Raw genomic sequence first — 56612 nt, 5'->3', positions numbered from 1 at the left:
GCCAGACGATCACGGCGACCACGAGCCCGATCGCGGTGCAGACGGCAAGCTGGTAAGGGACCGTGGCGGCCCAGCCGGTCGCGACGAATATGCGGTGCGCAACGATCGCACCGACGATGCCGATGATGGCGCTGACGAGCCAGAGCGGGAAATACGCGCCGAACAGCACGTACGACGGTGCGCCGCGCGATGCGCAGCCCGCGAGCGGCAGGGCGGGCGCCAGGGCGGCGGCGACGCGCAAGGGCGCGCGCGGCGTTGTTTTTCTCATGGTGTGGCGAGCTCGACGATGGGGGTGGATGCCGGGCGCGGCGCAATGCGGTTCGCCGCCGCGACGACGATTCCGCGATACGGAGCCGATAATAAAGCAGCACGATGCGGACCGCCAGCCGTCCGTCCCGCATGTGCGGCACGCCCCGTGGCCGGAATCGCGTTTCGGCAGCGGCGTGCGGATCGTCGCGATTCTGCCAGCGTGCGCTCGTGTAGGGTTGCTAACGGACTGTAAAGGATCGTCAGATTAAAGAGGGCGCGCTGCATTTCTCGTGCCGACGCGGCGGAATCGGCGTGGAAACGGCGCGATCATCGCCCGAAGCCACGCGAGCCTTCACCCGTGGTCGCGACCGGTCGTCGTAGCCGGGATCTGTGTACCATCGTACGTATGGCGCGAAGCGCGGCATGGGGCGTCACGGCCCCGTGTGACGGATTTCGCGGAAGCCGTATTGCAACGAAGGTGAGCGCTCCATGCGAAGTTTCTTTGTCCGGTTCATTGCAATCGGGGTGTTGTTCCATCTGTACGTCGGGATGCGGATCATTCCCGACGCATTCGCGTCGCCGGCGGCGCGCACGATCGCGGCGCTCGTGCTGGCGAGCTTCGTCGTGCTGATTCCGGTCGGCATGTTCTCGCGCCGCTTCGACGAAGGCTGGGCCGCGACGCTGGTCGGCTGGGCCGGCTCGCTCGTGATGGGCTTCTTTTCGTCGCTGCTCGTGCTGACGTTCCTGCGCGAATTCGTGCTGCTCGGCGTGTTCGCGTGGCGGCACCTCGGGCACGACGGCGCGTGGAGCGGCGCTGCAGCCGATACGGCGCTCGGCGTCCTGGCGGCCGCGGTGCTCGTCACCGCGATCGGGTTCGTCGGCGCGCGCCGCACGGCGGCGGTCAAGCGCGTGTCGATTCCGGTCGATGGGCTGCCGGCCGCGCTCGACGGGCTGACGATCGTGCAACTGTCCGACATCCACGTCGGGCCGACGATCAAGCGGCCCTATATCGAACGGATCGTGCGCGCGGTCAATGCGCTCGAGGCCGACCTCGTCGTCGTGACGGGCGACGTGGTCGACGGCTCGGTCAAGCGCCTGCGCGAGCATACGGCGCCGCTCGGCCGCATGCGGTCGCGGCACGGCAGCTTTCTCGTGACGGGCAACCACGAGTATTACGCGGGTGCGCACGAGTGGATCGACGAATTCCGGCGCATCGGGCTGACGGTGCTGCTGAACGAGCACGTGCTGATCGAGCACGACGGCGCGCGCGCGGTGCTCGCGGGCGTGACCGACTTCACCGCCGGCGGGTTCGATCCCGCGCATCGCAGCGACCCCGAGCAGGCGCTGGCGGGCGCGCCGCGCGACGTCGGCACGAAGATCCTGCTCGCGCACCAGCCGCGCAGCGCGGAAGCGGCGAGCCGCGCGGGTTTTACCGTGCAGTTGTCGGGGCATACGCACGGCGGCCAGTTCCTGCCGTGGCCGCCGTTCGTACGGATGCAGCAGCCGGTGATCGGCGGGCTGAGCCGCTTCGGCGATCTGTGGCTCTATACGAGCCGCGGCACCGGATACTGGGGGCCGCCGAACCGCTTCGGCGTGCCGTCCGAGATCGCGCTGATCCGGCTGACGCGCGGCGGTTAGCGAGGCGTCACTCGATGCGCGCGATATCGTCGAAGTCGAAGCGCGGGCTGCGCGGGAACAGGCCGGCCGGGTCGCCGTAGCCGAGATTCACGAGGAAATTGCTCTTGATCGCGGTGCCCGCAAAGAATTCGGCATCGACCTTCGCGCCGTCGAAGCCCGACATCGGGCCCGCATCGAGGCCGAGCGCGCGCGCGGCGAGGATCAGGTACGCGCCCTGCAGCGACGCGTTGCGGAATGCGGTGGCCTCGATCAGCGCAGCGTTGCCGGCGAACCAGCTCCGTGCGTCGGCGTGCGGAAACAGGCGCGGCAAGTGATCGTAGAACGCGAAGTCCATGCCGACGATCACGGTGACGGGCGCGGCCATCGTCTTCGCGAGATTGCCTTCGGACAACGCGGGCTTCAGGCGCGCCTTCGCCTCGGGCGACTTGACGAACACGAAGCGCGCCGGGCTCGAGTTCGCCGACGTCGGGCCGAATTTCGTCAGGTCGATCAGCCGGTGCAGCAGCGCGTCGTCGACGGGTTTGTCCTGCCACGCGTTGTGCGTGCGCGCGGTGCGGAACAGTTGATCGAGGGCGGCATCGGAGAGCGTCGTCATGATGGGATCCGGAAAGAAAGCGGCCGGGTCGCGCCGGCCGGCATGGCGGAAGAAAGCGGCGCCCTGGATAAGGGCGCGCTGCGACACGGCGCGATGATAGCGTGGCGCGCGAAAACGCACTGGCGTCGCAATCGGCGATTCGAGCGCTCGGGCGTGTGACGCGCCGGAATGACAGCGCATGGCGGCGCGCGTCGCCGTTGGCTACCATGCAGACATGGTTCGCCCGGATCGTTCACCCCTGCCTGATTCCGACATGTCGACGCCCGATCTTTTCCCCGACACGCCCGCGCCCGACGTGGACTGGTACCCGGACTGGCTCGCGCCGGCCGAGGCCGATCGCGTGCTGGCCGCGCTGATCGACGAGGTCGCGTGGCGGCAGGACACGATCCGTACGCCACGCGGACGCATTCCGCTGCCGCGGCTCACCGCGTGGCAGGGCGAGCCCGACGCCGTCTACGTGTATTCGGGAATCCGCAACGTGCCCGCGCCGTGGACGCCGGCCGTGCTCGACCTGAAGCACGCGGTCGAGGCGACCTGCGGCGCGCGTTTCAACAGCGTGCTGCTCAATCGTTATCGCAACGGGCAGGACAGTCTCGGCTGGCATGCGGACAACGAGCCGGAGCTCGGCGACGCGCCGGTGATCGCGTCGGTGAGCCTCGGTGCGATGCGCGTGTTCGACCTGCGTCATCGTGTGACCGGCGTCGTGCATGCGTACCGGCTGACGCACGGCAGCCTGCTGGTGATGCGCGGCCGCACGCAGGCCGAATGGCAGCACCGAGTGCCGAAGGCGCCGGCCGTGCAGGGCGAGCGCGTCAACCTGACGTTCCGGCGGGTGGTGACGGCGGAGGCGGGCCCGTAGCCGCGCCGATCGGATGGTTCGCCACCCGGGGTCGCGACCCGTTTTCAACCGATCCAGCCCATCGGTCGTCCATGCGGCACGTTGCCGCACACGTTGTGTGCGCGCGGAGGGAATAGGCCCGTAAGGCCCGTGCCATAAGGATTTCAGGTGGATTTCATCGACCGCCCGGTTCTGATAGGCAGGTGTAAGCCCTGATGGTGCGTCGCAACATTCCTTGACTAGACTGTCGAATAGCTGAAACGCGCCGCGAGCCGGCGCATCTTTTCGACATGTCCGACGCGTTGCCGATGCGGCGCGCAGGGCAGGAGCACAACCCGTGACCGTACTGGACTCATCCCTCGAACCCTCGCTGCACGTCTTCGAACAAGACGGCGGATGGCAATGGGCGCTGACGGTGAAGCGGGCATCTGGCGTCGGTGTGAAAGTCGTTGCATTCAGCACGGACGGCTTCCGCGGCGAAGCCGACGCCTATGCCGCCGGTCAGCTCGCGCGCGTCGAGTACGACGCCGCCGTGACGGCCTGACGCCGTCGCGCCGATCCCGTTCGCGGATCGGCGCGGTCGTTTATTTCCATCCGCTTTTCCATCCGTTTCCTTTCGTGCATCGGTCGGGACTATGCCGCCCGATGCCGCGCACGACGCACCCGAACGCATATCGAGCATTGCCGGCAGGCCGCCGTCATACCCGGCGACGTTCCGATGGGCAGTCCTGTCTATCGCTGTTATCCTTCCGATCGCATCAGGCTATATGAAGGCCCCGCGGTCCGGTCGGGCGCATCGGGCCGCCGGCCGCATGAGCCGGATCGTGTTGATCCGATCCGGTCGAAAATCCATAATCAAGCATTGCGGGTCTTTCTTGAACGCTTCCACTCCGTCCATGTGCAGAGGGTCAATCCAACGATGAGCGGCGCATCGAAACCGCCGGCGAAGCCGGCAAGCGCGCCGCGTGCGACTGCGGGCGAGGACGTCGACCACGACGCGCCGAAGCAGGGCGCCAGCGACGACGAATCGTCCGGCGGCGCGTCGTCGTATCTGGTGCCGGGCCTCGAACGCGGGCTGCGGATCCTCGCCGAATTCTCGGCGCGCGAACCCGTGCTCGGCGCGCCCGAGCTGTCGAAGCGCATCGGCATCCCGCGCACGACCACCTTCCGCCTGCTGCAGACGCTCGAGGCGCTCGGTTTTCTCGAGCGCGTGAACGGCGACCGCCATTTCCGGCTCAGCGTCGGCGTGCTGCGGCTCGGCTTCGAATACCTGAATTCGCTGGAACTGACCGATCTCGGCACACCCGTGCTCGAACGGCTGCGCGACGCGACGGGCCTGTCGACGCACCTGCTGATCCGTGACCAGCGCGACGTCGTGTTCGTCGCGAAGGCACAGAGCAACACGTCGATGTTCGGTTCGGTGAAAGTACACGTCGGCACGCGGCTGCCGGCGCACGCGACCGTGCACGGGCACGTGCTGATGGGCGACCTCACGCGCGACGCGTTGCGTCAGCTGTATCCGGAAAAGCGGCTCGAACAATTTACCGAACGCACGCCGGGCACCGTCGACGAACTTTACGAGCGCGTGCGTCACTACGCGCGGCTCGGCTACGCGGTCAGCGAGGCCGCGTTCGAGAGCGGCATCTCGGCCGTGACCGCACCCGTGCGCGACCATTCGGGCGCGATCGTCGCGGCGATCACCGCGACGGTGCCGCGCTCGGAGATCGGCGAGGCCGGCGAGAAGGAGCGGCTCGTCGAAGCGGTTTGCGGTGCGGCGGTCGACCTGTCGCAGCGCCTGAACTACCGGCCGCTCGAAAGCGACCCGACGTTCGCGCACGCGCGCCACCGGGTCGCGATGTTCTGATCCGTCGCACGCGCCGCGTCGTGCGGCGTTATCCATCCATCGCCAATGAAAAAGAGCAGCCCGCGGGCTGCTCTTTTCGTTTCCGGCCTCGGGCGCGTGCGCCCGTCGCCGCTCAGAACGAATGGTGGATGCCGGTCAGCACGATCACCTGGTTCGCGGTGCTCGAAGCGCCGGCCGTGAAGAACGCGGCCTTCGCGCCGCCCGAGCCGTGCTCGTACAGCACGTTCGCGTACAACTGCGTGCGCTTGGACAGCGAATAGATGTCCCCGAGCTCGACCTGCGTCCAGCGGCGGCCAGCCAGTGTCGTGGTCGCCGCGCCGCCCGCGATCGTGTTGAACGCGCTGCTGCGGTAGTTCACGCCCGCGTCGTAGCTCTGGAACGTATCCGAAAAGCCGTTCGACTGCATCTTCGTGCGCGTGTACAGGCCGTGCACGAGGAAGTCGCCGAACTGGTAGGACGCGCCCGCGCCGATGTTCTCGACCTTGCTCGCGATGTAGCCGTTCGCGGTGTTCTGCCCCTGGAACGACGTGATGCCGGTCGTGCCGATCAGGATCGAGCGGTCATGCTCGTTCGAGTACACGGCGGACGCCTTGAACGGCCCGTTCGCATAGTTCAGCGCGACGCCGACCGACTTGCCGGTCGAGAAGTTCGTCGTGTTGCCGAGCGCCATCGTCGCCGCGGCCGAGAAGCCCGCGAAGCTCGGCGAGCGGTACTTCACCGAATTGTTGTACGGCACGTTGCCGGTCGCGGCGAGCCCGTCGATGTTGCCGGGGTGGAACGCATACCAGCTCATCGCGAGGTAGGCCGTGCTGAGCGGATCGAGATAGTCGAACGTCAGCGGCGTCTGCCGGCCGAGCGTCAGCGTGCCGTAGCGTTCCGAGCTGAGGCCGACGAATGCCGCGCGGTTCCAGATCGTGTTCGCGGTCGCGAACTGGCCGTTGTTCGTATAGAAGCCGTTTTCGAGCTGGAAGATCGCCGACAGGCCGTCGCCGAGGTCTTCCTTGCCCTTCAGGCCCCACCGATCGGGTTGCGTATTGCCCTGGATCATCGCCCACTTCGCATGGCCGCCGACGTTGTTCACGTACGCGACGCCCGCATCCATGCTGCCGTACAGCACCACGCTGCTCTGCGCCCACGCGCCCGACGCGGCGCCCAATCCGATGACTGCTGCTGCTACCGCATGCTTGACCATTTGATCTCCTGAATCTCCAACCTGATGAAAACGTGCCGTGGCGGCACGCGCGGGAACGGCCGGCCGTCGCGCGTTTTCGCCATCGAGTGGGCATTCGCATGTTCCATATAAGGAACAATGTGCCTCTGATGGAATGGAGTATAGAGGCGTCCAGCACCGGATCAAAAATAATTTTTTCGGGACGGATGGGTTTCGGGCCGATGCCCGGTGTCGGTGCGCGAAGCCCGCGTAAACCCGGTAAATCCCCGCCATATAACAAAAAAATTCGTTTGGCGAGGTCGGCGCGCGAGAGCGCCGACCCGACGGTCAGTGTTTTCCCTAGGACGTGCAGCTTTTTGTTTTACTCGCGGAAAGTCACTCCTATAATCACCATCCATAAACTGCTGTTCCGGATATGGAACAAATCCGGGGCGAACCGAGAGTCGATCAGAAGGAAAGGTGTGAGATGTCTGAACAATGGGTTTGTGCCGGGCACGCCGGCGCGCTGTCGGAAGACACGCCGATCGAGTTCAAGCGGACCGACGGCGTCGAAATCGGGATCTACCGCGTCGGCGACGAGGTGTATGCGCTCGAGAACGTGTGCCCGCATGCATACGCGCTACTGACGCAGGGGTTCGTCGACGAAGGCACTGTCGAATGCCCGCTGCACGAGGCCGTGTTCGACATCAAGACGGGCGAATGCCTGAAGGGTCCGGGCGGACGCGCACTGAAGCAGTACGCGGTGCGGCTGGCCGGCGAGGAAATCCAGATCAAGGTGGAATGACATGAAAGAAGCGACCGTCAACTTCAATCCCTTCCTGAAGCCGTGGGTGGCGCCGCAGCCGAACAACGTCGCCGGCAAGGGGCAGATCGAGATCCCGGGCCAGGTCGAGAACCAGGTCTGGCAGAACCGCAAGGCCGAGCCCACCCAATATGAAAACGACCTCGGCGACGCGCTCGAACGCGTGTTCGAGAGCGGGGCGACCGAGCTGGACGATGTCGTCGCGGGCCTGAACCGCATCGGCTTTCGCGCGCCGGACGGCACGGCGTGGACGCCTGAGCGCTTTCGCGCCGAAATGGCCTCGCTGGCGGAATGAGCGCGCGCACCGCGTGACTGCCGACCCGACGACAACCGCATCCGGAGCACACTGATGACGTCCCCCGCACAACACGAAACACAACACGACCCGGTCCGCGCGTATCTCGACCGCGGCATCAAGAACTACTGGTATCCCGTCGCCCCGAGCTGGCAGGTGTCGAACGCGCCTGTCGGCCTTACGCGCCTGTCCGAGCAGATCGTGCTGTGGCGCGATCACGAAGGCAAGGTTCACGCGCTGGAAGATCGCTGCCCGCACCGCGGCGCGCGCCTGTCGCTCGGCTGGAACCTCGGCGGCAACATCGCCTGCTGGTATCACGGCATCGAAGTCGACGGCGGCGGCACCGTCAATCGCGTGCCGGCGGTCGCGAACTGTCCGCTCGAAGGCATGAAGTGCGTGAAGTCGTATCCGGTCGAAGAGAAGGCCGGCGCGATCTTCCTGTGGTTCGGCGACGAAGCGCACGGCGAGCCGGCGCCGCTGAACCTGCCCGAGGAACTGGTCGACGACGCATACGGCCACTTCCTGTGCGTGTCGAACTGGAAGTGCAATTACCAGTACGCGATCGACAACGTGATGGACCCGATGCACGGCGCGTACCTGCATGCCACCTCGCACTCGATGGCCGAAGGCGACAAGCAGGCCGACATGCGCGTCCGCAAGACGGAAACGGGCCTGATGTTCGAGAAGATCGGCCAACGCGACGTGAACTTCGACTGGGTCGAGCTCGGCGAAACGGGCTGCCTGTGGATGCGCCTCGCGATTCCGTACAAGCAGAAGTTCGGCCCGGGCGGCAACTTCGGGATCATTGGCTTCGCGACGCCGGTCGACGGCGACAACTGCCAGGTCTATTTCTGGCGCACCCGCAAGGTCAGCGGCTGGCAGCGCGACGTATGGCGCTTCATGTACCGCAACCGCCTCGAGGGCCTGCACTGGGACGTGCTCGAGCAGGACCGCTACGTCCTCGAAAGCCTCGCGCCGAATGCGCGCGATCACGAATACCTGTACCAGCACGACGTCGGCATGACGCGCGTGCGCCGGATGCTGCGCACGCGTGCGCAGGAGCATCTTTCCGCGCTCGACGCGCATCGCGCGGCGCAGGCGCAGGCCGCATCGGAGCCGGCAAATGGCTGAGCGCGCTCCGGTCGTGTCGCTCGCGGGTCGCCGCGTGCTCGTCACGGGCGGCGCGCGCGGGCTCGGCGCGGCGTTCGTGACGGCGCTCGTCGACGCGGGCGCGCAGGTCGCGTTCGGCGACGTGCTGGCCGACGAAGGCCGTGCGCTTGCCACGCAACTCTGCGAAGCGGGCCACGTCGCGCATTTCTTCGCACTCGATCTCGCCGATCCGGCGAGCGTCACCGCGTTCGTCTCGCAGGGCGCGGCGGCGCTCGGCGGCATCGATGCGCTGATCAACAACGCGGCGATCACGAACTCGGGCGGCAAGCTGTCGACGGAACTCGACGTGTCGACGTGGGACGCCGTGATGAACGTGAACGTGCGCGGCGTGTGGCTCGTCAGCAACGCGGCGCTGCCGTACCTCGCGCAGTCGGGCCGTGGCGCAATTGTGAACCTCGCATCGGACACCGCGCTCTGGGGCGCGCCGAAGCTGCTCGCGTACGTCGCGAGCAAGGGCGCCGTGATCGCGATGACGCATGCGCAGGCGCGCGAGTTCGGCGCGCACGGCGTGACGGTCAACGCGATCGCGCCGGGGCTGACCGAAGTCGAGGCGACGGCCTACGTGCCGGCCGAGCGCCACGCGTTCTACATGCAGGGCCGCGCGCTGACGCGCGCGCAGGTGCCCGACGACGTGACGGGCCCCGTGCTGTTCCTGCTGTCGGACGGCGCGCGCTTCGTGACGGGTCAACTGCTGCCGGTCAACGGCGGCTTCGTAATGAATTGAATTGAAGTTTCACTCTGAATGAAGGAGAGGACGATGGCGGATGCAGATCTCGAACGCAAGTCGTGGGACCAGCCGGAAGGCGCAAGCTTCGGCGACTGGATGGAAGGGCGTGTCGCGCGCTACGCGACGCGGCGCTACGACTGGGATGCGCTGAAGTTCCAGGCCGACTACGACCCGAAGTATCGCCGTGCGCAGATGCGCTACGTCGGCACGGGCGGCACGGGCGTCGCGAAGGACGTCAACACGGTGCCGGCCGGCAACTTCACGTTTTCGACGATGGTCATCCCGGCCGGCAACATCGGCCCGAGCCACATCCACATCGACGTCGAGGAAATCTTCTTCGTGCTGCGCGGCAAGATGAAGGTGATCTGCGAGCGCGACGGCGAGACCTGGGAAGCGATCCTCGGTGAGCGCGACCTGATCTCGGTGCCGCCGGGCGTGTATCGCACGGAAATCAACATCGGCGAGGAAGACGCGCTGATGTGCGTGATGCTCGGTTCGCCGAAGCCCATCACGCCGACGTATCCGCCGGATTCGCCGCTCGCGAAGATCAAGCGCTGAGACGGGGCGGAGCAAGCAATGAGTGTCATCGACAAACGTGAACGCGACCGCACCGCGGCGTTCGCCGCGCTGCTCGGGCAGTTTCCCGAACAGCGCTGCGCGGCCGGCGCGGCGGGCACGATCGGCTATCGCGAGGCCGGCGCGCAGCATGCGGGCCACGCGCTGCCCGTCGTGCTGCTGCACGGGATCGGCTCGGGCGCAGCATCGTGGGTGCGCCAGCTCGACACGCTCGGCGCGTCGCGACGCGTCCTGGCGTGGGATGCGCCCGGCTACGGCGTGTCGACCCCGGTGCACGGCGCGTCGCCGGCGGCCGCCGATTACGCGGCGTCGCTGAACGCGTGGCTCGAGGCACTCGGCATCGAACGCTGCGTGCTGGTCGGGCATTCGCTCGGCGCGATCGTCGCAGGCGGGTTGGCCCGTCTGATGCCCGCGCGGATCGCCGGCCTGCTGCTGATCTCGCCCGCGGGCGGTTACGGCAGCGCGCCCGCGGAAACGCGCGACACGCGCCGCGATGCACGCCTTGCCATGCTCGATGAACTCGGCCCGGCCGGACTCGCCGAGCAGCGCAGCGGCAACATGCTGTCGGGCTTCGCGAGCGAGGATGCGCGTGCGTGGGTGCGCTGGAACATGGCGCGCATCGTGCCGGCCGGCTATGCGCAGGCCACGCATCTGCTCGCGAACGCCGATCTCGCTTCCGATCTCGCCGGCTTTCGCGGTCGCACGGCGGTGGCGGTCGGTGCGAACGACGCGATCACGCCGCCTGCCGCGTGCGAGCGCATCGCCGCGGCAGCGCACGTCGGGTTGCAGGTGATTCCGCAGGCAGGTCATGCGGGTTACGTGGAAGCACCGGGGGTTTATTCGTCGCTGATCGACGCGTTCTGCCGTCAGTGCGATCGTCAACGGGGGCTGGAATGAGCGAACCGTTGCAGCAGCCGGATGCGGACTCCGCGAAGTCCGAGGCCAACTACGTGGTGCCAGGCCTCGAACGCGGTTTGCGAATCCTCGCCGAATTCTCGCCGCGCGAGCCGGTACTGGGCGCGCCGGAGTTGTCCAAGCGGCTCGGCATTCCGCGCACGACGGTGTTCCGTCTGCTGCAGACGCTCGAATCGCTCGGCTTTCTCGAGCGCGCGGACAAGGATCGAAACTACAAGCTCGGCATCGCCGTACTGCGGCTCGGCTTCGAATACCTGAGCTCGCTCGAGTTGACCGATCTCGGCCTGCCCGTGATCGAGAGCCTGCGCGACGCGACCGGTTTCACGACGCACATCGTGATCCGCGACGGCCGCGACGTGGTGTTCGTCGCGAAAGCGCAGAGCCAGTCGCCGGTGTTCAGCTCGATTCGCGTGAACGTCGGCACCCGCTTGCCCGCGTATGCAACGACGCACGGCCACGTGCTGATGGGCGACCTGTCGCTGAATGAGCTGCGCGCGCTGTATCCGGAAGGCACGCTGAACCGGATGACGAGCGCGACGCCGGAGACGGTCGACGCGCTGTACGAAGTGATCCGCGAGGATGCGCTGCGCGGCTACGGCGTCAGCAATTCGTCGTTCGAACGCGGCATTTCGGTGGTCACGGCGCCGGTGCGCAACGACACGCAGAGGATCGTCGCGTGCATCACCGTGACGGTGCCTCGGCCGGAGATCGACGCGGCGCTGATCGCCGACGGCCTGATCGACAAGGTGCAGCGCGCGGCGGCGGAACTGTCGCGGCGGCTCAATTACCGCTCGGATGACGAGCACACGTTTATGAAGGCTTTAGGACTCCGATGATTGAGATCGATCTGACCGGGCAGGTGGCGGTGGTGACGGGCGGTTCGTCCGGCATCGGCCTCGCGACTGCCGAACGGTTCCTGCAGGCCGGCGCGTCGGTCGCGATCTGCGGCCGCGACGGCGAACGCCTCGCGCGCGCGCAAGCGCTGCTCGGCGAGAAATACCCGGACGCGCAACTGCTCGCCGTGCGCTGCAACGTGCTCGACGAAGCCGATGTGGCCGCGTTCGCGCAGGCCGTGTCCGACCGCTTCGGCCGCGCCGACATGCTGGTCAACAACGCGGGCCAGGGCCGCGTGTCGACCTTCGCGGACACGACCGACGACGCATGGCGCGAAGAGCTCGATCTGAAGTACTTCAGCATCATCCGCCCGACGCGCGCCTTCCTGCCGCTGCTGCGCGACGCGCAGGCGCCGACGATCACCTGCGTGAACTCGCTGCTCGCGCTGCAGCCGGAGCCGCACATGGTCGCGACGTCGTCGGCGCGCGCGGGTGTGCTGAGCCTCGTGAAGTCGCTCGCGACCGAACTCGCGCCGCAGCGCATCCGCGTGAACTCGATCCTGATCGGCATCGTCGAGTCGGGTCAATGGCGCCGCCGCTACGAAGCGCAGGCGCAGGCCGGCGAAAGCTGGGAGGACTGGACGGGCGCGCTCGCCCGCAAGAAGAACATCCCGCTGAACCGCTTCGGCAAGCCTGACGAGGCAGCCTGGGCACTTTTTTATCTCGCAACGCATCTGTCGTCCTACACGACGGGCAGCCATATCGACGTTTCTGGAGGCTTTGCACGCCATGTCTAAAAAAACCACGGTTGGCGAGCTGATTGCCGCCTTTCTCGAGCAGTGCGACGTCAAAACCGCATTCGGTGTCATCTCGATCCACAACATGCCGATCCTCGACGCGATCAACTCGCGCGGCAACATCCGGTATGTCGGCGCGCGCGGTGAAGCGGGCGCGGTGAACATGGCCGACGGCCTCGCCCGCGTGTCGGGCGGCCTCGGCGTCGCGTTCACGAGCACCGGCACGGCGGCGGGCAACGCCGCTGGTGCGATGGTCGAGGCGCTGACGGCCGGCACCGCGCTGCTGCACATCACGGGGCAGATCGAGACGCCGTACCTCGACCAGGATCTCGCCTACATCCACGAAGCGCCGGACCAGCTCACGATGCTCGACGCGATCTCGAAGGCCGCGTTCCGCGTGCGCACGGTCGAGACCGTGCTGCCGACGATCCGCGAAGCGGTGCGCATCGCGCAGACCGCGCCGACGGGGCCCGTGTCGGTCGAGATTCCGATCGACATCCAGGCTGCCGAAATCGAATGGCCGGAAGATCTCGCGCCGGCGCACGTCGCGGTGCGCGAGCACGACGACGCACGCGTCGCGAAGCTCGCCGATGCGCTGGCGGCCAAGCGCCGTCCGCTGTTGTGGATCGGCGGCGGTGCGCGCCACGCCCGTGCGGAAGTCGAACGCCTGGTGAAGCTCGGCTTCGGCGTCGTGACGAGCGTGCAGGGGCGCGGCGTGCTGCCGGAAGATCACCCGGCGACGCTCGGCGCGTTCAACGTGCATGCGTCCGTCGAAGCGTTCTACAAGACCTGCGACGCGCTCGTCGTGGTCGGCTCGCGCCTGCGCGGCAACGAGACGCTGAAGTACAAGCTCGCGCTGCCGCAGCCGCTGTTCCGCATCGACGCCGACGCGCTCGCCGACAACCGCGGCTATCGCAACGAGCTGTTCGTGCACGGCGATTCGAAGCGCGTGCTGGCCGAGCTGGCCGATCGCCTCGAAGGCCGCCTGTCCGTCGATCCGAAGTTCGCGGGCGATCTCGCGGCGGCGCGCGAGCAGGCCGTCGCCAGCGTGTCGGAAGGTCTCGGACCCTACAAGAAGCTGGTCGATACGCTGCAGGGCGCGGTGGGCCGCGACTACAACTGGGTGCGCGACGTGACGATCTCGAACAGCACGTGGGGCAACCGCCTGCTGAAAATCTTCGAACCGCGCGCTGGCGTGCATGCGCTCGGCGGCGGCATCGGCCAGGGCATCCAGATGGGCATCGGCGCGGCACTGGCCGGCGCGGCGGCGAAGACGGTCTGCCTGGTCGGCGACGGCGGCCTGATGGTCAACGTCGGCGAGCTCGTGACGGCCGTGCAGGAAAACGCGAACGTGATGATCGTGCTGATGAACGACCAGTGCTACGGCGTGATCCGCAATATCCAGGACGCGCACTATGGCGGCCGCCGCTGCTTCGTGCAGCTGCACCAGCCGGATTTCGCACAGTTCTGCGCGAGTTTCGGCCTCACGCACTACCGGATCTCGTCGCTCGACCAGGCCGAAGCGATCGTGCGCGAAGGGATGGCGAAGGAAGGGCCGGTGATGGTTGAAGTCGACATGCTGTCGGTCGGCTCGTTCGCATCGCAGTTCGCAGGCCCGCCGGTGAAGAAGGAAGAAACGCCGTCGGAGCGGCAGTATGCGTAACAACCACGCCCACGGGCATGCGCCCGTCGACATCGCGATGATCGGCTTCGGCGCGATCGGTGCGGCCGTGTATCACGCGGTCGAGCACGATGCATCGTTGCGCGTCGCGCACGTGATCGTGCCCGAGCACCAGCGCGACGCGGTGCAGCGTGAGCTCGGAAGCGCGGTGGAGGTCGTATCGTCGGTCGATGCACTGGCCCACCTGCCCGAGTTCGCGCTCGAATGCGCGGGCCACGGCGCGCTTGTCGATCACGTCGTGCCGCTGCTGAAGGCCGGCACCGATTGCGCGGTCGCATCGATCGGCGCGCTGTCCGACCTTGCGCTGCTCGACGTGCTGTCGCAGGCCGCCGACGAAGGCGACGCGACGCTGACGCTGCTGTCTGGCGCGATCGGCGGAATCGACGCGTTGGCGTCGGCGAAGCAAGGCGGCCTCGACGAGGTGCTGTACGTCGGCCGCAAGCCGCCGCTCGGCTGGCTCGGCACACCTGCCGAGGCGTTGTGCGACTTGCGTGCGATGACCGAAGAGAAGGTCATCTTTGAGGGCACCGCACGCGACGCCGCGCGGCTGTATCCGAAGAACGCGAACGTCGCGGCGACGGTCGCGCTCGCGGGCCTCGGCCTCGACGCGACGCGCGTGCGCCTGATCGCCGATCCGGCCGTCGCGCGTAACGTGCACCGCATTACCGCACGCGGCGCATTCGGCGAAATGTCGCTCGAAATGAGCGGCAAGCCGTTGCCCGACAACCCGAAGACGTCCGCGTTGACCGCGTACAGCGCGATCCGCGCGCTGCGCAACCGCGCGGCCCGCTGCGTGATCTGAGCGTGCGACGCAGCCATTCGGGCCATTGAACGGCCGCCGGCGCCACGGCGCGGGCGGCTGCGCAGAGACAGATTAGTGGGACTTGTGACATGACTCCATTCGATACGAGCCTCGTACCCAACGGCGACATCCTGATCGGCGGCGAGTGGCGGCGCGGTCGCGGCGCGCCTTACGCGAGCATCTATCCGGCCGACCAGTCGCTGAACATGGAAGTATCGACGGCGAACGCGGAAGACGCGGCCGAAGCCGTCGTGGCCGCCGACGCCGCGTGGCGCCGCGCCGACTGGGCCGGCCTCAAGCCGCACCAGCGCGCGCTGGTGCTGTACCGGATCGCCGACCTGATCATGCAGCGTCACGAGGCGCTCGCGAACCTGCAGCGCCGCGACAACGGCAAGCCGATCGGCGAGACGCGCGTGCTGGTGGCGAGCGCCGCCAACACGTTCCGCTATTTCGCGGCGTGCCTGGAAACGCTCGACGAGGAACTGACACCGTCGCGCGGCGACTACCTGACGATGAGCGTGCACGAGCCGATCGGCGTGATCGCGGCGATCACGCCGTGGAATTCGCCGATCGCATCCGACGCGCAGAAGCTCGCGCCGGCGCTCGCCGGCGGCAACGCGGTGGTGCTCAAGCCGGCCGAAGTCACGCCGCTCGTGTCGCTCGCGCTGGCCCGCATCTGCGAGGAGGCCGGCGTGCCGAAGGGCGTGCTGAGCGTGCTGCCGGGCAAGGGCTCGGTGATCGGCGACGTGCTCGTGCGCCATCCGCTCGTGAAGAAGGTGTCGTTTACCGGCGGCACCGAAGTGGGCCGCGGCATCGCGCGCATCGCCGCCGAGAAGCTGATGCCCGTGTCGCTCGAACTCGGCGGCAAGTCGCCGACGATCGTGTGCGACGACGCCGATCTCGATCACGCGGTCAATGGCGTGCTGTACGGCATCTTCAGCTCGTCGGGCGAGGCGTGCATCGCGGGTTCGCGCCTGTTCGTGCAGCGCGCGATCTACGACACGTTCATGCAACGCCTCGTCGAAGGTGCGCGCAAGCTGCGCGTGGGCGACCCGACGCGGCCCGACACGCAGATGGGCCCGCTGATCACCGCGAAGCATCGTGAATCGGTGGAGCGCTACGTCGCGCTCGGGCAGGAGGAAGGCGGCCGCCTGCTGTGCGGCGGCGCGCGGCCGTCGGGCGACGGGCGCGAGGACGGCTTCTTCTACCAGCCGACGATTCTCGAAGGTTTGCCGAACACCGCGCGCATCTGCCAGGAAGAAATCTTCGGACCGGTGCTGGTCGCGATGCCGTTCGACGACGAAGCGTCGCTGATCGCGCAGGCGAACGACAGCGTGTTCGGCCTTGCCGCCGGCATCTGGACGCGCGACTACAAGCGCGCGTGGCGCATTGCGCGCGCGCTCGAGACGGGCACCGTCTGGATCAACACGTACAAGCTGTTTTCGATCTCCACGCCGTTCTCGGGCTGGAAGGAGAGCGGGATGGGCCGCGAGAAGGGCCGTCTCGGCATCCGCGAGTACATGCAGCAGAAGAGCCTCTACTGGGGCCTGAACGACGCGCCGCTGCCGTGGGCGAACTGAGCGAAGGGGAATGACGCAATGAGCATCTTGGGTATCGAGCAGATCACGTACGGTGTCGACGACCTCGCGACGTGCCGGCGCTTTTTCGCCGACTGGGGGCTGAAGGAAGTCGCGCACGACGACACGCGCGCACGTTTCGAAACGCTGAACGGCTGCACCGTGCTGGTCGTCAAGGCCGACGATCCGTCGCTGCCGCCGGCGTTCGAGGCGGGTCCGACGCTGCGCGAGGTGACGTGGGGTGTCGCGACGAAGCAGGAACTCGACGCGCTGCGCACGAAACTGGCTGGCCAGCCCGGCTATTACGCGCACGACGACGCGGTGGGTTGCATCGATCCGAACGGCATGGCGATTCGCGTCGAAGTCACGCGCAAGCGCGAACTCGACATCACCGGCTCGCCGTCGAACGTGTGGGGCCAGACGCTGCGCGTCGACCAGCCGAGCCCGATCTATCCGCGCGCGGAACCGGTCGAGGTTGGCCACGTGGTGTTCTTCACGAACTGCCTCGACGCGCAGGAAACGTTCTATCACGAGCTGCTCGGCTTCGAGACGTCGGATCGCTATCCGGGCCGCGGCGCGTTCATGCGTTGCGCGCCGCATGGCGGCCACCACGACTTGTTCCTGCTCGCGTTGCCGAACGGCAAGCGCGGCCTGAACCACGTCGCGTTCACCGTGCGGGACATCCACGAAGTGTTCGGCGGCGGCATGCACATCGACCGCTGCGGCTGGGAAACGCAACTCGGCCCGGGCCGTCATCCGGTGTCGTCCGCGTATTTCTGGTACTTCCAGAACCCGGCTGGCGCGCTGATCGAGTACTACGCGGACGAAGACGTGCTGACGCCCGAGTGGCAGCCGCGCGAATTCGAACCAGGCCCGACCGTGTTCGCCGAATGGGCGGTCGACGGCGGCCTCGACGGCAACACGCGCCGGCAGAAGGACGCGAAGGCGCCGGAAGGCAAGTTCATGACGGAGCGCAAATCATGACCGAAGCGAACTCGCAGGCGTCGGCCGTGCCCGGCACGGTCGTCGTGATCGGCGGCGGCCAGGCCGCCGGCTGGGTGCTGAAGACGCTGCGCGCGGAAGGGTTCGCGGGCCGCCTCGTGATGATCGCCGACGAGCCGCACCTGCCGTACGAACGCCCGCCGCTGTCGAAAGCCGTGCTGGCCGGCGATGCCGACATCGAAACGGTACGCGTCGTGCGTCCCGACGAATTCGACGCGCTGAACGTCGAGGCGTGGCAGCCGGAACGCGCGGCGTCGATCGACCGTGCGCGCCGCGTGGTGAAGACCGAAAGCGGGCTCGAGATCGAATACGACCGTCTCGTGATCGCGACTGGCGGCACGTCGCGTCGCTTGCCTGATGCAATCGTCAGGACGCCGAACCTGCACTACCTGCGCACGCTCGACGAAGCGGCCGCGCTCGGCGAGAAGCTGCGTGCGAGCCGGCGCGTGCTCGTGATCGGCGGCGGCTGGATCGGCCTCGAAGTCGCTGCGACCGCACGCAAGCTCGGCGTCGAAGCGGTCGTCGTCGAAGGCGCTCCGCGTCTGTGCGGGCGTTCGGTGCCGCAGATCGTGTCGGACTTCCTGCTCGACCTGCATCACGCGAACGGTGTCGACGTGCGTCTCGGCGCGGCGCTCGCATCGCTCGACGCGCAACCGGACGACGCATCGAAGGTGCGCGCGACGCTCGCCGACGGCACGACGATCGACGCCGATTTCGCGGTGGCCGGCATCGGCCTCGCGCTGAACGCGACGCTGGCGAGCGACGCGGGCCTGGCCGTCGACGACGGCATCGTGGTCGACGAATTCGGTGCGACCAGCGACCCGGCGATCTTCGCGTGCGGTGACGTCGCGAATCATCACAACGGCTGGCTGAAGCGGCGCGTGCGGCTCGAATCGTGGGCGAACGCGCAGAACCAGGCGATCGCGGCTGCGAAGGCCGTGCTCGGCGTGCGCGCGCCGTACGCGGAGATTCCGTGGTTCTGGTCCGATCAGTACGACGTGAACCTGCAGATCCTCGGCGATCTGCCGGCCGATGCGCAGCTCGTCGTGCGCGGCGACCTCGCCGCGCGCCGCGCGACGCTGTTTTTCGTAGGCGATGGGCATGTGAGAGGTGTCATCGCCGTCAACAACGCACGTGAGCTCAAGCTCGCACGCAAGTGGATGAACCAGGGCCGGGCTGTGGATACGGAAGCCCTGGCGGACACGACCAAAGCGCTTGCCTGACCGGCGAACGATCCAGGAGACACCCCGCATGAGCACTTTCGACAACGTCGTGGCCGGCAGGGCCACGATGGAAGCTGCCGCCTCCACGCCCGGCGCGATCATCGCGCGGCTCGAGCGGCTTCCGGCCAACGCGATGCAGATCCGTGCGCGCGTGCTGATCGGCACCGCCACGTTCTTCGACGGCTTCGACGTGATCACGATCGCGGCGACGCTGCCGCTGCTGATTCACAAGTGGGGGCTGTCGCCGACGCAGATCGGCATGCTGATCGCGTCCGGCGCGATCGGCCAGCTGATCGGTGCGTTCCTGTTTCCCGCGCTCGCGGAAAAGCATGGCCGCGTGAAGGCGATCGCGTGGAGTTCGGCCGTGATCGGCATCACGAGCATCGCGTGCGGTTTCGCGCCGACGTTCGAGATATTCGTGCTCCTGCGGATCTTGCAGGGGCTCGGTCTCGGCGGCGAACTGCCGGTCGCGGCGACGTACATCAACGAAATCACGCGTGCACATGGTCGCGGCCGCTTCGTGCTGTTGTATGAAATCGTGTTTCCGATCGGTTTGCTCGTGTCGATGGCGCTGGGCGCATGGCTCGTGCCGCGGTTCGGCTGGGAGATCATGTACTTCGTCGGCGGGCTGCCGTTGATCCTCGCGCTGGTGCTCACGCATCTCGTGCCGGAATCGCCGCGCTGGCTCGCGTCGCGTGGGCGGCTCGCGGAAGCCGGGCGCGCGGTCGGTGTGTTCGAATCGTCGGTGCGCGGCGAACTGCCGCCGGTCACGCAGGTGGCCGCGTACGACGAGATGGTGCGCCAGCACCCGAAGCGCCGGATGAGCGACCTGTTCAGCGCCGCGTATCGCAAGCGCACGCTTGCCGTGGCGACGCTCTGGGCGACCTGCGGGTTCATCCAGTACGGGCTGTCCACGTGGCTGCCGACGATCTACAAGAACTTCTATCACGCGCCGTTGCAACTCGCGCTGAATCTCGCGGTGATCGGCTCGGTGATGGGCGTGCTCGGGTCGCTTGCTTCGGCGCTGCTCGTCGACAAGCTCGGACGCAAGCCGGTGATCGTGTGGTCGTTCGTGCTGTGCGCGCTGTCGTTGGCGTTCGCGGGCCTCTATCACGCATCGTCGGTGTACGTCGTCGCGGTGTTCTGCTCGCTGTCGCTGGGGCTGATGGCATCGGGCTTCATCACCGCGTACGTCTATACGCCGGAGCAGTATCCGACGAGCATCCGTGCGTCGGGCTGCGGGCTCGGCAGCGCGTGGCTGAAGATCGCGTCGTTCGCGGCGCCGATGATCGTGCCGCATGCGATCATCGGCGGCAGCCTCGCGCCGGCGTTCTACCTGATCGGCATCGTGCCGCTGATCGCGGCGGTGACCGTGCACTTCGTCGGGATCGAGACGAAGGGGAAGGTGCTCGAAGCGCTGGAAGCGTAAGCGCGGCTGGCCGCAACGGCTGACGTGGAAGGCCCGGACATCGTCCGGGCCTTCTTGTTTTCCGGCGATCGCGTTCGGCGCTCGCGAGCGAGCGGCGCGGGTAGTGCGGTGCGTCCGGTGCGAACGAATGTCGCATCGGCATCGTTTCGCGGTGGACTTAGAGTCGAACGGTAGCGAACGCAACGATACCGGGAGGATGACGAACGATGGCCAAGACATTTCCGCTGCATCCTGGGCATCCGGAGCGGATTTGCTGGGGATGCGACAACTACTGCCCGACGCATGCGATGCGGTGCGGCAACGGCTCCAGCCGCACGCAGCACCCGAGCGAACTGCTCGGCGACGACTGGTATCGATACGGCGACTGGGGCATCGACTGTGCGGACGATGAAAAAGACGAGGCAACCGCGGCGCCGGCCGGCGGGCAGTCGTAGCGACAAGTTGTCCCACCGCGTGCGCGCGCTTTCTTGACCTGCATCACGGCAGCGAAAGGCGCGCCGAAACATCATGAAAAAGATGCATACAGCACGCATCTTGAAGCGGGCGAGACGCCCGGCGGTCCGGAACACGCTTCCCACCGCCGTTCGCGCCGACCCGCGCCCCCATGATCGAGAAAGGAGAGCACCGTGTTTTGCTATCAATGCGAACAGACCGACCGGACCGGCGCACGGCCCGGCTGCGCATCGGCGAAGGGCAACTGCGGCAAGGACGAGACGACGGCCGATCTGCAGGACCTGCTGGTTCATGCGGTGAAGGGCATCGCGCAGTACGCCGCGATCGCGCGCACGATGGGCGAGCCAGACCGTGAGGCCGACCGATTCGTGCTGTACGCGATGTTCACCACGCTGACCAACGTGAACTTCCATGCGGCGCGCTTCGTCGCGCTGCTGCGCGAAGCAGCACAGACGCGCGATCGTGTGAAGGCCGCGTGCGAAGCGCACGCACGGGCGGCTGGCACGGCCGTGCCGGTGCTGACGGGGCCCGCCGCGTGGCAGCCGGCGGACGATCTGGCCGGCTTGCTGAAGCAGGCGGCGCGCGTCGGCATCGATGCGGGCCTTGACACGGTGGGTGCCGATATCGTCGGGCTGCGTGCGCTGGTGCTGTACGGGCTGAAGGGCGTGTGCGCGTATGCGCATCATGCGAAGGTGCTGGGCTACGAACGCGACGACGTGTACGAGGGCGTCGAAGCGGCACTCGCGTTTCTCGCGGGCGATCCCGACGACGTCAACGCGCTGCTCGCGCAGGCGCTCGATCTCGGCCGGCTGAACCTGACGGTGATGGAACTGCTCGACAACGCGAACACCGGCCGCTTCGGTGCGCAACAGCCGACCGCCGTGCGCGTGTCGCCGGTGGCCGGCAAGGCGATCCTCGTGTCCGGCCACGATCTCGGCGATCTGCATGCGTTGCTCGAACAGACGGCGGGCACAGGCATCCAGGTCTATACTCACGGCGAGATGTTGCCGGCTCACGCGTATCCGACGCTGAAAGCCTTTGCGCATCTTGCCGGCCACTACGGGGGCGCGTGGCAGGACCAGCAGAGCGACTTCGCGCATTTCCCCGGGCCGGTCCTGATGACGTCCAACTGCATCATCGAGCCGTTGCCGCAATACCGGCAGCGGATCTTCACGACCGGGCCGGTCGGCTGGCCGGGCGTGCGTCATCTCGAGCATCACGATTTCTCGATGCTGATTCGAGCCGCTCAGGCACTGCCCGGATTCCCGGCCACCGCGCCGGAGGAGACGATCACGGTCGGGTTTGGCCGGCATGCGGTGCTGGGCGTCGCGGACAAGGTGATCGACGCGGTGAAGGCAGGGCAGATCCGCCACTTCTTCCTGATCGGCGGTTGCGACGGCGCGGCGCCGGGCCGCAACTACTACACCGAGTTCGCGGAACAGGCACCCGACGACACGGTCGTGATGACCCTCGGCTGCAACAAATACCGGTTCAACCGGCACGCGTTCGGCGATATCGGCGGCATTCCGCGCCTGCTCGACGTCGGGCAGTGCAACGACAGCTATTCCGCGATCCGGATCGCGACCGCGCTCGCCGATGCGTTCGAATGCGGCGTGAACGACCTGCCGCTGTCGCTCGTCATCTCGTGGTTCGAACAGAAGGCGGCCGCGGTGCTGCTGACGCTGCTCGCACTTGGGATCCGCAACATCCGGCTCGGGCCGTCGCTGCCGGCGTTCATCACGCCGGGCGTGCTCGCGGTGCTGGTCGATCAGTTCGGGATCCAGCCGATCGGTGAGGCAGACACGGATCTGGCCGCTGCGCTCGCGCGCAAGGCAGCATGAACGGGATCGTTCGATGAGCTACCGGATCGAGATCACGACGCGCGACGGCGCGCCGTTCGGCTTCGACTGCGAGCCCGGCCAGGATCTGCTCGCGGCGGCGGCGCAGGCAGACATCACGCTGCCGTCGCAATGCCGACGCGGCAGCTGCGGTGCCTGTCAGGCGACCGTCGTCGACGGCCCGTACGAGATGCGGGACCACAGCGCCGACGCGTTGCCGGCCGGCCAGCCCGGCGCGGTGTTGCTGTGCCGGACGACGCCGCGCGGCGATCTGCGGGTCGCCGCGCCGTACGACCGCGCCAAGGTGCTGCTGCAGCCGGTGCCCGTGCGCACCGCGAGGATCGCGGCGCTCGATACCATCGCGCGCGACACGATGCGCGTCGAGCTGCAGATCGAGCCCGACGACGCGTTCGGCGCGGCTGCGGAGTTCGAAGCCGGCCAGTTCGCGGAACTGGAGGTGCCGGGCAGCGGTGTGCGCCGCCCATATTCGCTCGCGAACACGAGCAACTGGGACGGCCGCCTGGAATTCCTGATCCGGTTGCGGCCGGGCGGCTGGTTCTCGGCTTATCTGCGCGAGCGCGCGCGGCACGGCGACCCGCTGACCGTGCGCGTGCCGATGGGCGGATTCGGCCTGTTCGCAGACAGCCTTCGGCCACGCTGGTTCGTCGCGGGCGGCACGGGGCTTGCGCCGGTCCTGTCGATGCTCAGGCGCATGGCCGAGTATCAGGAGACGGGCGACGCACGGCTGTTCTTCGGCGTCAATGAGGAAAGCGAACTGTTCATGCTCGACGAGCTGGAGAGATTGCAGGCCGAGTTGCCGCAACTGCGGATCGACTTGTGCGTATGGCGACCGGGCACGGCATGGGCCGGGTTCCGCGGGACGCCGGTCGATGCGTTGCGCGCGGCGCTTGCGCAGGCCGAAGTGCTGCCGGATGTGTACGTATGCGGGCCGCCGCCGCTCGTCGAGGGCGCACGGGGAGTTGCCGTTGCGGCCGGCGTGCCGGACGCGCAATTCGCGAGCGAGCGATTCACCGTGTGATGTGCGTGCCGCGCGTTGCCGTGACGCAGGCGCGGTGCGCGATCCGGCAGGCGGCTTGCCGGATGGCCCGGTCGAACGTACGCTTTGTCGACACCCCGGCCCACCAGCAGGTTATCGACCATGCAAGCCCATCCTTTGCGTCTTTCCCCCGGCGACGATCTGCGCGCATCGATCGAGCAGGCATTGTGTCGGCTCGACGCACACGCGGCATTCGTGATCCAGGGGATCGGCAGCCTGACCGTCGCGCAGTTGCGCTTTGCCGGTGTCGACGCGCCGACCGAACTGCGCGGCGACCTCGAGATCCTGACGCTGGCCGGTTCGGTCTCGCCGGACGGCGCGCACCTTCATATGTCGGTGTCCGACGCGAACGGCCGCGTGTCGGGCGGACACGTCGCGAGCGGTTGCGTGGTGCGGACGACCGCCGAGATCCTGCTCGTGCTGTTGCCCGCACATCGTTTCTCCCGTGAACCCGATGCAGGGACCGGGTTCAACGAGCTGGTGATTCGTCCGGAGTCAGGCTGATCGTGCGCACGGTCTGGCGCAGGTGACCGATGCGGCCTACACCGGCACGAACACCCCCATCGCCGCGATCGCCATCGCGAGCGTCGCGGCCCAGCCGCCCCACGCCAGCGCGCCCGTCACGGCGAACTTGCCCATGATGCGTCGGCTGCCGGCCATCAGCATCATCACGACCATGATCGGAACCGCGGTCACGCCGTTGATGACCGCACTCCAGTAGAGCGCGCGGATCGGGTCGAAATGCATGAACGTGATCGCGACGCCGCCCACGATCGCCAAGGCGATCACCGCATAGAATTCGGGCGCGACGCCGAGCCGAAGCGCGAGGCTGTTGCGCCAGCGAAAGCTGCCCGAGGCCGCATACGCGGCCGATCCGGCGAGCACCGGCAACGCCAGCAGGCCGGTGCCGACGATTCCGAGCGCAAACAGCACGTACGCGAAGTGCCCGGCAATGGGCTCGAGCGCGCGCGCGGCATCGGCGGACGTCTTCACTTCGATGTGGTGCATGTTGAGCGTGGCCGCTGCGGTCAGCGTGATGAAGAACGCAATGACGTTCGATACGCCCATGCCGACCCAGGTATCGAAGTTGATTCGTCGCAACTGCGCGGGTGCCTGATGAGGTGCGCGCCGCAACGCGTGCTGGTTCGGCTCCGCATGCAGTTCCTCGACCTCCTGCGACGCCTGCCAGAAAAACAGATAAGGGCTGATCGTGGTGCCGAGCACGGCGATGACCGTGGTCAGGTAGGCGGCGGTCAGCTGGATATGCGGCCACACGATCGCGCGGCCGACCTCGCCCCAATGGACGGGCACGATGAGCGCCACCGCGACATACGCGAGCAGGACCAGCGCGATCCATTTGAGCAGGCGCGCATAGCGGTCGTACGGCACGAAAATCTGCAGCACTGCCGACACGCCGCCCAGACAGACGACATAGAGTTCCTGAGGGCCGTGCAGCAGAAGATTGACCGCTGCGCCCATCGCCGACAGGTCGGCCGCGATGTTGATCACGTTCGCGATCAACAGCAATGCCACTGCGCTGTAGAGCAGCCATGACGGGTAGTGCGCGCGTATGTTCGACGCGAGGCCCTTGCCCGTCACGCGGCCGATGCGCGCGCTGACCAGCTGGATCGCCGTCATCAGCGGATAGGTCAGCAGCAGCGACCAGAGCAGTTCGAATCCGAACTGCGCACCCGCCTGCGAATAGGTTCCGATGCCTGACGGATCGTCGTCGGCGGCACCGGTGACGAGGCCCGGCCCGAGGCGCCGGAGCCACGTTGCCGCGCGCGGACGAGGCTGCGCGGTATCGAGGGACTCGTTGTCGTTCATGTCGGCGGCCCGTGGGAAGGGGGCAACCGAGCCGCAATCGGCGTGCCCGGGCCATGGGACGGGCGGCGCCGGTCGGCTGATGCGTGTCGAACGCCGAGCGCGGCGCAGCAGAAAACCGGCTTGGCCGAGGCGCGGGAAGCGGGGCTGCGGGAGAAAACGGACCGGGCGCTCGCGAACGAGGGCGGCCGGACCGCGGCGCGAAGGGCGCAGCAGCGGCGATACGCGTCGGCGCGAGCGACGGGGCGTGCCCGACGTGCCGCGTCGGCCGCTCGACGGTTGCATCGCGCGCCGGATTGACGGCGTGTCGTCGGCTGTCGGTGGCACGTCAGTGCCGGCGGTGCGGAATGCAAAAGACGGAAAGCCCCGGGTGTGACCGTCTCCGGGTCAGGGGCGCGCCATGAGCGCAACCGGTCCGGCGGCGCCCGTTCGGCGTCAACGGTCAGTCATTGCAACATCCCGATTGCTGCGCCCGGTCACCAGGCAGCCGGACATGAACGCCTCGCTCTGGCTGCTGGCGGCCGCGTTGCCGAAGCCTCGGCTGAGCGCATCGTATTTCACCTGCTCGGCACCCTGCGAACACGCCATCGGGCTGGCGTCGCGGCCTTGCGCGTGCAGCAGCGCTCGATCGCCGATCAGGTAGGCCAGCAGCGCGAAAAACGCGATGTGTACCACTCGTCTCATGATTCGTCTCCTCGTTGCCGAAGCGTAACGCGGACACGTTTCGTGAAGCACTTGGGGCTTCCCCCGGTAAACGTCTGCTGAAACGGCGACATGCCTGTTGTAATTGCGTCCCGTTCTTGTGCCGCGCGAACGCGGAAGGGGCAGTGGCCGGCCGTACCGGCGCGCGATTGACGCGAGTTTGACGAATGTCAGGGTACGGGCAGGGCGAGACGGTCGCGCCGGCACTCAAAGCGATAGCATCAATGCATGTTTCAACGGAACGCAATGCGCGCAAGCGATGGGCGCAGCGGATCCGAACGCAACAGGCACGTGCCGAACATCGCTATCGAAATAGTGAGGAATCCAAATGCTTAACGTCTCTTCCGTGCTGATCAGTCTCGCGCCGATGTGGGCCATTCTGCTGATTGCGTCTTCCGCCGCGACCTATCTGGTGTTCTGGCGCAAGGTCATCAAGTAAGCGCCGAACCGTTCATCGCACTGCCGTCACCGGCACATTCGAGATCCGCACGAGCCGATCCATCACGCTGCGACGGAACATCGACAGCATCGCGTGAAACGGATCCTGCCGTGGCGCGACGACGACGATTTCGTCGCAGCCGGTCTCGGCCGCGACGGCCGCGATCGTGTCGGCCACCGGCCCGACCTTCTTCACGATGCTGTACCGGACACCGGCTTCCCGCAACACCCGCTCCGCCATCGCCAGATCGTCGCACGCGAACTTGTCCTCGATCGACTGAAGCCGCGACAGCGGGTGAAACGCTTCGAGCCGCGTCGCCTCGAGCGGCGCCTGCACGTTGATCAGCACGATCTCGGATGCGCAGCGTTCGCGATACAGGAAGGTCGCGTGGCGAACCGCCTGCAGCGAGCGAGGCGAATGTCCGACCGGAACCAGCAGTTTGAGCATGGAAAATGCCCCGTAGTCGAGATGTTCCCAGCGTAGTGCGCCGCCGGATCGCGTGACCTAAAGAGATCGGGCGGCCGCGTAAAAATGTCGTTAACGTCCGCCGCCTCGTGTTGCGCCTATTAGAAATATAAGAAATTTTAGTTTATGCGCATAAACGTTTACACCAGTCGACCGGGCGGTAGCCCGACGCGGTATGGGCGTACAACAAAGTCTGCGGCAACGGGATAAAGCATGCTGCGGCACGGCAATATTTGTGGGCTACGGTCAGGTGGTCCAATGGGCAAAGAACGTTTCAGCGATTTCAATGGGCGTTCGGGGCATCGTTAGTTTCTTGACGAAGGTAAAGGAGCAGGTGCCTGAGCCACGGCGACGATCGAGCCGGCAGCAACCCGGCGGCTCGTGTTCAAGGCCATTTCGTTTCCGACCGTGTCACGCGATCCGGAATTTTTTTCGCAGGCTCGAATCGACCGGGCCGGCCGGCATGAAGCGACGCAACTTGCGCAACAGCGACGCCTCGCCGTTCGGCGTGCTGCGCATCCGCCATGCGCCGAGCGCCGCGTCGACGATGGTGGCGGCCACCCCCTCGGGGTGCGGCGCGGCTTTCACGCTGTCGACGACGGCGCGCGACGCAAGCGTTCGCTCGCGGTCGTAATCGGCGATCGGCGCGCTTGCCTGCGGGGCATTGACCTCCAGGTTGGTCCGCGTAAACGATGGTTCGACCAGCGTCGCGCGAATGCCGAACTGGCGCAGTTCGTGATCCAGCGATTCGGTCAAACCCTCCACGGCATGCTTGGATGCCGAATAGAGTCCCATATAGGGCGCCGGCAGGAAGCCGAGCACCGAGCTGATATTGACGATCCGGCCGCGCCGTTGCGCGCGCATGTGCGGAAGTGCCGCATGGGTCGTACGCAGGATGCTGAATACGTTGGTGTCGAACAAGGCCGCCGCTTCGTCCACCGAGGTTTCCTCCACCGCGCCGATCAGGCTCATGCCCGCATTGTTGACGAGCACGTCGATACGCGCGGCGCGATCGACGATCGTTTGCATACCCGATCGAACAGACGCGTCGTCACGCACGTCCATCTCGACCAGCTCGACGCCGGCGACGGGCGCCGTTCGCGCGACGCTGCGCACGGTGCCGAACACGCGGCATCCGCGTTTTGCGAATTGTTCTGCTGCGGCGCGCCCGATGCCCGACGACACGCCGGTCACGACGACAACTGTGGAGTTCGACATGGCTGTTTCCTTCGATATGGTGAATGGGGATGTCAATCGCGCGTGTCCAGCGCGGGCTGAAGCGCAGGCTCGGCAGGCGATGCCGGCGCATGCCGGCCGTGGCGTGCACCGGCGGAATGGCCGGGCCGGATCCTGTACCAGATCGCGTACATCGCCGGCAGGAATACAAGCGTGAGGATCGTCCCGGCGAACGTGCCGCCGATCAGCGTGTACGCGAGTGTGCCCCAGAACACCGAATGCGTGAGCGGAATGAACGCGAGCACGGCCGCCATCGCGGTAAGGATCACCGGGCGCGCTCGCTGCACGGTCGCTTCGACGACTGCATGGAACGGATCCAGCCCCGCTAGTTCGTTCTGGTGGATCTGCCCGATCAGGATCAGCGTGTTGCGCATCAGGATGCCCGACAGCGCGATGAGGCCGACCAGCGCATTGATGCCGAACGGCTGCCGGAACAGGATCAGTGTCGGCACCACGCCGATCAGCCCGAGCGGACTCGTCATGAACACCATGACCATCGCGGAGATCGAGCGCACCTGGAAGATGATGATGACGAGCGTGATCGCCAGCATGATCGGGAACAGCGGCAGCATCGCCTTCGTCGCCTTGCCGGATTCCTCGATGGAGCCCGCTTCCTCGATCCTGTAGCCGCTCGGCAACCTCGCCATGATCGGCTGAAGCTGCTTCGTGATCGCGGCCGATACGTCCGGCGGCTGCAAGCCGTCGGCGATGTCGCCGCGCACCGTGATCGTCGGCACGCGATCGCGCCAGCGCATGATCGGTTCCTCCATCCGCACGTCGACCTTGCCGACCTGCGACAGCGGAATGCGCTGCCCGTTCGCGCCGGCGAGCGTGAAGTCGTCGAGCCGCGCGGGGTCGAGCCGCGCCTCGCCGCCCGAACGCGCGATCACCTGCACGGTCCGGATGTCCTCGCGCACCGCGGTGACGGGTACCCCGGTCAGCAGGAACTGCAGCTGCTGCGCAACCGCGCTAGACGTCAGCCCGACCGCCTGCAGGCGATCCTGCTGCAGCGTGAAGTGCAGCGTCGGCGCGCGCGTGCCCCAGTCGGCATTGACCGTGCGCATCATCGGGCTGGCGGTCATCACGTGCCGTACCTCGGCCGCGATGCCGCGTAGCGTGTCGGGATCGGGGCCGGTGACGCGATACGCGACCGGGAACGGCGAATACGGGCCGAACACGAGTTGCGTCACACGCACGCGTGCTTCGGGCGCTAGTCCGTCGGCGACGGCTCGCCGCAGCCGCGCCTTCAACGCGTCACGCTCGTCCTGGCTGTCCGTGCGCACCACGATCTTCGCGAACGACGGATCGGGCAGCTCCGGCCCCATCGCCAGATAGAAGCGCGGCGCACCCTGGCCGACATACGCGGTGACGATGCGCGCTTCCTTCTGCTTCGCGAGCCACGCTTCGACCTTCGACGTCGCGGCGCTCGTTTGCGAAATCGACGTGCCGTACGGCATCTGCACCTCGATCAGCACCTCGGGGCGATCGGAGATTGGAAAGAACTGCTTCTTGACGATCGCCATCCCGAGGATCGCGAGCACGAACAGGCCGACGACCGACCCCGCGACGAGCCATTTGCGTGCGATGACACGCGCCAGTACCTGACGGAAGCGGTTGTAGCGCGGGGTATCGTACAGCGCGTCGTGGCCGCCTTCGACCTTCCTGAACTCGGGCAGCATCTTCACGCCGAGGTACGGCGTGAACACCACCGCGACGACCCACGATGCGATCAGCGCGATCCCGACGATCCAGAACATGTTGCTGGTGTATTCGCCGGCGGTTGAGCGTGCGAAGCCGTTCGGCATGAAACCGACCGCGGTCACGAGCGTGCCGGCCAGCATCGGCGCGGCCGTATGGCTCCACGCATAAGCCGACGCGGCCACGCGGCCGTAACCTTCCTCCATCTTCACGACCATCATTTCGATCGCGATGATCGCGTCGTCGACGAGCAGGCCGAGCGCGAGGATCAGCGAGCCGAGCGTGATGCGATCGAAGTTCTTGCCGGTCGCGGCCATCACGACGAACACCACGGCCAGCGTCAGCGGCACGGCCGCGGCGACCACCAGCCCCACGCGCCAGCCCATGCTGACGAAACTCACGAGCATGACGACCAGCAGCGCAGCGAAGAACTTGACCATGAACTCGTCGACGGCCGAACTGATGTTTACGGCCTGATCGGTCACCTTGGTGAGGCTCATGCCGAGCGGCAACGCTCGATTGATCGCGCCGACTTCGCTGTCCAGGGCCTTGCCGAGATCGAGCCCGTTCCAGCCGTCGCGCATCACGATACCCAGCAGCAGCGCGGGTTCGCCGTTGTTGCGGATCATGAACGTCGCCGGATCCTCATAACCGCGCTCGACGGTGGCAATGTCGGACAGCTTCAAGGTGCGACCCTGAGCGACGACCGGCGTGTCGCGAATCTTCTGCAGTTTGTCGAAGGCGCCGTCCAGCCGGATGAACACCTCCGGCCCGCGGGTTTCGACGGAACCCGCCGGCGTCAGCGCGTTCTGGCCGTTGAGCGCGGCGAACACGTCCTGCGGGCTCACGCCGAGCGTCGCGAGCCGGTCGTGCGACAGCTGCACGTAGATGCGCTCCGGTTGCTCGCCGATGATGTCGACTTTCTTCACGCCCGCCACGTGCAGCAGCCGCTGGCGCAACGCCTCGGCGTCGCGCACCAGCAGGCGCTGCGGTTCGCCCTTGGCCTTCAACGCGAACAGCGCGAACGTGACGTCCGCGTATTCGTCGTTGACCATCGGCCCGATCACGCCGGACGGCAGATCGTTCGCCACGTCGCCGATCTTCTTGCGCGCCTGATAGAACTGCTCCTGAACGTCGGACGGCGGCGTGCCGTCGAGCAGTGTCAGCGTCGTGATCGCGAGGCCGGGGCGCGTATAGGTTTCGGTGCGGTCGTACCAGCGCAGCTCCTGCATGCGCTTCTCGATCTTTTCGGCAACCTGATCGTGCATTTCCTGCGCGGTAGCACCCGGCCATGCGGTGACGATCGTCATCACCTTGATCGTGAATGCCGGGTCTTCCGCGCGGCCCAGCTTGAAGAACGACACGAGTCCCGCGAGCGAGATCAGGCAGATCAGGAACAGCGTGATCGCGCGCTCGCGCACGGCAAGTGCCGACAGGTTGAAGCGACGCTCGCTCACGGCCGTGCTCCTTCGCTCGCGACCGTGGCGGCCTGCGGGGATACGCGAACCGCTTCGCCGTCGCGCAGCAACTGGGCGCCGAGCGCGACGACCCGGTCGCCTTGCCGAAGTGTGCCGGACACGCGCGCGCTGTCGTCGCCCAGATGCTCGACCGTGACCGGCCGCCATCCCACCTTGGCGGGGTCGCCCGCGACGACCCACACGCCGGGCCCGTTGCCCGTGTCCAGCAGCGCGCCGATTGGCACCTGCATGCCATGTTGCGGTGCCGCGCGCGCATCGTCCGGGATGCGGACCGTGACGGTTGCGCCCAGCGGTGCGTTGGCCAGCGCGCCCTGCAGCACGTAGCGGGCTTCGAACGTGCGCGTTCTCGGATCCGCGGTATCGGAGAGCTGGCGCAGCGTCGCGGGGACGCTTACGCCCTGCTTGCCGAACAGCTCGGCCTGTGCGACTGACCCGGCCGCGGGGCGCAGGGTTTCCGGCAACTGGATCATGGCTTCCCGGCTGCCGGCGTGCGCGAGCCGCACCACCGGCTGGCCGGCGCTGACGACCTGGCCCGGTTCCGCGAGCGTTTCCATCACGACGCCGTCGCCGTCCGCGGTGAGTTCCGCATAGCCGGTCGCATTGCGCGCGACGTCGGCATCGGCCTCGGCGGCGCTCAACTGCGCTTTCGCGGCATCGGCCGCTGCCTCGATCTGGTCGTAGGCCGACGCCGATATCGCGCCGGTGCCGCGCAGGTCGCGATAGCGGGCTTCATCCTCGGCGGTCTGGCGCGCGCGTGCCCGTGCGGCGGCCACGGCCTCGTCGCGTGCGCGCGCCGCGAGCTTGAGGTCGACGGGATCGATCCGCATCAGCGGCTGGCCGCGCCGGACGGTTTGCCCGGTATCGACGAGGCGCGCCAGCACCTTGCCGGACACCCGAAACCCGAGGTCGCTCTGCACGCGTGCGGCGACGGTGCCGGTAAATGCGCGCGACGCGGGGACCGCCGCCTGCACGATGGCGGTACGCACGAGCGGCGCTTCCGTGCGTGGATCGGAAGGCGCTTTTCCGCTGCAGGCGGCTAGCGCGACGGGCAGTGCGGAAGCAACTGCGAAGAGAAGAAGGGGGCGACGCCGGACCATGAAAGACCCACTGACGAAGTGATCGGGGCTTTCATTGTGGTTCTAGTGACCAAAATAGTCAATGGTCACAACTGGGCCGGTTCACGGCGCGAGGCTGCGCAGCACGAGGCTCGACAATTGGGCGGGCGCGGCGTCGGTCGTGTCGAGGTTGTACTGCAGCAGCAGCGGATTAAGGTACGGTCGCATCACCAGGTAGATCGCCGTCGCGGTCTCGTCCAGTGGCGTCTTGCGCTCGAACTCGCCGCTTTGCCGGCCTTCCTGCAGCACGTCCTGCAGCAGGTTCTGCACGCGCGCTTCGTAGGCCTGCACCGACTGCCAGTTCCCGGTGGCGGCCGATGCGGCGATGTCGTACAGCTTGCGGTCGCGGAAAAACAGCCGCAGGCTCGCTTCGGTGAAGACCTTGAACATCCGTCGCAGCTTTTCGGTCGGCCGCTCGGCGTCGGCGACGGCCGCGCGCACGTCCGTCTCGATCTCGCGCAGGCAGTTCGCGCAGATCATTTCGCCGATCGCCTGTTTCGACTCAAAGAACTTGTAGATATAGGCCTTCGAGAAGCCGATCGCCTTCGCCAAGTCGGACACGGTCGTCTTTTCATAGCCGTACCGGCTGAAGTGCTCGGTGGCGGCGGCCACGATCTGATCCCGCACGTCGTGCTCGGCCGGGCCGCGCGCGGGCGCTGCGGAAGGGAGGGTTTTTTTCATGGGCTGCAGCTGACAGGAATGGACAACGAGTGACTATTTGGTATTATAGTCACCATCGCGTTCTTGCTAAAACCGTCATGCTACCCAAACCCATCGTTGCCGCGGTGCTTGCCGCGATCTTGTCGGCCGGGTGTGCCGTCGGCCCCGATTACGTGCGGCCGGAGGTCGCCATGCCGCAGCGGTTCCAGGGCCAGAGCACTGTCGATCAACGCCATGCGGCTGCCGAAGCCGACCTCGCGACGTGGTGGGCCGGCTTCGGCGATCCGCAACTGACGCGCTTCATCACGCTGGCGCTCGCGCAGAACCTCGATCTTGCGCAGGCCGCGGCACGCGTCGAGCAAGCGCGTGCAGGACTCGGCGCGGCGAATGCGGCGCTGCTGCCGTTGGGCAGCGTGAGCGGGCAGGCGGCGCGGGTCTACCAGTCGGTCGAAACGCCGTTAGGGCGTGTGCTGAATGCGACGCCCGGTTTCGATCGCCACGGCAACGACTACGAGGCCGACTTGAACGCGAGCTGGGAGCTGGACGTATTCGGCGGATTGCGCCGCGGCCGCGAAGCCGCACTCGCAGACTATCAGGCATCCGAAGCAGCGGCGGTCGCGACGCGGCTCGCCGTCGCCGCGCAAACCGCGGACGCGTACATCACGATCCGCGGGCTGCAGGGCCGGCTTAAGGTCGCGCGGCACCAGGTACAGACCGAGCAGGACCTGCTGTCGACCCTCAATCTGCTGTATGAAAAGGGGCTCGCGGCGGAGCTGCAGGTCAGGCAGGCCGAAGGCGCGCTCGCGCAGGTGCGCGCGACGGTGCCGGTGCTCGAAGCGGCGCTCGACGCGGCGATGAACGCGCTCGACGTGATGCTCGGTTCGCAGCCCGGCACGCATCGGGCGGAATTGCTCGACGGCGGCGACGTGCCAGTGGCCCCGCGGATTACGGCGACAGGCACGCCCCGCGAACTGCTCACGCGCAGGCCCGACCTGATCGTCGCCGAGCGGCGCGTGGCGGCGTCGAATGCGCGCATCGGCGTGGCGATTGCAGAGTATTACCCGAAGTTTTCTCTGAGCGGGTTGCTCGGCAGCACGACGACGATGGGCGCGGGCAACCTGTTTGCCGGCGGCGCGAACCAGGCTGCCGGCGTGCTCGGCCTGCGCTGGCGCCTGTTCGACTTCGGCCGGATCAACGCGCAGATCGCGCAGGCGAAAGGACAGGATGCCGAGATGCTGGCCGCGTACCGGCTCGCGGCGCTGCACGCGACCGAGGACGTCGAAAACGCGTTCTCGGCGCTCGTCAAACGCGACGAACAAGCCACCGTGCTCGCCGACGGCGTCGCTTCGCTCGGCCGCGCGCGGGCCGCGTCGTTTGCAGCGTACCAGAAAGGCGTCGTCAGCCTGATCGAAGTGTTGCAGGCCGACGAAAGCCTGCTGCGCGCGTCCGACCAGCGCGTGCAGGCGCAAACCGAATCCGCACGCGCGGCGGTCGCCGCGTTCAAGGCGCTCGGCGGAGGTTGGCAAGCGCCGGTGTCCGAAGCCGTCGCCAGTCGATAACGGTCGTACGTACCGACGCCTTGGCCGGAGTGGCTTCGTTGTCCTTGTTCCTTGTGCGATGAGTGCTCTGCAACATGCGCCCTAAGCGGATGACACGTGCGGAAAGCCGCGAACACACCCGTCGCGGCTTGCTCGACGCGGCAGCGCTGTGCATTGCCGAGAAGGGACTTGCGGCGTCGAGCGTCGAGGACATTGTCGCGCGCGCCGGGTACACGCGCGGCGCGTTCTATTCGAACTTCAGAAGTAAGCACGAGCTTTTCGTCGAACTTCTTCGCGTCAAGCATCGCAGCATTCAAGAAAATCTGGAGGCACTCTTGCAGGATCCCGCGGTATCGTCCGACATTGTTCAACAGCAGTTCGCTTTGCTGTATGCGTGTTGCTATTCGAGCAGTGTCGATTACGTCGTTTGGGCCGAGGCCCGCCTGCAGGCGGAGCGCGATGCGCACTTGCGCGAGTATGTGAAGGCCATGTGTATTGAACGACGTGACGTGATTGCGCGCTTCTTTAATCGAGGTTGCGTGGGTCGTCGCACAAGAAAAGCGGCCTCGTCCGCCGATCGCGCGCTTATTGTGATCGCGATCATGGATGGCCTGCGGTACTTGGGTAAACCGTAATTTTCATGAATGCTTTCGGTTTGAGCAATCCAGACCGAATGCGGCTTCGCAGGTTGCCTCCATAAATATCGGTTTGCAATGTTGCCTGAGTGCCAGGCCAACGCTTTCCTCGCTGACTCCCAGAAAAACCGAGGACGAGTATGTCCTGGAACGGTCCTGGCGTTTCCGGCATAAGTCCACCGCATGGACGCGCTCAAGCGCGTGGAATCGGGCTGTCGGTGCCGGACCAGTGCCGGGAGCTGGGCATCAGCACGGCGACGTCGTTCTACAAATGGCGCTCGAAGTTCGGCGGCATGCACGTCTCGCTGATCGCGCGGATGAAAGAGTTGGAGGCTGAGAACGCCTGGCTGCGCGGACAACCATCGGAACTGGGGCTTCGGGCTGTGGAATCAAAGGTTGGCTCATCCTCGACGATCAATGCGCAGACTTTGTGAATTCCCTCGGATTATTGGCGAAAGGGTCACTGCGGCGTTTCGATCGTTTTTTGGCGGCAGACTTTGATGTGTCTCCACATGCGTGGCCCGTCGAGCGGCGCACCAGGCCGATTTAGTCGAATCCTCAATGAATCGCGGCGGAAAATATCGGAGGTTGGCCATCCGGCGTCGCGTAGAGTAGAGCATCGACCGCGGCGCGGCCGCTTTCCGGCGCCTTCCCGGCGCCTTCCCGGCCGTTCGGGACGGACTGCCGCCACCGCGCGGCCCGCCATTCCATTCCGATTCCAGGAGACCTCGCATGCCGCACGGCGCCCCGCAGCTTCTCGCTCCCGCTTCCATCACCGTCGACCCGATCGTGCGCCTGTCGGCCGGCGAGCTCGCGTCGGCGATCCGTGGCAAGGCGGTGTCGTGCGTCGAGACGATGCGTGCCTATCTCGATCACATCGAGCGCGTGAACGGCGCGGTGAACGCGCTGATCTCGCTGCGCGATCGCGCCGTGCTGCTCGCCGAAGCCGCGGAAAAGGACGCCGCGCTGGCCCGAGGCGAGTATCACGGCTGGCTGCACGGGATGCCGCAGGCGCCGAAGGATCTCGCGATGACCAAAGGGCTGCGGACGACCTACGGCTCGCCGATTTTCCGCGAAAACGTGCCGCAGGGCGATTCGGTCGGCGTCGGCCGAATGCGTGCGGCGGGCGCGATCTTCATCGGCAAGACCAACACGCCGGAGTTCGGCCTCGGCTCGCATACGTTCAACGAAATCCACGGCGCGACACGCAATCCGTACGACCTGACGAAGAGTGCCGGCGGCAGCAGCGGCGGCACGGCGGCGGCGCTCGCCGCGCGCATGCTGCCGGTCGCGGATGGCAGTGACTTCGGCGGCTCGCTGCGCAATCCGGCCGCGTTCTGCAACATCTACGGGTTCCGTCCGTCGCAGGGCCGCGTGCCGCGCTGGCCGGGCGTCGACGTGTTCATGCAGCAGCTCGGCATCGAAGGGCCGATGGGCCGCACGGTCGGCGACGTCGCGCAGCTGCTCGCGATCCAGGCCGGCTACGACCCGAACGATCCGCTGTCGCTTGCGGAGGATCCGGCCGAGTTCGCGAAGCCGCTCGACACGGACCTGCGTGGCGAGCGCATCGCGTGGGTCGGCGACTGGAACGGTTATCTCGCAACGGAGCCGGGCGTGCTCGCGCAGTGCGAAACGGGCCTCGCGACGCTGCGCGAGATCGGCTGCGACGTCGACGCGGCGCTGCCGGCGTTCGCACCCGAGCGCATCTGGCGCCTGTGGCTCGCGCATCGACATCTGTTGTCCGGTGGCGGGCTGCTCGCGCACTATCGCGATCCGGCACGGCGCGCGCTGCTGAAGCCCGAGGCGATCTACGAGGTCGAAGGGCTGCTCGCAATGCAGGCTGCCGAGGTGTTCGACGCGAGCGTCGAGCGCACCGCGTGGCACCAGGCGGTGCTGAGCTTTTTCGATCGCTACGACTTCATCGCGGCACCGACCGCGCAGGTGTTTCCGTTCGACGTCGAGCAGCGCTGGCCGAAGGAAATCGCGGGCCGCGCGATGGACACCTACCACCGCTGGATGGAAACGGTCGTGCCGTGGACGCTGGCCGGCTGCCCGGTGATCAGCGTCCCGGTCGGCTTCAACGACGCGGGGCTGCCGATGGGGATGCAGCTGATCGGCCGGCCGCGCGCGGACCTCGCGGTGCTGCAGCTCGCGCGTGGCTACGAGCAGGCGGCCGACTGGGTCGGCCAGCGTCTGCCGGCGTGGATGGCTGCGTGATGCGTGCCGCAGCGTCGATCGCGGATGTCCGAAACAAGCGCTATTGATGCGGAAAAGGAACGAATCCGGACGCGTGCCCGACATCGCGCGGCAATCGCGGACGAATGCGCACGGCGAGTCGGGACGGCCGCGCAATTGCAAGCCGCTGCGGCGCGCGATTTCGTTTCGATGTGTTTCAGTCGTTGCGGCGGCGCGCGACGCGCTTCGACAATATTGGCCTCAATCATTCGGGTACGAGGCAAACAGATGAAGCATATTCGCGCGACGGGCAAGCACCTGGCATCGGCGGGCATCGCATTCGGCATCCTGCTGGGCGCCAACGGCGCCGCGCATGCGCAGCTCGACCTGCAGTCGATCGGCTCGGCGCTGCTCGGCGGCGGGCAGCAACAGGCCGCACCCGCGCAGGGCGGCGTCGCGCAGCTGATGCAGGCGTACGTCGGCGCGAACCAGCAGGTGCTGGCCGGGCAGTCGTCGCTCGCGTCGGCGATGGGGCTCACCGGCGCGGCCGGGCAGGCGCAGCAGGCCGCCAGCCTGCTCGGTGGCGGCAACGCGTTGACGCCGGCCGTGCTGTCGCAGATGGGCGGCGCGCAGCAGTCGGTGTCGCAGGCGCTTGGCCAGGCGTTCGCGAGCGGCGGCCCGACCCACGGCCCGATCGACAAGCAGGCGTTCAGCAACGGCCTCGCATCGCTCGGCCAGGGCCTCACGCAGTATTCGCAGCTGCAGTCGGGGCTTGGCAATCTCGGTTCGACCAGCGCCGCTTCGCTGCTGCAGTCGGGCCTGAATCCGCAGAACATGCAGGCCGCGTCGTATATCGCGCAAAGCGCGCCGGGCCAGTTGCAGTCGCTCGCGTCGACGCTCAGCCAGGCCGTGCAATTCGCGACGAGCCAGGGCATTTCGGTGCCGGCGGTCGCGTCGTCCGCGCTGAAGCTGCTGCCGTAACGCAGCCGCACCCCGCGCGCCGCGGTGCCGGCGGCGCGCGGCGATCCGGGATGGCCCCGCGCAACATGGGGATATCGCGCGATGCTATCGTTGTGCGTTTCCCGTTCCCGGTGCCGGTTCATGACTGACTCGTTCGACCTCCCGCGCTACTTCGCCCGCATCGGCTACGACGGCCCGGCCGAGCCGACGCTCGACGTGCTGCGCCGGCTGCATCTGCTGCACCCGCAGGCGATCCCGTTCGAAAACCTCAATCCGCTGACCGGCGCGCGTGTTGCGCTCGACCTGCCCGCGATCGTCGACAAGGTGATCGGGCGCCGCCGCGGCGGCTACTGTTTCGAACTCAACAAGCTCTTCCACACCGCGCTTACGACGATCGGTTTTCGCGTGACGCCGCTGATCGCGCGCGTGCGCTGGATGCGGCCGCCCGAGGTCGTCACCGCGCAGACGCACATGCTGCTGCGCATCGATCTCGATGGCGCGACGTGGCTCGCGGACATCGGCTTCGGCAGCGCGACGCTGACCGCGCCGCTGCGCTTCGTGCCGGGCGAGCGGCAGCTGACGCCGCACGGCGCGTTTCGCATCGTCGGCGCGCCAGTCGACGGCGAGTTCGACATGCAGTTCGAGATCCCCGACGGCTGGCAGACGACTTACCGCTTCTCGCTGAAACCGGCCGAGTGGATCGATTACGACGCCGCGAACTGGTTCACGTCGACCTATCCCGAATCGATCTTCGTGAACGACCTGATCGCCTGCCGCGTGCTGCCGGACGGCCGCGCGGCGCTGTTCAACACCGTGCTGACGGTGCGCGACGCGGCGGGCGCGGGGCGCACCGTCACCTTCGACGACGCGGCCGCGTGGGGCGCGTGCCTGCGCGACACGATCGGCATCGATACGAGCGGCTTCGATCTCGACGCGCTGTTCACCCGGATCGCAGCGCGGGTGAACCCGATGTAAGCGCATGGCGAGCGGCGGGGCGTCGACGTCCGCCGCGCCGCCGGTTCCGGTCTCCCGATTGACATTTGCTAGATTGCTAGCATACTAGCCAACATGACCGACGAAGAAGTGAAGCAATTCAACGTGTACCTGCCGCTGAGCCTGATCCGGCAGGTCAAGCATCGCGCCATCGAAACGGAGCAGTCGCTGTCCGCGCTGGTGGCCGACGCATTGCGCGCGTATCTGGCCGCTCCGCAGCCGGGGGCCGGGCCGTCCACCACGGAGGAATGACATGTCATCCGAGCGAATCGAAGCCGTGTACCTGACGACGCACAACTGGGGCAAGTCCGCAAAGTTCTTCCAGGCGCTGGGCTTCACGCTGGAATTCGAAACCGATCACAACTCGGGCCAGCTGAGAAACGGCGACGGGCCGTTTCTGTTCATCGCCGAAGTGCCGGCCGGCGAGACGCCTGCCATGCAGGTCGTGCTGAAGGTGCCCGACGAGCAGGCGGTCCGGCCGCAGCCGATTGTCGACGTGGTCACTCCGTTCGAGGATACGCACTGGGGCACGCGCGACATGACCGTGCGCGATCCCGACGGCCGCGTCTGGCGCCTGCAGGCGCCGGGCACGCCGGGCGCGTGAGGCCGCGGCGATGACCGACCTCCATCGGGACGCCCCCGACAGCACCGCCGAACGCGTCGCGCTGTGGCGCGCGCTGCACGTCGAACTCGATGCGCCGCCGCACGTGCTCGCCGACGAAGTCGGCCTGCGCCTGCTCGCGCCGGCGCCCGGTTGGCATCAGCGCGGCGACATGGATCCGCGGTTCACGCAGCCGTTTCGCGCATCGATCGTCGCGCGGGCGCGCTTCATCGAGGATCTCGTCATCGAGCAGGCCGCGCGGGGCGTGAGCCAGTACGTGATCCTCGGCGCGGGCCTCGACAGCTTCGTGCAGCGCCGGCCGGAGATGGCGTCGCGCCTGACCGTCTTCGAGGTCGATCCGCCCGCGCCGCAGGCGTGGAAGCGCCGCCGGCTGACCGAGCTTGGCTTCGGCGTGCCGGACTGGCTGCGGCTCGTGCCGTTCGATTTCGAAGCGAAGCAGTCGTGGCGCGACGCGCTCGTGCGCGCTGGCTTCGATCCGGGCAAGCCGGCGGTCGTCGTGTCCACCGGCGTCAGCATGTACCTGACGCGCGACGCGAACGCGGCGGCGTTGCGCGAAGTCGCGTCGCTCGCGCCGGGTTCGACGTTCGCGATGACGTTCCTGCTGCCACTCGAGCTTGCAGATCCGAGTGTGCGGCCGGGGCTCGAAATGGCCGCCAAAGGCGCGCGCGCGAGCGGCACGCCGTTCATCAGCTTCTTCATGCCGGAGGAGATCCGCGCGCTCGCGACGGAGGCCGGCTTCGCACGGGCCGAGCACGTGTCGGCCGCGGAGCTTGCACGTCGCTACTTCGCCGACCGCAGCGACGGTCTGCGTCCGCCGGACAACGCGGAAGAGCTGCTCGTCGCGACGGTGTGATCCCGGCGCGACCCGGGCTCACCCGTCACGCACGTTCGAGCACGGCCATCTCGCGCACGACCACGAGCAGCACCGCGAGGCTCGCGCCGCCCGATGCGCGCAGGTCGGCGAGCAGGTGCTCGTAGCGCTGCAGCGCGGCGTCGCGGCGTTCGCGCCACGCATGGACGATCGTCTCGGGCGCCGTCGAGTCGGCCGATTCCGCGAGCGCGCTGGTGGCGAGCGTGCGCTTGAGCCGCGCGACCTCCGCGAGCGCAGCCGCGCGCGCCAGCATGTCCCAGTGCGTCGGGGTCGGCAGCGTGGCCGCGCGTTCGCCGATCCACCCGTAGTTCAGCAGCGTGCCGAGCGAGAAGTAGACGCCCGCGACCAGTTCGAGGCTGCGATCGCAGGTCGCGGCCACTTCGGCGATGTCGAGCAGCGCGGCGGAGATGTCGCCGCTCGCGACGCGCACCGCGAGCGCGCTGTCGACGCCGGCATCGACCAGCACGCGCTGCCGCTCGGACAGCGCTTCCAGATCGTCGGTCGGCAGCAGCGACGGCAATTGCGGCGCAATGCGCTGCACCGCGTCGCGGCAGCGCGCGATCAGTCCGGCGACGCCGCCGTTGGCCACCGCGCCCGACTGAAGCTGCCGCAGGAACCACAACGCCGCGCGTTCCAGCAGCCGCGCGACGTCGACGAACATGCGCGCCTGCACGTCGTCGGCGACGCGGTTGTCGAGTGCGTCGATGTCACGCCATACCGCATCGAGATCGAACACGTCGCGCGCCATGATGCAGGCGCGCACGATGTCGCCAGGCTTCGCGTCGGTTTCCTCCATCAGCCGGTGCACGAACGCGCAGCCGACCCGGTTGACGAGCGCGTTGGTCAGGTGCGTCGCGAGGATCTCGCGGCGCAGCGGGTGGCGATGCATCGGTTCGCTGAAGCGCTGTTGCAGCGGCTTCGGGAAATAGTCGACGAGCATCGCGGCGACGAGCGGATCCTCGGGCACGTCGGATTCGAGCAGCGCGTCGTACAGCCACATCTTGCTGTAGGCGAGGAGCACCGCGCGCTCCGGCGACGTGAGCCCCTGTTTCGCGGCCTGCCGTTCGGCGATCTCGTCGTCGGTCGGCAGGAACTCGATCACGCGGTTCAGGCGGCCCGCGCGTTCGAGCCAGCGCATCAGGCGCGCCTCGGCGTCGAGCAGATCGACGCTGTAGCGGCCCGCGATCGACAGCGCCTGCGTCTGGTAGTAGTTGTCGCGCAGCACGAGCAGCCCGACTTCGTCGGTCATTTCCGCGAGCAGGGCGTTGCGCTGCTTCTCGGTCATCTCGCCGTCGGTGACGACGAGCCCGAGCAGGATCTTGATGTTGACTTCGTGATCCGAACAATCGACGCCGGCCGAGTTGTCGATCGCGTCGGTGTTGATGCGGCCGCCGCGCTGCGCGAACTCGATGCGGCCGAACTGCGTGCAGCCGAGGTTGCCGCCTTCGCCGACGACCTTGCAGCGCAGGTCCGCGCCGTTCACGCGCACCGCGTCGTTCGCGCGATCGCCGACCTGCTGGTGGGTTTCGCGCGCGGCCTTCACGTAGGTGCCGATGCCGCCGTTGTAAAGCAGGTCGACAGGCGCCTGCAGGATGGCGCGGATCAGCTCGGTCGGCGGCAGCGCGTGCGCGTCGATGCCGAGCGCGGCCTGCACGGCCGGCGACAGCGGGATCGTCTTCGCGGTGCGTGGGTAGACGCCGCCGCCCGCCGAGATGACGGATGTGTCGTAGTCGGCCCAGCTCGAGCGTTCGAGCGCGAACATCCGCTGGCGCTCCGCGAAGCTCGTCGCCGGATCGGGGTTCGGGTCGAGGAACACGTGCCGGTGATCGAACGCCGCGACGAGCCGGATATGCGGCGACAGCAGCATCCCGTTGCCGAACACGTCGCCCGACATGTCGCCGACGCCGACCACGGTGAAGTCGGTCGTCTGCGTGTCGATGCCCATCTCGCGGAAGTGCCGCTTGACCGATTCCCACGCGCCGCGCGCGGTGATCGCCATCTTCTTGTGGTCGTAGCCGACGGAGCCGCCGGACGCGAATGCATCGTCGAGCCAGAAGCCGTATTCGTGAGAGATCGCGTTCGCGTAGTCGGAGAACGTGGCCGTGCCCTTGTCGGCCGCGACGACGAGATACGGATCGTCGGGGTCGTGCCGCACCACGTCGGGCGGCGGCACGATTGCGTTGCCGGCGAGATTGTCGGTCAGGTCGAGCAGGCCGCGCAGGAACGTCTGGTAGCACGCGACGCCCTCGCGCATCCACGCCTCGCGATCGCTCGGCGGCGGCGGGTTCTTCACGACGAAGCCGCCTTTCGAGCCGACCGGCACGATCACGACGTTCTTCACCATCTGCGCCTTCATCAGCCCGAGCACCTCGGTGCGGAAGTCCTCGCGACGGTCGGACCAGCGCAGCCCGCCGCGCGCGACGCGCCCGCCGCGCAGGTGCACGCCCTCGACGCGCGGCGAGTACACCCAGATCTCGAACATCGGCTTCGGCTCGGGCAGGCCGGGCACTTTCGCCGGATTGAACTTGAACGACAGGTACGGCTTCGATTCGCCGTTCGCGTCGTGCAGGAAATAGTTGGTGCGCACGGTCGCGTTGATCACGCCGAGGAACTGGCGCAGGATCCGGTCCTCGTCGAGGTTCGGCACCTGGTCGAGCGCCGTCTCGATCGCCTTCAGCAGGTGTTCGACCTGCACGTCGCGCGTGCCGCCGGTGGCCGGGTCGAAGCGCAGCAGGAACAGCTCGACGAGTTGCCGTGCGATCGCCGGGTTGCCGGTCAGCGCGCGCTCGATATAGGCATCGCTGAACGTCGAGCCGACCTGCCGCAGGTATTTCGCGTACGCGCGCAGGATCGTGACCTCGCGTGCGCTCAGGTGCGCGCGCAACACGAGACGGTTGAAGTCGTCGTTCTCGATCCGGCCGGTCCAGATCCGGTCGAACGCGTCCTCGAACAGGCCCTTCACGCGCTCGATGTCGAATTCGGTATCGTCCGCGAGTTCGAGGCCGAAGTCATGCACCCACGCGGGCGCGGCATCCTGCGTCTGGATCCGGTACGGCCGCTCCTCGTCGACGCGCACGCCGAGATGCTCGAGCATCGGCAGGCTGCGCGACAGCGCGATCGGGTCGCCCGCGCGGTACACCTTGAAGCGGAATGCGCGCGCCTCGGCCTCGATCGGGCGGTACAGGTTCATTGCGAGCTGGCCCGACTCCTTCACGCGCTCGATCAACTCGATGTCGCGCACGGCCGTGCGCGCCGGGTAGTCGTCGCGATAGCCGGCCGGGAACGAGTCCGCATAGCGCTGCAGCAGGCGGTTGCCTTGTTCTTCTCCGAAGGCGTCGAGCAGCGCGTCCGCGAGATCGTCTTGCCAGCGGCGCGTGACCTGCACGAGCCGCGTTTCGAGCTCGCGTGTGTCGACGTCGGGCATCGTGCCCGGTTCCGCATGGACGACGAAATGAATTCGCGCGATCGCCGATTCCGACAGCAGCGGCGTGAACTCGACGGTCACGCCGTTGTACGCGTCGACGAGCAGCTTAGCGATGCGGCGGCGCAGGTCGGTGTTGTACTTGTCGCGCGGCACGAACGCGAGGCACGACACGAAGCGGTCGAAGCGGTCGCGCCGCACGAACAGGCGCGTGCGCTGGTGTTCCTGCAGGCGCAGGATGCCGAGCGCGATGTCGTAGAGCTGATCCTCGTCGGCCTGGAACAGTTCGTCGCGCGGATAGGTTTCGAGCACCGTCACCAGCGACTTGCCGAGATGTCCCTTCGGCAGGAAGCCCGCACGCTTCACGATGTTCGCGCATTTGCGGCGCACGATCGGGATTTCGGTGTACGAACCGAAATACGACGTCGACGTGTACAGCCCGATGAAGCGGCGTTCGCCGGTCACCTTGCCGTCGGCGCCGACCAGTTTGACGCCGACGTAGTCGAGATAGCCGGGCCGGTGCACGGTCGCGCGCGAGTTCGCCTTGGTCAGGAAGATGGGCCAGGGGCCGGTGACGATCTCGGCGGCCGCCGGCGGCAGCGGCGTCACGTCGGGCGCGCCGGGCGTGCGCAGCGATTCGCGCAGCAGGCCGAAGCCGGAGCCTTCCACGCCGCGCAGGCCGAAGCCCGTGCCGTCGGACACGAGCGCGTAGTCGCGCTGGCCGAGGAACGTGAAGTGATCGGCGGCCATCCACTCGAGGAACGCGCGCGCCTCGATGTCTTCCGCGGTGGATTCGCGGGCCTTCATGTCCTTGATCGTCGCGCGCGCGATGTCGACGATTTTCGGCCAGTCCTCGACCGACGCGCGCACATCGCCGAGCACGCGCGCGATGTCGTCGCGCAGCGTGTCGAGCAGCGCGGCGTCGCCGCAGCGGTCGACTTCGAAGTGAATGAACGACGCGAGTTGCGAATGGCCGTCGCCGGGCGTCGCGCCACCGGCGTCGACACGCTCGATCCCGCCGTTGCCGGCGCGCCAGATGCGGAACACCGGGTGCAGCGCGGAGTGCAGCGCGAGCCCCAGGCGATTGACGGCCATCGTCACCGAATCGACCAGGAACGGCATGTCGTCGTTGACGATCTCGATCACCGTGTGGTCCGAGTGCCAGCCGTGCTGTTCGAGGATCGGGTTGTAGACGCGCAGCCGCTCGCTGCCGGGCACGAATTTCTGGGCGGTCTGCCAGTGCGCCATCGCGGCGCCGTAGAGGTCGGCGATGCCGCGATTCTGCAGATCATCGGCGTCGACGAAATCGTAGTAATGACGCAGGAACGGTTCGACGATCCGGAACGTGGCTTCGGGCAGCCGCCCGCGCGCGAATTCGACGACATCGGAGAGCAGGTGTGCGACGACTTCCTCGTTCTTCGCTTCCATGGCGGTCTCCCGGGTGGCCACTGGCTGCTGCGTGTGTTCGGCATTATGCGCCGATTGATGTGCCGGTTGCGTGACGGAGCGATGTGCGGGCGCACAACGCGGGGCAGGGGGGGAGGCCGCATGCAACGCCGGGAGCCGGCGTCGTATGGGCGGTCGGGTCAGGTGCGGCGGCGATACGGCTGTCGTCGATCATGCGGTCTCCCTGACGCACCGCATCGTGCGGCGCGTGCGTCCGGATGTCCCCGCAATGTCACCACGATTCGAACGCACGTTGCCGGGCAGGTTGCACCGGCGCCGAACTTGCCGGAATCAGCGCTCGTCGCTCCACAGCTTGCCGGCCGTCGCCCAGTTTTCCTTCTTCACGTCGGCGAGGATGATGTCGACCGAGCCCGGGTCGCAACCGAGCGTCTCGCACGTGACGCGCGTGATCGCTTCGACGAACGCGCGCTTCTGCTCGACCGTGCGGCCTTCGAACAACTGGATATTGAAAGTCGGCATGACTGAATGCTCCGATGGTTGGGGTGAACGATTCGTAGAGAGCGTGGCGATGGTATCGGTTCAGTCGCGATACGACGGATCGATTCGGTCGAGGCGGCGCAGCAGCGCCGGCCATTCCAGTTCACCCTCGATCGCGCCGCCGTCGCGCAACTGCTCGGCCGTGCGGTCGGCGACGGCCGGCTCGGGCAGCACGAGCGGCCCGCCGCCGGCCTGCGCGCGTATCTGGATGTCGCAGGCCTTGATCAGCGTATCCATCAATACATACGCCTCCGCAACGGTCCGGCCGACCGTCAGCGTACCGTGGTTGCGCAGCAGCATCGCGGATTTCGCGCCGAGGCTGGCGGTGAGCCGCGCACCTTCGGCCGGCGAGAACGCGAGCGCCTCGTAGTCGTGATACGCGAGATCGCCGTGAAACCGCAGCGCGTGCTGCGACGCGGGCAGCAGCCCGTCGCGCTGGATCGACACGGCGATGCCCGCCGTATTGTGCAGATGCATCACGCAGACGGCATCCGGCCGCGCGGCATGCACGGCCGCGTGGAGCGCGAAGCCCGTCACGTTGACCGCGTGTCCCCCGTCGCCGATCCGGTTGCCGGCCAGGTCGATCTTCACGAGATTCGATGCGCGAACCTCGTCGAACGTGAGGCCGAACGGGTTGATCAGGAAATGCCCGGGTTCGTCCGGCACCGTCGCGGACAGATGCGTGTAGATCAGGTCGTCCCAGCCGTTCAGCGCGACGAGGCGATAGGCGGCGGCGAGATCGACGCGCAACCGGCGCTCGGCGTCCGAGATCGGGCCGCCGGGCTTCACGGTGTCAGGACGGTGTGCGAATGACGACATCGGGTTCTCCGAGGGTGAATCGGCGCGCGAGGAGCACCGTGACCCACGACGCGAGTGCGAATGGGGCCGTGAACGCGGGGACGCCCGCGCGCGTCGCGAGCCACTGCATCAGCGCGGCGAGTGCGGCGGCCGCGAACGCCGCGCGCGGGCCGCGCGACATCAGCGCGAGCGCGGCGAGCGCGCCGTTGAAGCCGAGCAGGCCATCCGCGAACGACGCACCGTTCGCGCCGGACGCGACCAGCAGCACGGTCGACACGATCGCGCCGCCGAGTGCGAATGCGGCCGCGCGGCGCGACGCGACGGCGAGGGCGGCGACGATCAGCATGCCTGCCCATGGGCCTTGCGCAAAGGTGGTCTGTGCAATGCCCGAAAGCAGCGCGTCGGCGATGGAAGACAACGTAAGCGGGGCACCTGCCGTCGCGTTGCTTGCATGCTGCGGTGCGACAAACGGCAGCCACAGCGCGGTGATGACGAGGCACGGGCTCGAATACGGGCACTGGCGCCAGCGGGCGAGCGGCACGCGCATCGCGCGCTGCACGAGTGCCGCGCCGATCGAGACCACCGGCACCAGCGCGATGGCGGCGAGCGAAGAAGGTGCGAACAGCACGGCGATCAGCGCGGCGAGCGCGCCGTTGAAGCCGTGCAGCCCTTGTTCGACGTCGCGGCGCTCGGCGCCCGTGAGCACGGCGGTCATGCTGGCGGCGGCCGAGCCGACCAGTGCGGCGGACGCGAGCCGCAAGTCGGTCAGTGCCAGCGCGGCGAGCAGCAGCGCGCCGCTGACTGCATTCGCCTGCAGGACGATCTGCCCGATGCCGCGCAGCAGCGTATGCAGGTCGATCGTCGGCGAGGCAGGGCGGGCGGTAGGCATGGCGGCGGTAAGGCAGGACGAGCCGCGAGCATAGGACACAATCCCGTGCACCGGAATAGGGAATTCTGGATAGTCAGGATTTGTGGCGGATGCCCCGAATTGGGGAATGCCCGGGGGACTGCGCATTGGCGTTTTCGGGCTAATTGTTGGCTTCGGTAGCGAATTCGGGCAATGGCCGGTTCTTTTGACCCAAGTACGCGTCGTGGTTCACGTCTTCGAGTGGGGATTCGTGCGACGATGTCCGGCATCGGACCAACCGGGAGACGAAGGAATGCGCGCGGTGCGTTGGGCGTCGCTCGAGGGCGACGGCGTCGAACATCTGACGTTCGACCGGAGTGGCGGCGGCATCGTCGTCGAAAGCGCGGTGGTCGGCCAGCGGTACGGCCGCGCTTACGGGCTCGCGTATCGCGTCGAGTGCGATCCGCACTGGCGCGTGACGTACGCGGTGCTCAAGGTGATGGGCGGCGGCACGCTGGCGTTGCACGGCGACGGCGCCGGGCACTGGCGCGACGGTTCAGGGCGTGCACTGCGGGAACTGGACGGTTGCGTCGACATCGACATCGCGGCGACGCCGTTCACGAATTCGCTGCCGATCGGCCGCCTCGGTCTCGCGCGCGGCGAGCGGCGGCCGATCGACGTCGCATACATCTCGACGCCGGACTTGAAGGTGACGCCGGTCAAGCAGGCGTACACGTGCATCGAGCCCGGCAGGCGCTACCGCTACGAAGGCATTTTCCGGAATTTCACGGCGGAAATGGACATCGACGCCGACGGGCTCGTGATCGACTACGAAACGTTGTTCAAGCGCCTGCCGGCATTGCGCTGAACCGCCGCTCGCGTTGCCGCCGCGACGGCCGGCCTTTCATGCGCTGCCGCGAACCGGTCGATCCGCGCCGCGATCAGCTCCGGGTTGCGCATGACGATCCAGTGCGCGCCGTCGATTTCCTCGCGCACGTGTTCGCCGAGCCAGCGATCGAGATCGACCGACATCTCGGGCGTCACGTAGCGGTCGCGCACCGGCACGAGGATCTGCACCGGCGCCTGCGCGTACCGCTCGCGCGGCTTTCTCGCCCGCGCGAGGAAGTTGGCGCGGTAGAGCTGCAACCCGTTCAGCGCGTTCTTCAACTGCGCGGGGTCGCGCTCCGGCCGCACGCGCTCGGTCAACTGCAGCCAGCGCGGCCACAGCGCGGCGCCGCCGAGGCGCCAGATCAGCGACGGCACGACCGGCAGGTGGAAGAACGCGATGTACCACGACTTCAGGCTCTGCCTGAGCCGCATCTTCGCGCGGAACACGTGGTCGAGGCACGGGCCGGAGATCGACGTGTAGGACGCAATCCGGCCGCGGAACGCGGGATCTGTCACGGCCTCCCAGCACTGGATCGACCCCCAGTCGTGGCCGACCAGATGGAACGGCCGATTGCCGCAGGTCGCGTCGGCCACCGCCTTCAGGTCCTCCGCGAGCCGCGCAAGTGTGTAGTCCGTGCGGCGGCGCGGCGCATCGGATGCGCCGGCGCCGCGCACGTCGTACGCGATCACGCGATAGCGCTTCGCGAGCCGCGCGCGGACCGGCGCCCACACGGCCGCCGAATCGGGATAACCGTGCACGAGGATCAGCGGCGGCGCGCGCCGCGGGCCGCTGACGTAGACGGCGAGCTTCACGTCGCCGGAGCGGACGGTCAGCATCTCGTGTGCGCGCACCACGACGTCATGCCTGCGGAACCGGATGCAGCGGCACGCGGCGCGGGGCGGCCTGCGCGGCATGGCGCGCGTTGGTCGCGTCGATGTTCGCGAGCAGCGTGTCGAGCTCCTGCAGATACTGATGATTGTCGTGGTCCCACGGATGGAAGCCCGGACGGAAGTAGTCGAGCCATTCGCGGGCGATGCTCGGGAACACGCCGTGCCTCGGGCTGTACAGATACTTCACGAGGCGCCACATGCCGCCGAACCTGCCGTGTTCGCGACGGTGCGCACGCATCAGGCGAACGTGGAAGTCGAACACGATTGCCCAGAACAATACCGTCGTCGTCAGCATCGTGCCCGTGCGCAGCAGGTAGCTGCCGAGGCCCGGCTTCATCACGGCGTTCCATACGTCGTACGACACCGCCTTGTGCTCGGTTTCCTCCATCGCGTGCCACATCCACATCTGCTGATAGCCTTCGACCGATCCGTCGATCCGGTGTTCGTGGCCCGACAGCAGCTGGTTCGCGAGGATCGCCGTGTAGTGCTCGAGCGCGATCGTGATCGCGAGCTGCATCGAATGCGGCAGCGTCTTCTTGAAGAAGCCGAGGATCGTCCACAGCCGCTTGTCGAGCTTGTGCGCGGGCAGGCCGGACGCCTGCAGCAGGTCGTTGTACTCGATGTGCTCGCGCGTGTGCATCGCTTCCTGGCCGATGAAGCCGAGCACCTGCTTCTTCAGCTCCGGATCCTCGATGCGGTCGCGGTAGTTGCGCACCGAATCCATGAAGAAGCGCTCGCCGGCCGGGAACAGCAGCGACAGCGCGTTCATGAAGTGCGTGACGGGCACGCCCTGGACGTGCCAGTCCTTCGCGCGTTCGGGCGGCAGCGCGAAACGGATGTCGCGCCGCACCGGCATCATGTTCGGGGTCTTCATGATTGTTCTCCTCCCTGATTGCCTGCATTGTTGTAGGTGGCGTGAAGCGGCGTGGCCGCTGGCGCGCTGTAGCGCGCGGCCGCGCGGCGGGCCTTCGCGGCCTCGCGGCGCGTCGCGAGCACGACGAGCGCCTGGTACGCGGCCGGCAGGGTGCGCGCCATCCAGTCCGCGGCCTTCGCGTCGCGGCCGATCAGCACGCGGCGCTTGTTCTTGCGCACGCCGGCGAGGATCGTGCGCGCGGCGTCGTCGGCGGTCGTGATGAAGAACTTCTCGAAGCTGTCCTTGCCCTGCTGCTCGCTCTCGACGATGAAGCCGACCATGTTCTTCGCGACGCGGCTCGATTGCGCGATGTTGGTGCGGATGCCGCCCGGATGCACGCAGGTGGCCGACACGCCGCACTTCATCATGTCGAGTTCCTGCCGCAGCGATTCGGTGAAGCCGCGCACCGCGAACTTGGTCGCGTTGTAGCCGCTCATCCCCGGCTGCGCGAAGATCCCGAAGATGCTCGACGTGTTGATCACGTGACCGTCGCCCGATGCCTTCAGGTGCGGCAGGAACGCCTTCGTGCCGTGCACGACGCCCCAGAAGTTGATGTTCACGATCCACTCGAGATCGCCGTATTCCATGCCTTCGATCGTGCTCGACAGCGCGACGCCCGCGTTGTTGAAGATCAGGTTGACCTTGCCGTGTTCCTTCGCGGTGTCGTCCGCCCACGCGAACATCGCGTCGCGGTCGCCGACGTCGAGCACGCGCGTCGACACGCGCACGTTCGGCGCGATCGTACGGACGATCCGCTCGGTTTCGGCGAGGCCGACGCCGTTCTTGTCGGCGAGCGACACGTGGCAGCCGGCCTGCGCGAGCTGCACGGCGAGCGAGCGGCCCATGCCCGAGCCTGCGCCCGTGATCGCGGCGACCTTGTTGGCGAAATCTCTCATGTCGGTGGCTCCTTGTCTGACTCAGGCCGCTTCGGCGGAAGTGGAAGCGGAAGCGGCGGGCGCGACGACGGGCCGCGCGCTCGTGTCGTGGTGCGGCGCACGATACGCGTGGTAATCGGCGATCGAGAAGTGCGCGGTCGCCTGGCGGAAGCGCCAGGTGAAGCCCGGCCACAGCGTCGTGTTCTTGCCGGTGCGCGGATCGAGGTACCAGCTCTTGCAGCCGCCCGTCGACCAGATCGCCTTCTTGAGCCGGCCCTGCAGGTCGCTGTTGAACTGCGCCTCCACCAGCGGGCGCACCTCGATCGCGTCTGCACGTTCGCGGCGCATCGCCTGCAGCGCGCCGAGGATGTATTCGATCTGCGACTCGATCATGAACACCATCGAGTTGTGGCCGAGGCCGGTGTTCGGACCGACGATCATGAAGAAGTTCGGGTAGCCCGGCAGCGTCGTGCCGAGATACGCGTGCGCGCCGTCGCGCCAGGCGTCGACGATGTCGAGGCCGCCGCGGCCGATGATCGCGCCGCGCGGATACGGATCGGCGACCTGGAAGCCCGTGCCGTAGATCAGGCAGTCGACTTCATGACGGCGGCCGTCGGTCGTCACGACCGCGTCGGCTTCGATGTGGTCGATGCCGGTCGTGATCACGTCGACGTTCTTGCGCGACAGCGCCGGGTAGTAGTCGTTCGAGATCAGCACGCGCTTGCAGCCGAGCGTGTAGTTCGGCGTGACGGTCTTGCGCAGTTCCGGATCGGGAATCTGCTTGCGGATATGGCGCAGCGCGAGCTTCTGCACGTTCTTCATCAGCGACGGATGGATCGCGAAGCCGAGCACGCGCGATTCGAGCATCCAGTAGATGCTGCTGCGCACCGCCTTCTGCGTGAACGGCAGCGTGCGGAACAGCCATTTCTCGAAGCCGGTCAGGTTGCGGTCGGGCTTCGGCATGATCCACGGCGGCGTGCGCTGGAACAGCGCGAGCTGCTTCACGCGCGGCGCGATCTGCGGCACGAACTGGATCGCGCTCGCGCCGGTGCCGATCACCGCGACGCGCTTGCCTTCGAGCGCGTAGTCGTGATCCCACTGCTGCGAATGGAACGCGCGCCCCTTGAAGTTCTCGACGCCGGGAATCGCCGGCAGCGCGGCGCGCGACAGCCCGCCCATCCCCGACACCAGCACACGCGCCGACAGCCGCTTGCCGTTCGCGAACGTGAGGCGCCAGCGTTGCGCGGCCTCGTCGTATTCGGCGCGCTGCAGTTCGTGGTTCAGGCGCAGGTGAGGGCCGACGCCGAAGCGCTGCACGCAGTCTTCGAGGTATGCGCGGATCTCCGGCTGCGGCGCGAACATGCGCGTCCAGCGCGGGTTCGGCGCGAACGAGAATGAATAGACGTGCGATTGCACGTCGCAGGCACACCCGGGGTAATGGTTGTCGCGCCACGTGCCGCCGACCGACGCGGCCTTCTCGAGGACGACGAAGTCGGTCACACCTGTCTGCCGCAGGCGGATGGCCATCCCGAGACCGGCGAAGCCGGTGCCGATGATGGCGATGTCGATGGTTTCGTCCAGGCCGTCGTGGCCGGGCGGGCCGAAAGGCAACGTGCGAGCATTCATCCGGGTGTCTCCGATTTGGCTCATTTTTTAATGTTACATTGGTTGATGTAACGATAGTGGGTGAGCCGGGAAACCGCAAGAGGCTAGAAGCGGCGCTCTAAGGGCCAGAAGCCGCGCGGGAAAGGCTGAGCGGGGTTTGGAAGGGACGGCTTCCGCATTGCGGGATGCGCGGAAACGGCCGTCGGCAGGGCGGGAGAAGCGGGAGGCGAGGCCGCCGGCGCGCGGCGGCCTGTTTGAAACGCTATCGGGGACGGATCCGGCGGGCGACCGTCTCATGGAAAACCCCGGCGACGATCGTGACCTGCGCGAGCGCGTAGAGGCCCCAGATCAGGTAGTCGATGCCGGGAAAGCCGCCGAGGAAGCGTCCGACGCCGATCAGCGTGTCGGAGCCCACGAAGATCAGGCTGCCGACGGCGACCAGCGGGCCGCGCGTGCGGGCCGCGAGCGCGAAGCTCGCCATCGCGCACAGCACGAGCATGTAGACGGCGACCGGCGCGAGCAACTCGCCCAGGTGCGGAAGGAAGGCCACGTAGAACGCCGGCGCGGCGATCCAGAGCCCGATCAGCGCCGCGATGCGCCAGCCGTGCGGCCGCGCGCGCCAGCGCACGAAGATCGTGCAGTAACACAGATGAGTGAGCAGGAACGCGCCGAGGCCGAGGACGAACGACAGCGGCCAGTCGGGCAGCGCGAGCAGTACGTCGCCGAGCACCGCCGTGGCGAGCGCCGCGCACAGCCACGCGCGTTCGCGCGGTGCCGCGCAGGTGCTGCCGGCCGCGAGCAACAGGATGCCCATCGCGGCTTTCGCGGCGGCCTGGCCGGGATAGGGCGCGGCGGCGAGCGACAGTCCGTACAGCAGCGCGGCGGCGACGGCCAGCGGCCAGAGCCGGCGATAGGTGGCGGGAAGCGTGGCGATCAAGGCGGGTGTCTCCGGATTGTCGTGGTCCGCGGTGAACGGCGCGCCGTCGTGGGCGCGGATGCTGGCCATTATCCGGAAGAACGACCGGGTAAAAACCGGCGAATCCTTCTAGGCGCGGCATGGTGGCGGTGCGGCGGTGTGGCGGTGCGACGGTTCGGCGATGTGGCGATGTGGCGATACGGCGGCGCCGGTTCGGGCCATGCGGCGCCGGTACGCCTGCCGCCGCGCCGGTTGTTCCGATGCGTTTGCCCCGGTCGAACCGGGGCAACGTTGAGGTTTCGGCTTGCTATCATCGCCGCGTATCGACGTTGTCCCGCCCGGCCGCGCTACAGGGTTCGCAGGCCGGCGCGACGGCCGCGCCCGGCGAGGGCATGCCGCCGCGTTTTCAATGAATCCGTGCCGGGTCCCGCCAGCGCACCCGATGCAGAGGCTGCGTGCGGTCCTCATGACCAACAGGTTCGACATGACCGAACTGTTCCACGGTGACGGCGCGATCCGTCGCACGACGCCATACGGCTCCTCGATCGAAAACACCTATGCGGGCGTGCTGTCGTTCATGCGCCGCACCTATACGCGCGCGCTCGACGGCGTCGACGTCGCGATTTCCGGCGTGCCGCTCGACCTCGCGACGACCTATCGCTCGGGCGCGCGGCTCGGGCCGGCAGCGATCCGCGCGGCGAGCGTGCAGCTCGCGGAGCTCCATCCGTATCCGTGGGGCTTCGATCCGTTCGACGATCTCGCGGCCGTCGATTACGGCGATTGCTGGTTCGATGCGCACAACCCGCTGTCGATCAAGCCTGCGATCGTCGAGCATGCGCGCACGATCCTGCGCTCGGGCGCGAAGATGCTGACGCTCGGCGGCGACCACTACATCACGTATCCGCTACTGGTCGCGCACGCGGAGCGCTACGGGAAGCCATTGTCGTTGATCCACTTCGATGCGCACTGCGATACGTGGGCCGACGACGAGCCGGACAGCCTCAATCACGGCACGATGTTCTACAAGGCGGTGAAGGAAGGGCTGATCGATCCGGCGACGTCGGTGCAGGTCGGCATCCGCACGTGGAACGACGATTTTCTCGGGATCGAGCGGCTCGATGCCGCGTGGGTGCATGAGCATGGTCCGCGCGCGGCGGTGGAGCGGATCGTCGACATCGTCGGTGCGCGGCCCGCGTACCTGACGTTCGATATCGACTGTCTCGATCCGGCGTTCGCGCCCGGCACGGGGACGCCGGTCGCGGGCGGGTTGTCGTCCGCGCAGGCACTCGCGATCGTGCGTGGGCTCGGTGCGGTGAATCTGGTTGGCGCGGATGTCGTCGAGGTTGCGCCTGCTTATGATCACGCGGACATCACCGCAATTGCGGCAGCGCATGTCGCGTGCGATTTGCTGTGCCTCTGGCGGCAGAAGAAGGTGGTGGGGGGCTGAAGCGGGTAGGCCGACGTGCACGGCCATGTCATGCAAAAGGCCGGCGGGACGGGTGCCTGCCGGCCTTTTTTCATGCGCTGCGCGCAACGTCGACGGATCGATGGCCGTGGGTGGATTGCTTGCCGTGGGGGGAGCAGAGAGACTCGTCGCGCGCTTTCGTGGAGGGTGCCTCCCGACCCGAAGCCGGCATTCACCGCGCCTGATAGCGGTAACCCGTGCGGGGATTCCAAGCTTCCCGGCAGCCCCGCGCGCCGTCCTTGACGAAAGCAAGGCGACTCCACATCACGCGCATGCGCCGATTTCCTCGCTGAGAAGATTCGGTCCGAACGTTCATGACGGTTCGCAGGCCATGAGCATTCGCGAGTTGCATCGTCTCCTCGGCCCGAACATCGAACATCCGTCGGCCTTCCGGAACGGGGCCGTGACGCAGGGACATGACCAGTACCGCACCATCGCAAAGAAGAGCGCTGACATTCGGCATCGCGCGGCGACGTTCGTGCTCGTCAAGGTGCATCCAAACAGCGGACAGCAGTACAAAGTGGAATTCTTTTCGTCTGGAACGCAGTAGCGCGAGATCCGGAAGGCTATCGTCCAGCCATTCAATCCGGGGAGACGGATACTGCCGGATTCCTGCAACTCGCAGCGCGTCCACCGGTTCGACGGCTACGACCGAATGCCCCATCGTCGCAAACGCAGCAGCGTCGGTTCCGATACCGGCTCCGACGTCGAGGACGCAGGACGGCGCCATCGGCACGAGATGCATGATGGGCGCGTGATGCTCCGCAAACGAGATATGTTGCCATTGCTCGATGAGCGATGGCGCATTCTCCGCGTAGCCCTCCGTTCCGCTGACATTAACGGACACGCAGCCCTCCATGCGCCGGTGTTTCGGAAAGTTTGCCAGATTGTCGTCGATTCAGCGCCAGTGACCCAATGTGCGGAACTGGCCGAAACCGGAAGTTTGCCTCAGGTTCATGTTTCGCTCGCTGGGCTGCAGCGTCGATATTTCGTTGTCGACCCATCTGGGACACTCACAGAGCGCACCTTGAATGTCTGTTCACCGCATGTCACGAGCCGCACCTGCTAGCGACGCCCTAATCGGGAATCTCACCGCTGGCGCACTT

52 protein-coding genes and 1 pseudogene (1 of these 53 running past the window's edge) are annotated in these 56612 nt (G+C 67.3%); 33 read left to right on the top strand and 20 right to left on the bottom strand.

The window, feature by feature from the left end; all coding sequences use genetic code 11:
- A protein-coding gene (locus tag DIE08_RS28615; RefSeq protein WP_124904925.1) for a hypothetical protein crosses the window boundary here: on the bottom strand, positions 1-268 show its 5' portion. It extends 26 nt beyond the left edge of the window; only the first 268 of its 294 coding nucleotides appear in the window; its start codon is at positions 266-268; its stop codon lies beyond the left edge, outside the window.
- 470 nt (positions 269-738) lie between these two features.
- On the opposite strand from DIE08_RS28615, the gene DIE08_RS28605 reads away from it, so the two are divergent.
- The gene (locus DIE08_RS28605) at positions 739-1887 is read left to right on the top strand and encodes a metallophosphoesterase (RefSeq protein WP_059608477.1); all 1149 of its coding nucleotides are present in this window, start codon (positions 739-741) and stop codon (positions 1885-1887) included.
- A 7-nt stretch (positions 1888-1894) separates the two neighbouring features.
- Here the strand turns inward: DIE08_RS28605 and DIE08_RS28600 are convergent, their stop codons facing one another.
- A complete protein-coding gene (locus DIE08_RS28600) occupies positions 1895-2482 on the bottom strand; it encodes a malonic semialdehyde reductase (RefSeq protein ID WP_059608503.1) in 588 nt (195 codons plus the stop codon).
- Between the two features lie 253 nt (positions 2483-2735).
- Between DIE08_RS28600 and DIE08_RS28595 the strand changes: the two genes are divergently transcribed.
- The 3 genes from DIE08_RS28595 (at position 2736) to DIE08_RS28585 (ending at position 5184) form a co-directional block, all read left to right on the top strand.
- Positions 2736-3341: an alpha-ketoglutarate-dependent dioxygenase AlkB gene (locus DIE08_RS28595; protein ID WP_185633846.1), complete on the top strand. Its 606-nt coding sequence runs from the start codon at positions 2736-2738 to the stop codon at positions 3339-3341.
- 316 nt (positions 3342-3657) lie between these two features.
- Positions 3658-3864 carry a hypothetical protein gene (locus DIE08_RS28590; protein WP_059608475.1) on the top strand — a complete coding sequence of 69 codons (207 nt, stop codon included), beginning with the start codon at positions 3658-3660 and terminating at the stop codon, positions 3862-3864.
- Between the two features lie 375 nt (positions 3865-4239).
- On the top strand, positions 4240-5184 hold the full coding sequence (locus DIE08_RS28585) for an IclR family transcriptional regulator (protein WP_124904921.1): 945 nt from the start codon (positions 4240-4242) through the stop codon (positions 5182-5184).
- Between the two features lie 112 nt (positions 5185-5296).
- Here DIE08_RS28585 and DIE08_RS28580 read toward each other — a convergent pair whose 3' ends face one another.
- Positions 5297-6376, bottom strand: a complete 1080-nt coding sequence (locus tag DIE08_RS28580) for a porin (protein ID WP_124628972.1) — start codon at positions 6374-6376, stop codon at positions 5297-5299.
- 445 nt (positions 6377-6821) lie between these two features.
- Between DIE08_RS28580 and DIE08_RS28575 the strand changes: the two genes are divergently transcribed.
- From DIE08_RS28575 to DIE08_RS28490, 18 genes are all read left to right on the top strand, one after another.
- Complete coding sequence (locus DIE08_RS28575; protein WP_006758060.1) at positions 6822-7139, top strand: non-heme iron oxygenase ferredoxin subunit; 318 nt, start codon at positions 6822-6824, stop codon at positions 7137-7139.
- A 1-nt stretch (position 7140) separates the two neighbouring features.
- Positions 7141-7452, top strand: a complete 312-nt coding sequence (locus DIE08_RS28570; RefSeq protein ID WP_059608472.1) for a recombinase-like helix-turn-helix domain-containing protein — start codon at positions 7141-7143, stop codon at positions 7450-7452.
- Positions 7453-7506: 54 nt separating this feature from the next.
- Positions 7507-8583 carry an aromatic ring-hydroxylating dioxygenase subunit alpha gene (locus DIE08_RS28565; protein WP_059608471.1) on the top strand — a complete coding sequence of 359 codons (1077 nt, stop codon included), beginning with the start codon at positions 7507-7509 and terminating at the stop codon, positions 8581-8583.
- A complete protein-coding gene (locus tag DIE08_RS28560) occupies positions 8576-9346 on the top strand; it encodes an SDR family oxidoreductase (RefSeq protein ID WP_124904919.1) in 771 nt (256 codons plus the stop codon). Before DIE08_RS28565 ends, DIE08_RS28560 begins: the two co-directional genes overlap by 8 nt.
- A gap of 33 nt (positions 9347-9379) precedes the next feature.
- Complete coding sequence (locus DIE08_RS28555) at positions 9380-9907, top strand: cupin domain-containing protein (RefSeq protein ID WP_009692519.1); 528 nt, start codon at positions 9380-9382, stop codon at positions 9905-9907.
- Positions 9908-9925: 18 nt separating this feature from the next.
- A complete protein-coding gene (locus tag DIE08_RS28550) occupies positions 9926-10822 on the top strand; it encodes an alpha/beta fold hydrolase (protein WP_124904917.1) in 897 nt (298 codons plus the stop codon).
- The gene (locus DIE08_RS28545; RefSeq protein WP_124904915.1) at positions 10819-11676 is read left to right on the top strand and encodes an IclR family transcriptional regulator; all 858 of its coding nucleotides are present in this window, start codon (positions 10819-10821) and stop codon (positions 11674-11676) included. Before DIE08_RS28550 ends, DIE08_RS28545 begins: the two co-directional genes overlap by 4 nt.
- The gene (locus DIE08_RS28540) at positions 11673-12470 is read left to right on the top strand and encodes an SDR family oxidoreductase (RefSeq protein WP_059686267.1); all 798 of its coding nucleotides are present in this window, start codon (positions 11673-11675) and stop codon (positions 12468-12470) included. Before DIE08_RS28545 ends, DIE08_RS28540 begins: the two co-directional genes overlap by 4 nt.
- A complete protein-coding gene (locus DIE08_RS28535; protein WP_124904913.1) occupies positions 12463-14133 on the top strand; it encodes a thiamine pyrophosphate-binding protein in 1671 nt (556 codons plus the stop codon). The genes DIE08_RS28540 and DIE08_RS28535 overlap by 8 nt, the downstream gene beginning before the upstream one ends.
- Entirely contained in the window at positions 14126-14953 is an 828-nt protein-coding gene (locus DIE08_RS28530; protein ID WP_059608465.1) for an aspartate dehydrogenase, read from the top strand. Before DIE08_RS28535 ends, DIE08_RS28530 begins: the two co-directional genes overlap by 8 nt.
- Positions 14954-15042: 89 nt before the next feature.
- On the top strand, positions 15043-16533 hold the full coding sequence (locus DIE08_RS28525; protein WP_124904911.1) for an aldehyde dehydrogenase: 1491 nt from the start codon (positions 15043-15045) through the stop codon (positions 16531-16533).
- Between the two features lie 18 nt (positions 16534-16551).
- On the top strand, positions 16552-17514 hold the full coding sequence (locus DIE08_RS28520; RefSeq protein WP_059608463.1) for a VOC family protein: 963 nt from the start codon (positions 16552-16554) through the stop codon (positions 17512-17514).
- Entirely contained in the window at positions 17511-18755 is a 1245-nt protein-coding gene (locus DIE08_RS28515) for an NAD(P)/FAD-dependent oxidoreductase (RefSeq protein WP_124904909.1), read from the top strand. The genes DIE08_RS28520 and DIE08_RS28515 overlap by 4 nt, the downstream gene beginning before the upstream one ends.
- Before the next feature lie 28 nt (positions 18756-18783).
- Positions 18784-20184: an MFS transporter gene (locus tag DIE08_RS28510; RefSeq protein ID WP_124904907.1), complete on the top strand. Its 1401-nt coding sequence runs from the start codon at positions 18784-18786 to the stop codon at positions 20182-20184.
- A gap of 206 nt (positions 20185-20390) precedes the next feature.
- Positions 20391-20618, top strand: coding sequence for a DUF3079 domain-containing protein (locus DIE08_RS28505; RefSeq protein WP_124904905.1), 228 nt, complete (start codon positions 20391-20393; stop codon positions 20616-20618).
- A gap of 192 nt (positions 20619-20810) precedes the next feature.
- A complete protein-coding gene (hcp, locus tag DIE08_RS28500; RefSeq protein ID WP_124904903.1) occupies positions 20811-22478 on the top strand; it encodes a hydroxylamine reductase in 1668 nt (555 codons plus the stop codon).
- Between the two features lie 13 nt (positions 22479-22491).
- Complete coding sequence (locus DIE08_RS28495; protein ID WP_124904901.1) at positions 22492-23514, top strand: 2Fe-2S iron-sulfur cluster binding domain-containing protein; 1023 nt, start codon at positions 22492-22494, stop codon at positions 23512-23514.
- Between the two features lie 120 nt (positions 23515-23634).
- A complete protein-coding gene (locus tag DIE08_RS28490) occupies positions 23635-24036 on the top strand; it encodes a PPC domain-containing DNA-binding protein (protein ID WP_059686280.1) in 402 nt (133 codons plus the stop codon).
- 36 nt (positions 24037-24072) lie between these two features.
- Here DIE08_RS28490 and DIE08_RS28485 read toward each other — a convergent pair whose 3' ends face one another.
- The 7 genes from DIE08_RS28485 to DIE08_RS28455 all read right to left on the bottom strand — a co-directional run bounded on the left by DIE08_RS28485 (position 24073) and on the right by DIE08_RS28455 (position 33170).
- Positions 24073-25359 (bottom strand): NRAMP family divalent metal transporter, encoded by a 1287-nt coding sequence (locus DIE08_RS28485; protein ID WP_124904899.1) that lies wholly within the window; start codon positions 25357-25359, stop codon positions 24073-24075.
- A 432-nt stretch (positions 25360-25791) separates the two neighbouring features.
- Positions 25792-26040 carry a hypothetical protein gene (locus tag DIE08_RS28480; protein WP_059608455.1) on the bottom strand — a complete coding sequence of 83 codons (249 nt, stop codon included), beginning with the start codon at positions 26038-26040 and terminating at the stop codon, positions 25792-25794.
- A gap of 469 nt (positions 26041-26509) precedes the next feature.
- Positions 26510-26944, bottom strand: a complete 435-nt coding sequence (locus DIE08_RS28475) for a universal stress protein (RefSeq protein WP_059608454.1) — start codon at positions 26942-26944, stop codon at positions 26510-26512.
- Positions 26945-27373: 429 nt separating this feature from the next.
- Positions 27374-28180: an oxidoreductase gene (locus DIE08_RS28470; RefSeq protein ID WP_124904897.1), complete on the bottom strand. Its 807-nt coding sequence runs from the start codon at positions 28178-28180 to the stop codon at positions 27374-27376.
- Between the two features lie 32 nt (positions 28181-28212).
- On the bottom strand, positions 28213-31353 hold the full coding sequence (locus DIE08_RS28465) for an efflux RND transporter permease subunit (protein ID WP_124904895.1): 3141 nt from the start codon (positions 31351-31353) through the stop codon (positions 28213-28215).
- Positions 31350-32471, bottom strand: a complete 1122-nt coding sequence (locus DIE08_RS28460) for an efflux RND transporter periplasmic adaptor subunit (RefSeq protein ID WP_124904893.1) — start codon at positions 32469-32471, stop codon at positions 31350-31352. Before DIE08_RS28460 ends, DIE08_RS28465 begins: the two co-directional genes overlap by 4 nt.
- A gap of 81 nt (positions 32472-32552) precedes the next feature.
- A complete protein-coding gene (locus DIE08_RS28455) occupies positions 32553-33170 on the bottom strand; it encodes a TetR/AcrR family transcriptional regulator (protein WP_124629003.1) in 618 nt (205 codons plus the stop codon).
- A 77-nt stretch (positions 33171-33247) separates the two neighbouring features.
- Between DIE08_RS28455 and DIE08_RS28450 the strand changes: the two genes are divergently transcribed.
- The 9 genes and pseudogenes from DIE08_RS28450 (at position 33248) to DIE08_RS28405 (ending at position 40925) form a co-directional block, all read left to right on the top strand.
- On the top strand, positions 33248-34708 hold the full coding sequence (locus tag DIE08_RS28450) for an efflux transporter outer membrane subunit (RefSeq protein WP_124904891.1): 1461 nt from the start codon (positions 33248-33250) through the stop codon (positions 34706-34708).
- Between the two features lie 89 nt (positions 34709-34797).
- On the top strand, positions 34798-35322 hold the full coding sequence (locus DIE08_RS28445) for a TetR/AcrR family transcriptional regulator (protein ID WP_185633847.1): 525 nt from the start codon (positions 34798-34800) through the stop codon (positions 35320-35322).
- 183 nt (positions 35323-35505) lie between these two features.
- A pseudogene (locus DIE08_RS28440) lies at positions 35506-35699 on the top strand (transposase); the annotation flags it as partial.
- 355 nt (positions 35700-36054) lie between these two features.
- Entirely contained in the window at positions 36055-37539 is a 1485-nt protein-coding gene (locus DIE08_RS28435; protein WP_124904889.1) for an amidase, read from the top strand.
- A 246-nt stretch (positions 37540-37785) separates the two neighbouring features.
- Positions 37786-38478 (top strand): hypothetical protein, encoded by a 693-nt coding sequence (locus tag DIE08_RS28425; RefSeq protein ID WP_059608452.1) that lies wholly within the window; start codon positions 37786-37788, stop codon positions 38476-38478.
- Between the two features lie 120 nt (positions 38479-38598).
- A complete protein-coding gene (locus DIE08_RS28420; protein WP_059608451.1) occupies positions 38599-39432 on the top strand; it encodes an arylamine N-acetyltransferase in 834 nt (277 codons plus the stop codon).
- 93 nt (positions 39433-39525) lie between these two features.
- The gene (locus tag DIE08_RS28415) at positions 39526-39702 is read left to right on the top strand and encodes a ribbon-helix-helix domain-containing protein (protein WP_124629012.1); all 177 of its coding nucleotides are present in this window, start codon (positions 39526-39528) and stop codon (positions 39700-39702) included.
- Position 39703: 1 nt separating this feature from the next.
- Complete coding sequence (locus DIE08_RS28410) at positions 39704-40054, top strand: glyoxalase/bleomycin resistance/extradiol dioxygenase family protein (protein ID WP_124904887.1); 351 nt, start codon at positions 39704-39706, stop codon at positions 40052-40054.
- Between the two features lie 10 nt (positions 40055-40064).
- Positions 40065-40925 (top strand): class I SAM-dependent methyltransferase, encoded by an 861-nt coding sequence (locus DIE08_RS28405; RefSeq protein WP_124904885.1) that lies wholly within the window; start codon positions 40065-40067, stop codon positions 40923-40925.
- 25 nt (positions 40926-40950) lie between these two features.
- On the opposite strand, the gene DIE08_RS28400 is transcribed toward DIE08_RS28405, so the two are convergent.
- The 4 genes from DIE08_RS28400 to DIE08_RS28385 form a co-directional block, all read right to left on the bottom strand.
- Complete coding sequence (locus DIE08_RS28400) at positions 40951-45792, bottom strand: NAD-glutamate dehydrogenase (protein WP_124904883.1); 4842 nt, start codon at positions 45790-45792, stop codon at positions 40951-40953.
- A 309-nt stretch (positions 45793-46101) separates the two neighbouring features.
- A complete protein-coding gene (locus DIE08_RS28395; protein ID WP_014898956.1) occupies positions 46102-46290 on the bottom strand; it encodes a 4-oxalocrotonate tautomerase in 189 nt (62 codons plus the stop codon).
- A gap of 60 nt (positions 46291-46350) precedes the next feature.
- Positions 46351-47127, bottom strand: a complete 777-nt coding sequence (locus DIE08_RS28390) for a class II aldolase/adducin family protein (RefSeq protein ID WP_124904881.1) — start codon at positions 47125-47127, stop codon at positions 46351-46353.
- The gene (locus DIE08_RS28385) at positions 47102-47995 is read right to left on the bottom strand and encodes an urea transporter (protein WP_124904879.1); all 894 of its coding nucleotides are present in this window, start codon (positions 47993-47995) and stop codon (positions 47102-47104) included. Before DIE08_RS28385 ends, DIE08_RS28390 begins: the two co-directional genes overlap by 26 nt.
- 271 nt (positions 47996-48266) lie before the next feature.
- Between DIE08_RS28385 and DIE08_RS28380 the strand changes: the two genes are divergently transcribed.
- Complete coding sequence (locus DIE08_RS28380; protein WP_124904877.1) at positions 48267-48821, top strand: putative glycolipid-binding domain-containing protein; 555 nt, start codon at positions 48267-48269, stop codon at positions 48819-48821.
- Here the strand turns inward: DIE08_RS28380 and DIE08_RS28375 are convergent.
- From DIE08_RS28375 to DIE08_RS28355, 5 genes are all read right to left on the bottom strand, one after another.
- Positions 48782-49696, bottom strand: a complete 915-nt coding sequence (locus tag DIE08_RS28375) for an alpha/beta fold hydrolase (protein WP_124904875.1) — start codon at positions 49694-49696, stop codon at positions 48782-48784. The genes DIE08_RS28380 and DIE08_RS28375 overlap by 40 nt on opposite strands.
- Before the next feature lie 4 nt (positions 49697-49700).
- Positions 49701-50606 carry a metal-dependent hydrolase gene (locus DIE08_RS28370; RefSeq protein WP_124904873.1) on the bottom strand — a complete coding sequence of 302 codons (906 nt, stop codon included), beginning with the start codon at positions 50604-50606 and terminating at the stop codon, positions 49701-49703.
- Entirely contained in the window at positions 50603-51541 is a 939-nt protein-coding gene (locus tag DIE08_RS28365) for an SDR family oxidoreductase (RefSeq protein ID WP_124904871.1), read from the bottom strand. The genes DIE08_RS28370 and DIE08_RS28365 overlap by 4 nt, the downstream gene beginning before the upstream one ends.
- 21 nt (positions 51542-51562) lie before the next feature.
- Positions 51563-53146: an NAD(P)/FAD-dependent oxidoreductase gene (locus DIE08_RS28360; RefSeq protein WP_124904869.1), complete on the bottom strand. Its 1584-nt coding sequence runs from the start codon at positions 53144-53146 to the stop codon at positions 51563-51565.
- Between the two features lie 241 nt (positions 53147-53387).
- Positions 53388-54062 (bottom strand): lysoplasmalogenase, encoded by a 675-nt coding sequence (locus DIE08_RS28355; protein WP_124904867.1) that lies wholly within the window; start codon positions 54060-54062, stop codon positions 53388-53390.
- A 463-nt stretch (positions 54063-54525) separates the two neighbouring features.
- Here DIE08_RS28355 and speB point away from each other — a divergent pair, with 463 nt between their 5' ends.
- The gene (gene speB, locus DIE08_RS28350; protein ID WP_124904953.1) at positions 54526-55488 is read left to right on the top strand and encodes an agmatinase; all 963 of its coding nucleotides are present in this window, start codon (positions 54526-54528) and stop codon (positions 55486-55488) included.
- Positions 55489-55678: 190 nt separating this feature from the next.
- On the opposite strand, the gene DIE08_RS28345 is transcribed toward speB, so the two are convergent.
- Entirely contained in the window at positions 55679-56353 is a 675-nt protein-coding gene (locus DIE08_RS28345) for a bifunctional 2-polyprenyl-6-hydroxyphenol methylase/3-demethylubiquinol 3-O-methyltransferase UbiG (RefSeq protein ID WP_185715909.1), read from the bottom strand.
- Positions 56354-56612 lie beyond the last annotated feature (259 nt).

The organism is Burkholderia sp. Bp9004 (genome assembly GCF_003858025.1).
Lineage (GTDB): Bacteria > Pseudomonadota > Gammaproteobacteria > Burkholderiales > Burkholderiaceae > Burkholderia > Burkholderia diffusa.
This window is presented reverse-complemented; position numbering and strand designations above follow the sequence as displayed.

Bases quoted from the DNA above. Each gene is read 5' to 3' on its own strand.
- DIE08_RS28605 (WP_059608477.1), top strand. From the start codon at position 739: ATGCGAAGTTTCTTTGTCCGGTTCATTGCAATCGGGGTGTTGTTCCAT.
- DIE08_RS28600 (WP_059608503.1), bottom strand. From the start codon at position 2,482: ATGACGACGCTCTCCGATGCCGCCCTCGATCAACTGTTCCGCACCGCG.
- DIE08_RS28595 (WP_185633846.1), top strand. From the start codon at position 2,736: ATGTCGACGCCCGATCTTTTCCCCGACACGCCCGCGCCCGACGTGGAC.
- DIE08_RS28585 (WP_124904921.1), top strand. From the start codon at position 4,240: ATGAGCGGCGCATCGAAACCGCCGGCGAAGCCGGCAAGCGCGCCGCGT.
- DIE08_RS28580 (WP_124628972.1), bottom strand. From the start codon at position 6,376: ATGGTCAAGCATGCGGTAGCAGCAGCAGTCATCGGATTGGGCGCCGCG.
- DIE08_RS28575 (WP_006758060.1), top strand. From the start codon at position 6,822: ATGTCTGAACAATGGGTTTGTGCCGGGCACGCCGGCGCGCTGTCGGAA.
- DIE08_RS28570 (WP_059608472.1), top strand. From the start codon at position 7,141: ATGAAAGAAGCGACCGTCAACTTCAATCCCTTCCTGAAGCCGTGGGTG.
- DIE08_RS28565 (WP_059608471.1), top strand. From the start codon at position 7,507: ATGACGTCCCCCGCACAACACGAAACACAACACGACCCGGTCCGCGCG.
- DIE08_RS28560 (WP_124904919.1), top strand. From the start codon at position 8,576: ATGGCTGAGCGCGCTCCGGTCGTGTCGCTCGCGGGTCGCCGCGTGCTC.
- DIE08_RS28555 (WP_009692519.1), top strand. From the start codon at position 9,380: ATGGCGGATGCAGATCTCGAACGCAAGTCGTGGGACCAGCCGGAAGGC.
- DIE08_RS28550 (WP_124904917.1), top strand. From the start codon at position 9,926: ATGAGTGTCATCGACAAACGTGAACGCGACCGCACCGCGGCGTTCGCC.
- DIE08_RS28545 (WP_124904915.1), top strand. From the start codon at position 10,819: ATGAGCGAACCGTTGCAGCAGCCGGATGCGGACTCCGCGAAGTCCGAG.
- DIE08_RS28540 (WP_059686267.1), top strand. From the start codon at position 11,673: ATGATTGAGATCGATCTGACCGGGCAGGTGGCGGTGGTGACGGGCGGT.
- DIE08_RS28535 (WP_124904913.1), top strand. From the start codon at position 12,463: ATGTCTAAAAAAACCACGGTTGGCGAGCTGATTGCCGCCTTTCTCGAG.
- DIE08_RS28530 (WP_059608465.1), top strand. From the start codon at position 14,126: ATGCGTAACAACCACGCCCACGGGCATGCGCCCGTCGACATCGCGATG.
- DIE08_RS28525 (WP_124904911.1), top strand. From the start codon at position 15,043: ATGACTCCATTCGATACGAGCCTCGTACCCAACGGCGACATCCTGATC.
- DIE08_RS28520 (WP_059608463.1), top strand. From the start codon at position 16,552: ATGAGCATCTTGGGTATCGAGCAGATCACGTACGGTGTCGACGACCTC.
- DIE08_RS28515 (WP_124904909.1), top strand. From the start codon at position 17,511: ATGACCGAAGCGAACTCGCAGGCGTCGGCCGTGCCCGGCACGGTCGTC.
- DIE08_RS28510 (WP_124904907.1), top strand. From the start codon at position 18,784: ATGAGCACTTTCGACAACGTCGTGGCCGGCAGGGCCACGATGGAAGCT.
- DIE08_RS28505 (WP_124904905.1), top strand. From the start codon at position 20,391: ATGGCCAAGACATTTCCGCTGCATCCTGGGCATCCGGAGCGGATTTGC.
- DIE08_RS28495 (WP_124904901.1), top strand. From the start codon at position 22,492: ATGAGCTACCGGATCGAGATCACGACGCGCGACGGCGCGCCGTTCGGC.
- DIE08_RS28490 (WP_059686280.1), top strand. From the start codon at position 23,635: ATGCAAGCCCATCCTTTGCGTCTTTCCCCCGGCGACGATCTGCGCGCA.
- DIE08_RS28485 (WP_124904899.1), bottom strand. From the start codon at position 25,359: ATGAACGACAACGAGTCCCTCGATACCGCGCAGCCTCGTCCGCGCGCG.
- DIE08_RS28480 (WP_059608455.1), bottom strand. From the start codon at position 26,040: ATGAGACGAGTGGTACACATCGCGTTTTTCGCGCTGCTGGCCTACCTG.
- DIE08_RS28475 (WP_059608454.1), bottom strand. From the start codon at position 26,944: ATGCTCAAACTGCTGGTTCCGGTCGGACATTCGCCTCGCTCGCTGCAG.
- DIE08_RS28470 (WP_124904897.1), bottom strand. From the start codon at position 28,180: ATGTCGAACTCCACAGTTGTCGTCGTGACCGGCGTGTCGTCGGGCATC.
- DIE08_RS28460 (WP_124904893.1), bottom strand. From the start codon at position 32,471: ATGGTCCGGCGTCGCCCCCTTCTTCTCTTCGCAGTTGCTTCCGCACTG.
- DIE08_RS28455 (WP_124629003.1), bottom strand. From the start codon at position 33,170: ATGAAAAAAACCCTCCCTTCCGCAGCGCCCGCGCGCGGCCCGGCCGAG.
- DIE08_RS28450 (WP_124904891.1), top strand. From the start codon at position 33,248: ATGCTACCCAAACCCATCGTTGCCGCGGTGCTTGCCGCGATCTTGTCG.
- DIE08_RS28445 (WP_185633847.1), top strand. From the start codon at position 34,798: ATGACACGTGCGGAAAGCCGCGAACACACCCGTCGCGGCTTGCTCGAC.
- DIE08_RS28435 (WP_124904889.1), top strand. From the start codon at position 36,055: ATGCCGCACGGCGCCCCGCAGCTTCTCGCTCCCGCTTCCATCACCGTC.
- DIE08_RS28425 (WP_059608452.1), top strand. From the start codon at position 37,786: ATGAAGCATATTCGCGCGACGGGCAAGCACCTGGCATCGGCGGGCATC.
- DIE08_RS28420 (WP_059608451.1), top strand. From the start codon at position 38,599: ATGACTGACTCGTTCGACCTCCCGCGCTACTTCGCCCGCATCGGCTAC.
- DIE08_RS28415 (WP_124629012.1), top strand. From the start codon at position 39,526: ATGACCGACGAAGAAGTGAAGCAATTCAACGTGTACCTGCCGCTGAGC.
- DIE08_RS28410 (WP_124904887.1), top strand. From the start codon at position 39,704: ATGTCATCCGAGCGAATCGAAGCCGTGTACCTGACGACGCACAACTGG.
- DIE08_RS28405 (WP_124904885.1), top strand. From the start codon at position 40,065: ATGACCGACCTCCATCGGGACGCCCCCGACAGCACCGCCGAACGCGTC.
- DIE08_RS28400 (WP_124904883.1), bottom strand. From the start codon at position 45,792: ATGGAAGCGAAGAACGAGGAAGTCGTCGCACACCTGCTCTCCGATGTC.
- DIE08_RS28395 (WP_014898956.1), bottom strand. From the start codon at position 46,290: ATGCCGACTTTCAATATCCAGTTGTTCGAAGGCCGCACGGTCGAGCAG.
- DIE08_RS28390 (WP_124904881.1), bottom strand. From the start codon at position 47,127: ATGTCGTCATTCGCACACCGTCCTGACACCGTGAAGCCCGGCGGCCCG.
- DIE08_RS28385 (WP_124904879.1), bottom strand. From the start codon at position 47,995: ATGCCTACCGCCCGCCCTGCCTCGCCGACGATCGACCTGCATACGCTG.
- DIE08_RS28380 (WP_124904877.1), top strand. From the start codon at position 48,267: ATGCGCGCGGTGCGTTGGGCGTCGCTCGAGGGCGACGGCGTCGAACAT.
- DIE08_RS28370 (WP_124904873.1), bottom strand. From the start codon at position 50,606: ATGAAGACCCCGAACATGATGCCGGTGCGGCGCGACATCCGTTTCGCG.
- DIE08_RS28365 (WP_124904871.1), bottom strand. From the start codon at position 51,541: ATGAGAGATTTCGCCAACAAGGTCGCCGCGATCACGGGCGCAGGCTCG.
- DIE08_RS28360 (WP_124904869.1), bottom strand. From the start codon at position 53,146: ATGAATGCTCGCACGTTGCCTTTCGGCCCGCCCGGCCACGACGGCCTG.
- speB (WP_124904953.1), top strand. From the start codon at position 54,526: ATGACCGAACTGTTCCACGGTGACGGCGCGATCCGTCGCACGACGCCA.